The sequence below is a fragment of the Actinoalloteichus hoggarensis genome, from assembly GCF_002234535.1.
GTDB lineage: Bacteria > Actinomycetota > Actinomycetes > Mycobacteriales > Pseudonocardiaceae > Actinoalloteichus_A > Actinoalloteichus_A hoggarensis.
This window is the reverse complement of the sequence record NZ_CP022521.1, coordinates 6,072,027-6,129,697: the sequence shown is the minus strand read 5'-3', so window position 1 is coordinate 6,129,697 and position 57,671 is coordinate 6,072,027. Positions and strand designations below refer to the sequence as shown.

Below are 57,671 nucleotides of genomic sequence, written 5' to 3'. Positions count from 1 at the left end.
TCGCCCGCCGCGTCACCACACTCGTTCGGGCGTAGGAAGATCATGGACAGTAGTCGTTCGGCGGATGATCGCCCGTGGCTTTAGGCTGTTCGGGCGAGCCTTTCGATGGCCTGCGGAGTTCTCGTCGGCGGGCCGCCTCAGCCGCGAAGCACGCTCACCGAGAGTCCGTCACCCAGCGGCAGCACCGTGGACTGGAGCCGGGGATCGCTCGCGATCCGATCGGCGAAGACCCGCACGGCCGCCGACCGTTCGTCGACGGCCGAGTCGGGCGCCTCCGGCTCACCGGCGACGGCGCCCCGACGGAACAGGTTGTCGGCGATGAGCAGCCCGCCGGGCCGCAGCAGCGGAAGACACCGGTCGAGGTAGTCCGGGTACTCGGTCTTGTCCGCGTCGAGGAAGACGGCGTCGTACGGACCGGTGAGGGTCCGCAGCGTGTCGAGGGCCGCGCCGACGTGCACGGTGACCTTCGCGCCGAGCCCCGCCCGGTCGAACCATTCGCGCGCCGCCTCGGCATGCGTCGGCGAGAGCTCCAGGGTGTCCAGGGTGCCGTCCTCGGGCAGCGCCCGGCCGATCCACACGCCGCTGTAGCCGAACAGCGTGCCGATCTCCAGCACTCGACGGGCTCCGGCGGCCATCAGCAACGTGGTCAGCGCGGCGCCCGCCTCCGCCTGGATCTGAATTCGCGGGGCGCGAGCGGCGATGTCGGCTCGCAGCGCGGCCAGCAGATCGTCCTCGGCCCAGAATCGGTCCGCCCAGAAATCGGTGCCGTCGTGGGACTGTGTCATCAGCGCGTCCTCGCCTCCTGCCGTGGTGTCCGGCCGTCGGGGCTGCGGCGGCCGGATCACGCCGTGTCGACGATACGGCCGACGGCGGGCACGGCGCCCGCATCGGCCCGCGGTGTGACGGTGCGCTCGAGCCCCCGCCCGCTACCGGCGTGGGCCGGGCGACCAGGTCGGCGCGGCCGACGGCGCCGAGTCATCCCGGACCGCCGAGCCGCACCGCGCCGCCGAGTGAGCGTCCCGTCTCATGACCGCCGGTCCGCCCGCGTCGTCGATCACGCCGCGCCCGCACCCGGCGGCGGCCGCGCGCCTCAGCCCGCCACGTAGGCGCTGCCGTCGACCTTGCCCTGCTGACACACGGGGCCGAGATCCCAGTCGACGTTCAGCGAATCCGTCTCGTCCGGCGGGATCACTCTGATCCGCGTCGGGTCGGGTCCGCAGTCGCCCTCCGGATCGTCGCCCTCGCCGGGGACCACGCCCCAGTGCAGCAGCTTCGTCGCGCTCTCGCCCGGGGCCAGCTCGACGAGTGTCGGCGCCGGGTCGGCGACGCGCTCCAGCCGGGTCGGCAGCGCCGTCCCGTCCTCGTCGACCAGTTCGAGCCCGCCGTACCCGTAGATGCCGCAGGCCTCGTCACCGTCGTTGGTGAGCACCAGGTCCGCGTAACGATTGCCCGCCGCCGAGTCCAGCGGTTCCAAGGATCCGGTGAGGTCGTCCGCGTGACAGCGATCCGGCTCGTCGGCGCCGCGGGAGGACTCCGGCCTCTCGACGTCGCCGCCGGTCCCCGGGGCGGACTCCGAAGGAGAGCTCGGCTGCGTCGTGCTCGTCTCGGACGGCGTTTCGGTGGTCGTCGGCGCGGTCTCCTCGGTCTCCGTCACGGCCGTCGAGTCGTCATCGCCCATGTTCCGCGTCGACTCCTGGCCGCAGCCCGCGACGCCGAGCAACGCCGCACACGCCAGCGCGGGCAGCCACAGGATTCTGCTGGTGAAAGCCATCGGGATCACCTCCTGGCCGCCGCGTCACCGCGGCGGCGAATCGTCGGAGTGCATTGATCGGCGCCTGTCGTGGAGACGGGACAGGCCCGGCCGAGGTTGTCTCGGCCGTCGACCGATCATCCGGAACGGGGAGGGATCGCGCAGCGCGAGCGAGGTGCGGGAACGGCACCGGCGGGGGCTCACCGCGACGGTCGTCGCAGTTCGCGACGGTGGGAAGGCGTGGACACCGGGTCGCCCTGCCGGGTGCACGACGGGCGACAGGAGTGCCGCGCGGCATGTCCGGACGCGATGCCCGGCGACGAGCCGCGGCGCGATGCCCGCGCCGCCGCTTCGTGATCTCGGTCAGTCCGCCAGCTCCGGCGGGAACCCGCCGGTGGCGATCGGGCCCCAGCGTCGCGGCGTGAGGCGTACCAGGGACTTGTTCTGCTCGACCATGGCCTGTCGGTACTCCGCCCAGTCCGGGTGCTCGCCCGCCACGGCGCGGAAGTAGTCGACGAGCGGCTCCACCGAGTCCGGGACGTCGATCACCTCGGCCGTGCCGTCCACCTGAACCCACGGCCCGTCGAAGTCCGAGGACAGTGCCACCAGGCTCGCATCGTTCGCCCGACGGAGATTACGGACCTTGGCCCGCTGCGGGTAGGTGGAGACGACGATCCGGCCTGCCTCGTCGACGCCGTAGGTCACCGGCGACGCCTGCGGACGACCGTCCGCCCGGCTGGTGATCAGCAGGCCCTGACTGCGGGCACGCAGGAACTCCAGCAGCCGCGGCAGCTCGACGACGTCAGCGGTGGCGATCTTGCGAGGCATGCGGCGAGTCTAGTGGCCGCCAGGCCGATCCGTGCCGAACGGCGTCGCGCCGACCGGCCCGGGCTGCCGTCCGTGCCGTCGGAACCCGGCGCGGCGGACGCCGACGTCCGGCCGGGCCGCGCGCCGTCGCATCGGACAGCCACGAGGCGTGCCTCCACGCCTGCTCGCCGTCGTGATCACCGCTCGGTGCCCCGCACCAGAGACCCGGCGGCCACCAGCTCCTCGATGCCCATCGGGTCGGACGGCGGACCGAAGAACTCGCCGTAGGCGAGCTCACAGCCCATCGTCCGGAGCCTGCGTGCCTGCGCGGCGTCGTCGACGTCGCTCGCGATGACGGCGGGCCCGAGCCTGCGGAACATCGCGACCATGCTGCGCAACGCGAACTGGTCGACCGCGTCGGAGCCCTCGTTGGGATCGCGGGCGGGCACGCCGGACACCAGGACCGCCTCCACCGGTAGCAGCCGCAGCCGGGAGAGCAGCCGTCCCATCGAGCCCAGCTCGCCGACGACGAGGCGAACGCCCAGCTCGGCGAGGATCGACCAGGTGTCCAGCGGTTCGCCGGTGTCGGTGAAGGCGGCCACGGCGGGCACCTCCAGTCGAAGACTCGCCGGAGGCAGCCCGGTCTCGTCCAGGATGGTCCGCACATCGCGCACCAGGTCCTGATCGCGGACCTGTCTGTCCACCAGGGCGACGCTGACCGTCGGGGTGGAGCCGAGGCCGCGACGCCATCGCTGTGCCTGCTCACAGGCCTGTCGGAGCAGCCAGCGGCCGTAGTCCACCACCTGGCCCGCCTCGGCCGCCAGGCCGACGAAGTCGTCCTGAGACAACAGCCCGAACTCCGAGTGATCCCAGCGGGCCACGGCGCGCACACTCGTCAGCCGCCCGTCCGCAAGCCGCATCACCGGCTGAAAGTCGAGGTAGAACTCGTGAGCGCGCAGGGCGGCGGGCATCGTCGCCGCGAGTCGGGATCGACGGTGGCCGATCTGATCGCGGTCCGGATCGTAGAGGGCCCACTGTGCCCGGCCGTCGTCCTTGGCGGCGCGCAGCGTCAGATCACCCGCCCGGATCAGCTCCAGCGGGCCGACCTCCGCGGCCGATCGTTCCACCACGCCGACGCTCACCGACACCGACACGTCCCGGTCGCACACGCGCATCGGCTCGGTCAGCGCGGCCAGCAGCACTTCGACTCGTTCGACGACCGGCGCCGTGCCGCGGGTGTCCGGGATCAGCACCACGAACTCGTCGGCACTGATCCTGGCCACCAGCTCACCGGTCGAGGCGACCTCGGCGGCGAGTCGACCCGCGACCTTGCGCAGCACCTCGTCGCCCACGTCGTAGCCGAGGCCGTCGTTGATCAGTCGGAAGCCGTCGAGTCCGAAGTAGCACAGCGCCAGCCGCCCGTCGGGTCGCAGCGAGCCGAGGACGGCCTCCATCTGCGAGACGAGGACCGAGCGATTGGCGAGCCCGGTCAGGGGGTCCACCATGAGCTGCCTGCGGACCATCTCCTGATTCAAGAACGACTGGGTGCAGTCCTCGACGAACATCACGATCTGGTCGGGCATCCCCTGCTTGTCCCTGATCAGCGAGCCGGTGACCCTGGTCCAGACGGGCTGTTCGCCGTCGATCAGGAATCGCATCGCCGAGCGGAAGCGGTCGCACTCGCCCGCGCTCAGCGCCGTCAGATGCTCGGCCGCGCTGGGCAGGTCCTCGGGATGGACCATGGTGAGGATGTCTCGCCCGACCAGCTCCGAACCGCCCGTGGCGAACAGCTCCGCCAGCGCCGAGTTCGCCGTCTGGACCCTGGCGCGGACATCGAGGGTCGCCACACCGGTCGCGCATCCCTCGACGGCGGTACGGAAGCGGGCGTCGCTCTCCTTCAGCATGGCATCGCTGCGCTGGCGCTCCAGCATCATCGACACCTTCAGATCCTCCTGCTGCCGCAGGACGTGGTCCTGCAGGGCCGCGGCGTAACCGGCGGCCAGAGCACTGCTCAGCGCGATCAGCCGGGTGGCCACCTCCCGTTCGCTCAGGTGCGGGGGCGGGGAGAGACAGGGCCGCAGCCGGGTGCCCAGCACACGAAGGGTGTTCTCCAGCGTCGTCGAGTCGGTGAAATGCGCACCGATCATCGCGGCGCCGATCCGCCTGCCCTCCTCCGGGCTGAAGGGCTCCCGCCGCAGGGCGGCCTCCAGCCGATGGGCGAAGCGTGACAGCAGGTCCTCGGTGTCCTGCCGGGTCATCGCGACGTAGCTGGTCAGGAACACCGAGGCGGCCCAGTCGTGGGCGAACTCCGCCAGCGCCGGATCGCGTCGGGCGACGGACCTGGTCTCCTGAACGAGGGAGGCGCTCAGCTCGTCGCTCACGCGGACGGCTCCGTTCGCCATACCGAGGGTGAGTGGTGGACCTCCCGCCCCCGGTGCGTCGTCGTCCGCTCCGCCGTCGCCCTCGCCGCCGACGACATCGCGCCCCTCGTCGTCATCGGGCGTTCGCCTGAGTCCATGAGGTAACCAATTCAGCTGCTGGGTCACGGTAAGCCTCGCAGTGCGCTTCCTCGGTCTGCCAGTTGATTCTTACAGCAAATAGACCGGGTTGTGCGACCGGGGCGTCACAGTCGGTGCGCTTCAAGGAGACTGTACCGATTTATCGGGTCATGTTTCAGTCCTTGAGGCCGACTACCAGATAACCCAACGCGGCGACATGCTCCAGACCGGTGATCTCGCTCTGTTCGTGTACCCAGGCCATGCCGTCGTTCGCGCCGCCCAATGGAGTGAATCCGCTCAACAACGCCTCGATCTCCGCCCGCGTCCTGATGACGACCGGAGTCGGCGTGTCGTGATAGAGCCTGGCGAATCGTCCCATCTGGTCGGGTCGGTGATCGGCGGTCAGGTGGGTGTAGGCGAAGACGCTGCCGGGGGCCAGCGCGTCGTGGTAGCGGGACAGGAAGCCGGTCGGTCTGTCGGCTTCCGGGATGAAGTGCAGCAGGGCCGTCATGAGCAGCGCCACCGGACGGCTCAGGTCCAGTAAACCGGAATCGGCCGCCGCGGCGAGGATGAGCTCCGGATCGCGGACGTCCGCCTCCACGATCATCGCGCGTTCGTCGCCCGCGAGGAGAAGTCTGCTTTGTCCGACCGTGAGCGGTTCATTGTCGACGTAGACGACGCGACTGTCGTCGATCAGCCGCTGGGCCACCTCGTGGGTGTTGCCGACCGTCGGAATGCCGGAGCCGATGTCGAGGAACTGTCGGATTCCCCTGGCGATGAACCGGTGCACCAGACTCCGACCGAGCAGCCGGTTGTAGATGCACAGATCCCGAATCTCGGGCATCACCTGCATCGCATGGCGGGCGAACTCGCGGTCGGCGGCGAAGTTGCGACTGCCACCAAGGTAGAAGTCGTACACCCGTGCGGCGTTGGGCATCTCCAGCGTCACCGGAAACGGCGTTCTGGTCCACCGGGTCATGAATCACCTCGTGCCGTGCCGTCGTCGAGTGGAGATTACCGAGCCTCCACTCGACGACGTTCAGCGCCCTGTGTGATCCATCACTTCTGATACAGATCGTCGATCTCCGCCGCGTAGTCCTTCGCGATCGCGGCCCGCCGGAGCTTCAGCGAGGGGGTGATGTGACCGTCGTCGATGGTGAAGTCCGAGTGCAGGATGCGGAACTTGCGCACCGACTCCGCGCGGGAGACCCGTTCGTTGCCCGCGTCGACCGCCTCCTGCACGGCGGCGATCAGGTCCACGTCGTCGGCCAGATCGGCGACCGTGGCGTCGGCGGGCTTGTCGTTCTCCGACTTCCACTGCGGGAACGACTCGGCGTCGATCGTGATCAGCGCGGCGATGAACGGCTTGGCGTCCCCGACGACCAGCGCCTGCGAGATCAGCGGGTGGGCCCGGATGACGTCCTCGATGCCTGCCGGAGCGACGTTCTTCCCGCCCGCGGTCACCAGGATCTCCTTCTTCCGCCCGGTGATGCGCAGGTAGCCGTCGGAGTCCAGTTCGCCGAGGTCGCCGGTGGTGAACCAGCCGTCGTCGAAGGACTCGGCGGAGGCCTCGGGGTTGTTCCAGTACTGCTGGAACACGACCCCGCCCTTGATCAGGACCTCGCCGTCCTCGGCGATGCGGATCGCGTTGCCGGGCAACGGCCTGCCCACGGTGCCCAGCTTGATCTTCTCCGGGGAGTTCACCGCGGCGGCGGCCGTCGTCTCGGTGAGGCCGTAACCCTCGAAGACGAGCAGGCCCAGCCCTCGGTAGAAGTGGCTGAGACGTTCGCCGAGGGGGGCACCGCCGGAGATCGCGTACCGCACGCGGCCGCCGAGCACCGCGCGCAGCTTGCTGAACACGAGCTTGTCGAACAGCAGGTGCTTGGCCTTGAGCAGCAGGCCGGGCCCCCCGGTGTCCAACGACTTGCTGTAGGCGATGGCCGTCTTGGCGGCGAGGTCGAAGATCCTGCCCTTGCCTTCGGAGCGGGCCTTCTGACTTGCGCGGTTGAACACCTTCTCGAAGACGTGAGGCACCGAGAGGATGAACGTGGGCCGGAAGGACTGGAGGTCCGCGGTGAGCTCGGTGATGTCCGGGGCGTGCGCGGTGTGCACGCGCTCCCGCACCACGGCCACCTGCACCATGCGGCCGAACACGTGCGCGACCGGCAGGAACAGCAGCGTGGAGGGCGGCGGCCCGTCTGCCGACTGCCGCTTGAAGAGCTGGTGCAGGAGGGTGACCGCGTTGTCCACCTCGGCGTAGAAGTTCGCGTGGGTGAGGACGCAGCCCTTGGGGCGTCCCGTGGTGCCCGAGGTGTAGATGATCGTGGCCGGATCGCTCGCCTTGACGGCCGTCCGGCGCTGGGCGACCTCGTCGTCGCTGACGTCACTGCCCGCCTCGACGATCGCAGCCACCCCGCCCGCCTCGATCTGCCAGACGGTCGTCAACGCGGTGGCGTCCGCCCTGACCGCCTCCACGTCGTCGGCGTTCGCCTGGTTCTCCACCACGGCGGCGACGGCACCGGAGTCGGCGAGGATCCAGCCGATCTGATCACGGGAGGAGGTGGCGTACACCGGAACGGTGATCGCGCCCGCGGTCCAGATCGCGAAGTCGAGCAGCGTCCACTCGTACCGAGTCCTCGCCAGCAGGGCGACCCGGTCTCCCGGCTTGATGCCCGAGCCGATCAGACCCTTGGCCGCCGCGACGACCTCGTCGCGGAACTGCGTGGTGGTGACGTCCGACCAGGTGCCGTCGCCCTGCTTACGGCCGAACACCACCTGTGTCGGAGCATCGGCGGCGTTGGCGTGGACCATGTCGGCCAGTCCGCCTTCCGGCTGCGCCGTTACCAAGGGAGGGACGCTGATCTCGGTCACGACGGCTCCTTAGCTGACGGATGAGGCCCGGTCTGGTCGGTTCGAGGAGACATCCTGCCCCCGGATACCTGATGGCGGTTCTCATCAGGTGAACGCGATGAGTCCGTATCGTGTCTGTAACCGAAGGCATGGGCAAGGGGCACGCACGGCTCGGTGCGGCATGGATGCGTGACCGTTGCCTTGGGCGAGGCCTGCGACGCACCTCCGAGGCGGCGGGCCGCCCGCGAGACGTCGCCGCCTTCGGTCGATCCTCCACGGCGTTCGCCCCACGGTCGGTGACCCCGCGACATAATGACCCTCTCGATCAACTTCGGGGGTGGTCACATGCCGATGTCGAGGATCGGCGGAACGATGCTCTACGCGAGTCTGCCGCGCGGGTTGCCGTGCTGGGTGGACCTCTGCTCGACCGAGCCGGCGGCCGCGCTGGACTTCTACGCGGCGCTGTTCGACTGGGAGTACCAGACCCAGCCCGTCGAGCAGGGCGGCGCGGGCGAGGACTACTTCGTGGCGACGCGGGACGGCATCCCGGTCGGCGGCGTCTCCGCACGCCGGGCGGCCGCGTCCAGCTGGGTGCTGCACCTGGCCGTGCAACGGGTCGGTGAGGCCGCCGCCGCCGCGCGACGGTTCGGCGCGCAGGTCCTGCGTGCGGAGGAGGAGCTGGGTGCGCTGGGCAGGCGGGTGGTGCTGCGGGACTCCAGCCGCGCCGAGATCGCGCTGTTACAGGCGGGCGACGGCTGGCAGTTCGAGGTCGGCAGGCCGGGATCGCTGATCTGGGCCGAGCTGATCACCAATCGGGTGCGGTTCGCGGACCACTTCTACGAGACGCTGTTCGAGTACGAGGCGAGAGAATTCGGCGACGGCAGGCGTTCCGACTTCGTCGTCTGGTACGTGGGCGGCGACTCGGTGCTGGCCAGGGTGCGGATGGTCAAGGACGCCGGCCCGCAGACGGAGCCGCACTGGCTCGTGTACTTCGGGGTCGATCCGGCGGTCGGAGTGGATCAGACGGTCGCGCGGGCGAGGTCGCTCGGTGCGGAGCTCCGGGTCGAGCCCTTCGACTCCGCCTACGGGCGGATCGCGGTGCTCCGTGACGTGACCGGTGCCCGTTTCGGGCTCATCGATGCAGGCGCGGCGACGGGACACGAGTCGGCGGCCGTCTACGACCCGTACGACGACTGAACCGATTCCGGCGCCCGGGCCCGGCGGGTGCCGAGAGCATCGGCCGGGGTCTGCGCGCGGGCGGGCCGCATCGGACTCGGCTAGAACAGGCTGACCCAGTAGCCCCAGAACGCCTGAACCACGAGCGCGACGATCACCAGGCTCCAGGTCAGCATCACCACGTGGCGGTAGTCGACCAGTGCCCGTCCGACGGCGCCCGACGGCAGCCTGCCCGTTCGGATGTTGGCCACCGTCGTGTACCAGAAGATCGGCAGCATCACGGCCCACACGACCATGCAGTACGGGCACAGTGCCCTGATCTCGAACAGACTCGAGTAGATCAGCCAGTGCACGAACACCATGCCGAAGGTGACGCCCGCCTGAAGCCCCAGCCAGAACCAGCGGTGGAATCGCGCCCCCGCGAGCAGCGCGACGCCGATGGTCGTCACCACGGGGAAGGTCGCCACCCCGATGATCGGGTTGGGGAAGCCGAACGCGGCGGCCTGCGGCGTCGTCATCACCGATCCGCAGCTCAGCACCTCGTTGAGGCTGCACGAGGGAATGTAGAGCGGATCGATCAGCAGCTGTATCCGCTCGATGAGCAGGACGAAGGCCGCGGCGAAGCCGACGGCGCCGCCAACGGCCAGTAGTAGAGCCAGTGCGCGCGAGCCGGGGTGCTCGGCCGAGTCCGCCCGGTCGTCGGGGCGGTCTTCTGGTGCGGACGAACCGAGCGAGCCTGCCGCGCTCTCGTCCGCGAGCTGGTGAGCCACGGTCACGATGGTAGTCCGCTGCCCGCGACCGAATCCGAGGATCAGGTCATCATCGTCACGATGCGTGATCGGCCGGTGTGTCGGACATCGTCCGACCTCGGGCGTTCCGGGGTGCTCGCCACCGACGGTGATGTCGAGGCGGCTGGTCGCGGTCGGCTCGCCGGGGTGTCGTCCCGCCGCCGACGGGGCCTCCGGTGCCGGTCAGGGGCGTGGTCCCACCGGAGTCCGTGTCTGTTCCTCTCGCCCGATCGGGCGGACTTGTCGGGCTCGCGTTCCGGCAGGCGAGCGCCGATCCGTGCCCCGCGGGCGTGTCTCGATTCGCCTGGGCGGCCCGGCGAGCCTGCCGTCCTTCAGCCCTGACGGCGTCGGTGTGAAACGTCGCGACGGGTCGGTGACAGCGATCCGCGGAGAAGGAGGTGGAACCGAATGGAGAATTCAGATGAATGGTCGACGAAATCCACCCGTTTGATGCGGCGGGCATCGTGGGATCGACTCCGGCAATGCGGGCCGACCGCCCCGGGTTCGGGTGACCGCTGTTCGAGCTCGCCCGGAAAGCGTCGGATGCGGGGGCGAATACCGGCCGGTAACGGGGGCTCCCGGTGACTGTGGGTGGCCGCCCTGACTCGGCGAAGTCAGGACGTGACGCGTGTCACAGAAAGACAACCTTGGCATCCGGTGGCGCTGACCAGCGGTTTCATCCACCGTGCTTGTCGGTCCCGCAGGTCGGTCGATCGAATTCGGTGGCTGGCTTTCGCGTCGCTCGACGGCTAAAGTGATCGAGTCCCCGGGGAAGTTCTGACGTTTCAGGGAGTTGTTTCGGTGGGGAGCTTCGTCTCGACCCAGCTTGTCCCCTTTTTGTTCATCATCGCACTTATTCTGATTTTCAGCGGAATTGTGGGCGTCGTCCTCAGCTCGATGGGGCCGCGAACCACGATCATGGCGCTGGCGGTCATCGCGTTCTCGTTCGGTTTCGTCGTGCCGATTCTGCCCCTGATCGCCTGCGCGGCACTCGGCGTTCCCTTCGGGTTCTACGTCTACCGTCGCCGCATCGGCATGCCGCTTCGGATGCCGGTCGCGCTGCGCACCGCAGGCCGCTGATTCATCAGCTCGTGGCACAGGTGATCCGACGGTCCGTGTTCGTCGGATGACCTGTGCCACTCTGTGTTCGTGATCTCTCCGCGCGATGCCCGCACCGCCCGCTCGCCCCGACGGCGGCCCGCGGCATCGTGCCTCCTCGCCGGCGCCGCCCGTCGCCTCCCGGGACCGATCCGCCCCCCGATGGTGGTCGCCGATGCGCCTTGACCTGGCACGGTGCCGTCGACGGTTCGAAAGCTGCCTGATCGCCAGACTGGGCACCATCGACGCGGCGGGCAGGCCGCAGCTTGTTCCCGTGACCTTCACGATGGTGGGGGAGTCGGTCTACCTGGTGATCGACCAGAAGCCGAAGTCGACGCGACAGCTCGCCAGGCTTCGCAACATCCGCAGACATCCGGCCGTGTCGCTGCTCGTCGACCACTATGAGCCGGACTGGTCTCGGCTGTGGTGGGTCCGAGTCGACGGCACCGCGCGGATCGAGGCCGAGCCCGCGGTCATGGCGACCCCGTTGCGTGCGCTGGCCGCGAAGTACCCGCAGTACCTGGCCGACCCGCCCGCCGGGCCGGTCATCAGGATCGACGTCGAGCACTGGTCGGGCTGGTCGGCGAGCTGAGCCCGCGCCCGCGATGCCGAGACAGCGGGCGGTGGTCGCGCGGTGCTTGCGCATCGACTCTGACGAGCCCGCAGGCTGCCCGGCGCGGTGCGGACCCGGCCGCCCGGGGGCCCTGCGGCTCGGACGGCCCGCGAAGTCGTCAGGCGACGCCGTGAGAGACGGATACCGGCGGCGGACCCGGGCGGCGTCCCGGCCGAGCCCGCTCCGATCAGTCTCCGCGGCGCACCGGGCCGAGGATCTCCTGCTCCTTCTTCGTGGTGATCAGCCGCAACGGCCGCCAGAGGTTGTGACCCAGCGCCACCACGCCGTCGTCCTTCAACGTCGTGAGCTGCTGCATCATCGGCGGCGGGAGCCGCCACACCCGTGCGGCGAGCTGTGCCTGGCCGACCGGCATGCGCTGCAGCAGCACCAGATCGGCGGCGTTGGCGGTGGCCGTCGCGTTCGGGTGCAGGTACGGCAGCACGTACAGCGTCGTCTGCCACGGCGACCGAGGTGGGAAGAGATCATGCGGCAGGTGGCCCTCGTCGTGCACCACGAGCAGCGGGGAGTCCTCGGTCGGCCGGGGAAGCTCCACGGGGCTGAGCCTGCGGATCTGCACCAGCGGGACGGGACGGCCGTCGGGCAGCTGACCGGCCGCCCGGACCAGCATCTGCCACGCGGCGGGCCTGCCGGTGGCGATCACCACGGAGGCACCCGTGGCCATCGCCCGCAGGGCCACCTGACGAGCCAGATACAGCCCGCCCACCATGACGACCCTGGTCGGTGCCGAGCGCAGCACCGAGATGGTCAGCGGCTCGCCCTTCATGCCGGAGCCGAGCACCATGCCGCCCCGGTCGCCGGAGGGGCTGACCACGTCCAGCATCGCGGGGGACACCAGGAACTCCGGCGCGACGCCCGCGTCGCCGCGCTGGCTGTAGGCGATGCGACTGCTGCTCATACCGTGCCTCCCAACGGCAGCGTGGCGGCGAAGCCGGGGACCTGAAGGCCGCGCAGCGGCGTCAGGGCCACGCCGAGCTTCCCGCTGAGCTGATTCAGCCGGGTGTGCGCGGCGGCCAGCTCACTCGGCGTACGGGCGCTGACCCGCACGAGGCCGCGGAGACTGACCTGGCCCTCGTCCTCGGTCGGCGAGATGGACATCGTCACGGTGGACGACAGCGCCCGGACACCGGTCAGCGCGTTGAGACTGTGGGTGGCGCGGCTCGGCCACGCCGTCACGGCATAACTGGCGTGTCCCACGCCGCCCGCCGTGACCCCCGCCCACCGCTCGCGCAGGCTGACCCTGGCCTGCGCCCCGGCGACCGACTGGAGATTGGCCGTGGAGATCCCGGCGCGCAGCAGCTCGTCGACGTCTAACGGGCGAGTGGGCACGCCCTGGCCCTCCATCGCGTTGCGCACCCGCGACAGGGCGCCGATGAGGGCGCGATGCGCGCCGACCACGCCGCCGCCGCGCTCGGACACCGCGCTCTGACACCGCCGGGGGTCCAGCCGCACCGCGACGAGCGTGCTGCGGCGGGCCGCGGCGGGCAGCGGTCCGAGGACCTCGAGATAGGAGTTCAACGCGGGCGAGCTCGCGGGCAGCGAGGCGCTCCCGGGATAGCAGTGCCAGATCACCTGGATCGAGTCCAGGATCACGCCCCGGTCCTCCAGACACGGCGCCAACGCGCCGAAGGGCAGGTTCGGCGCCGCCCCGACGTGGGTCACCAGCGCGGGGGCCGGCTCGACCATCAGCACCGCGGTCCACGCGCCGTCGTGCCAGGCCAGTCCGAGCGGCCTGCGCTCGTGATCCTTGGCATGCGCCACCACCAGATCCGGGATCACCAGCCGCAGCAGCGCGACCCTGGCGTCCTCCGGCCCGGTGACCGTCTTCTCCTCCGGGGCGGGCACCTCGCCGTCGGTCGGCGCGGGCGGCGTCACGACGCGGGTGTGCGACCGGAACAGGTATCGCAGTGTCAGCCCGCTCCACTGCACCACCCATCGGCCGCGCCAGCGGGCGAACGCGACGGCCAACGCCACCACGAGCACTCCGGCCGAGACCGGCCAGAGGTCGATGTTGATCGCCATCACCAGCAGTCCCACGGCGAGCCCGACCTCGAGCACCACCACGTTGGACACCGGCAGCGCGCCCAGACTGGCACCCACGGTCCGCCTGCGGACCCTGCCGATCGGCCGTGCCGCAGTGCCGGGCGCGGGTCCTTGTCCTGGTCCTGGCGGAGCAGGACGCGCTGCTGCCGGATGCGGTGGTGTGGTCACGGACATGTGTTCGGTCTTCCCCTCGCTGGCGCGTGACGGCGTGGGTGGTGTGGACGGCGCGATCGTGATCGCCCGACAGCGGTGAAGCATGACGAGCTCACAGTGTGACAGCGGCTTTGGGCCCTGCTTCCCGCAATCCAGGCTCAGGCCGAGCCCGCGCCCGCTATTCTTCCGAACCGTACCGTGGACTAGAGAGCTGTAGGTTCGAAATGCCGTCAACACCTACCACCAAGTCCCAGGTCCAGGCTTATCGCTTCGTTTTGCGACGAATGCAGTCGGCGCTGGTGCGCAAGGACGCGGTGATGTTGCACGATCCGATGCGCACGCACATGCGGTCGGTCGGAGCGGGGGTCGCGCTGGCCGTGGTCGGCCTGCTCGGGTTCCTCATCTTCGGGATCATCTCCCCCCGTGCACGGCCGCCGGACGCGGGAGCGGTGGTCGTGTCCGAACCGTCGGGCGGGGTCTACGTCGCGGTGGACAACGACGGGATGCAGCTGATCCCGATGACCAACATGGCGTCCGCCCGGCTGTTGCAGATGCAGCTCGGCGCGGACTCCAAGAGCGAGATGAAGGTCATCGGCGACGACGTGCTGGCCGACATTCCGCGGGGACAGCTCACCGGGCTGATCGGCGCCCCGGACTACATGCCGGGCTCGGATCGCCGCATCGTCCCCAGCTGGGGACTGTGCGACGTCGCGGAACTGGACGACAGCCACCCCGACGCCGAGGCGGTGGCCCGCCCGGAGACCACGGTCCTGGCGGGTGTCGAGGACATGCCCGGCACGCCGATGACCGACGAGCAGGCGCTGCTGGTGCACTCGGCGGAGAATCAGCAGCACTACCTGATCTATCGGCCGTCCGGCGACGAGGGCGGTTCCCGAGGAGTGGTCCGCGCCCCGATCGACGTGGAGAACGACCCGGTGGCCGCCGCCGCCGTGTTGAACTCCGATCCGACGCCTCGGGCGATCAGCCTCGGGCTGCTCAACGCGATCCCCGAGGTCGCCCCCTTCGGCGCCCCGGAGATCCCGAACGTGGGCAGCCCGCTCGAACAGCCGGTCCAGCTCAGCGACCAGTCGGACGCACAGGTCGGGACGGTGGCCTTCTCCGAGACCGCGGCGGGCGTCCGCGGCTACTACCTCCTGTTGGCGGACGGTTACCAGCAGATCCCCGAGGGCGTGGCCGACCTGATCCGCGCCGAGCAGGACCTGACGGTCGCGACGCCGGGCATCCAGGCCGACCAGCTGACCCGGCTGTCGGAGACGGAGAACCGCATCGACGTCTCCGACCTGCCCGAGCAGCTGCCGACCCCGGTGTCCTTCCGGGAGTCGGAGATGTCCTGCTTCACCTGGGACGGCTCCGACGGACAGCGCATCGAACTCACCCTGGGCGACGAGGTCGTGCTGCCCAAGTCCGATGAGGACAGCGACGTCGAGATGCGTGCGGTCCGGCTGTCCAGCAGCGAGCACGTGGACTACTTCTTCATGCCGCCGGGCAACGCCGCCGTGGTCCGCGCCGCCACCAGCGAGGAGGGCTTCGAACGAGGCCCGCTGCACTTCGTCTCCGACCGGGGCGTGACCTACGGCATCCCGGATATGGCGCACGTGGCGGGCCTGGACCTGGCGGCCGAGGGCTCCACGGTCGACGCCGGGCCGCAGTCGATCCTCGGCCTGCTGCCCAGCGGCCCTCGTCTCGACCAGGAGGACGTCAGCCGGGTGTACGACGCGGTGCCCTTCGACGGCAGCGGCGGCGACCGGATCCTTCTCGACCCCGAGGCGGCCCAGCCGGAGCAGACCGAGTCGGAGGACGACCTCTTCGGTTTCTAGCTCCTCGGGAGCGAGAACCGGCACGACCGTCGAAGGCCGCGGACCGCGGTCGGGCGCCGATCCTCTGTGAGGGTCGGCGCCCGCCGTCGTCTTCGGGTCTTCTTCTCGCAGGTGGGAACCGTACGGCGTCGCACGCCGTCTCACCGGCAGCGACGCGAACCATGATCTCGGCATTCTCTGGGGGGCGAGCCGTGTCCGACATCACCATCGACATCGACTGGCTGAACAACTACGCGAAGAGCGTCCACAACGCCGCCGACGACATGACGGCGGCCGACGAGGGTCTCAACGAGACGCGGATCGGCGCGGAGAGCTTCGGCGAACTGGGAGCGGAGGTCGGCACCGACGTCGCGTACGCGCGGGTGGCCGACCACCTCTACGAACAGGCTCGCCGGGGTTGCGAGGTGCTGGCGGCCGCCGCCGTGGGCCTGCGCAACGTCGTCACCCTGCACCAGACGCAGGACGAGGACTCGGCGAGCGGGTTCACGCGCACCGACTCGATCTGAACACTCGAAAGGAGGTCGCCGTGCGACCCGACCAGTACAGCCGCGAGATCGCTCCGGACGGCCGGTGGAGCCGAGCGACCGCTGATCGCGTCGCCGCTCCGGAACGGGGCGAGGCCCTCGGGACACTCGGCGCCGGACAGGTCGACCACGCGGGCCGATTCGCCGCGCCCGCGCCCGTCGAGACCGCGCCGGACCGTGCTTCCGCCAAGCCCGACGCGGGCGGGCTCGGCGGCCCCGACGGCGAGCAGATCGCGGGCGGCGTGAGCGGCCACCTGGAGTACCTCTCCTGGATCAGTCGGGAACTGGGTGTGCCCGACCCCGTCGCGGAGTACTTCGGTCCCGTCGTCGGCCGCTGGACCGACATGCACGAGCAGGCCGACCGGTGGCGCCGGGCCGCCGGACTCGTCGACGACGTCGCCGTCGACGTCGCGAGCCCGCTCGGCGGGATGGACGAGAGCTGGACCGGCGCCGACGCGGAGTCCTTCCGGGCGCACATCGACCAGTTCGGCCTGGCGACGACGTCGCTCTCGGAGACGATGGTCGCGCTCGCCGAGGCCCTCGATGCCACCGCCGACGGCATCCGCGCGTTGGTGATGGACATGGTGGAGATCCTCGCGCACGGCGCCGAGTCGGTGTCCGAGGCGATGGTGCTGCCGCTGGAGGGCGAGCAGCGGGCGCGGAACTTCCTGCGGGAGATGCAGGGTCCGGTCGTGGAGATGTTCGAGCTGGTCCGGGAGGTCCTCCAGGCACTGGTGAGCGCCTGCGAGGGCTTCGAGGGGCAGAACGCCTTCTCCGACATCGAGATGGCCCACACCTATCCCGGCGAGGACTGGAGCTTCGAGATGCCGGCCACGGGCGGCGGACCCGCGCCGGAGACGGCACCCGCGGGCGTGGGCGGCGGTGGCGCGGGCGGTGGCGGTGCAGGCGGCGGTGGCGCGGGCGTCGGCGGTGGCGGTGTCGGTGTCGGCGGTGGCGCGGGCATCGGCGGTGCGGGCGGCGCGCCCAGCGGTCCGGCCGCGCCGGTGTCGTCCGGCGCGACGACCGGCATCGCGGCGGCCACCGGCGGAACGCCCCCGTCGTCCGTCGTGGGCGGCGCGGGCGGCGGTGCAGGCGGCGGCGGAATGATGGGCGGGATGATGGGCGGCGGCGGAATGGGCGGCGGCGCTCAGCAGAACGAGGACAAGGAACGCAAGAAGTCCTCTCGGGTGATCTCCGACGCCACCGAGCTGTTCGGCGAGCCGGAGGCCACCGTCGCGCCCGTGATCGGCGCCGACGACGATCTACGCTGAGCCAGAGGACGCTGACGCCCGACGGCAATCGACGTCCGATGGCGCTGACACTCACGACGATCGACGTCCGAACGACGAGGGGCGGTCGCCATCGATATGGCGACCGCCCCTCACGCTGTTCAGGCTGCTCCGGCCCTGCTCAGGCCTCGCTGCCCTGCCGGGTATGCCGGACGGCGCGGACGATGAAGAGCGTGATCCCCAGCAGCACGAGGCCGCCGCCCGCGCCGGAGACGGCCACCACGGTGGGCGTCCAGTCGAACGGGGCCATCGGGGGCAGTTCGTTGCGTGCCTGCCGCGGCTCGGCGGGCTGGATGCCGTGCTCCTCGGGAAGGACCTCGGTCAGCGCGGCCACCGGATTGAGCACGCCGTAGCCGACGCCGAAGCTGTGGCCTTCGAGACCGCCGGGGTGCTGTGCCGTGTTGACCAGCCGATCGATGACCTGCTGTGCGCTGAGGTCGGGGTAGCGTTCGCGCACCAGCGCGGCGACCCCGGCGACGTAGGGCGCCGAGAAGCTGGTGCCCTCGATGGGCCCGAGCTCGCCGTTGGAGCTGGCGACCTGATTGGCCAGCGAGGTGGCTCCGCCCGCCGGGTCCAGCGAGATGATGTCCTCGCCGGGCGCCACGATGTCCACCCATTCGCCCTGGATGGAGAAGTCGGAGATCGCGCCGTCGCCGCCGATGGACCCGACCGTCAGCACCTCGGGGAAGACACCGGGGAAGGTGTGGTTCTGCAGCGAGTTCGGCGTGTTGGGGTTCGCGCAGCTCGGATCGTCGGAGTTGTGGTTGCCCGCCGCGGCGACCACCACGATGTCGCGCTCCACGGCATAGTCGATCGCCGCCCGCAGCCGCTCCGTGTACTGGTCACTCGGGTAGCTGGAGACGACGCAGGCGGTCTCGGAGAGGTTGATCACCGTCGCGCCCCGGTCGGCGGCGAGCACGATCGCCCGCGACATCGTGTCCAGGTTGCCCGCCTGGATCGCGTCGTCCTCCAACCGGTCGACGTGGCCGTAGAAGTGGGACACGTTGCGGATCGAGAGGATCTCGGCGTCGGGCGCGACGCCCTTGAAGCCGGTCACCGGGTCCTCGGCGGCCGCGATGATCCCGGCCACGATCGTGCCGTGGCCGTCGCAGTCGCTCAGGCCGTCCATGTTCGCGATGTAGTCGCCGCCGCCCTCGACGCGGCCCGCGAGCCGAGGGTGCACGCTGACGCCGGTGTCGATGACCGCGACCTTCTGGCCCGCGCCGGTCGCGTACTGCTGCGCCTCGTCGATCCGCAGGAACATCTGTCCCCACGGAGTCTGCTGGAGATCCGAGGGCAGGCTTCCGTTCGGCTGGATGCACTGGATGGCGGGCTCGAACTGCGCGTGATCGCCGCCGCCGGGGCCGGGATTGGTCGGCACCAGGGCCGGGTCCGGCGGCGGATACCGCGCCGCGTCGGTGATCGTGTCCTCGGTGTCCGACTGCTGGGCGTACGCGGGCGCCCCGGCCAGCGGCAGGCCCACGGCCAGCAGCCCGGCGGCGAGGGCGGCCGAGACACGTCGGGTCATGCGGGTGGAGGTCATCGCGAGCCCATCGACTAGAAGCCCAGATCGATCTGGATCAGGTGCCGGAACGTGCTGTAGAGATCCATCACCGCCAGCGCCAACGGGATGACGGCCGCGATCATCACGGCCTCGAAGATGTCGACGGAGCGACGCAGCACGGGGGAGAACTTCTGCTCGGGGAAGACGACGCCGAAGACGAAGGCCGACACCGCCAGCGCCAACAGGCTGCTCATCGTCCACAGCAGCAGCGTCAGCGTGTCGCCCGCGCTGAGCATCAGCCAGCCGATCATGAGCCCCGCGAAGGTCGCGATCCCGCACATCAGCAGGGCGATGGCCTGGACGCCGTTGGCGTAGGTCCGCGACCGCATCAGCAGCACGATCGCCACCACGACGCCGAAGATCGGCCCCCAGATGGTCTCGGAGCTCGCGGCGATGACCGACCCGACCGCCGCCGTGGCGCCGCAGCCGATGATCATGCCGGTCATGTACTCGTGGGCGAGACCGGACCGGCGCTCGATGACGGCGTAATCCGGGAAGCCGCCGTCCTCCTTGAGGTCCTCCGCGTTGCCCGGCACCTGCGGCAGCGGCAGCTTGGCCAGCTGAATGGTGATGCGGGGCAGCAGCGAGATCGTCGCGACGCCGACCGCGGCCGCGCCCGCGGCGATGCCGGGGGCGGGGTGGTCGACGAAGGTCGCGATGAAGAAGGCGATGGTGCCGAAGAGTCCCGCGGTCGCCGAGGCGACGAACACGGTGATGCCGGTGCCCAGCAGCATGATGCAGGCCGCCGAGGCGACCAGGATCAGCGTGAAGGCCAGCAGGAAGGCCGGGCGCGGCTGGGCGCCGGGCACGATGTAGAAGCCGGAGACGAAGGCCATCGGGAGGCCGCCCGCCGCCGCGATCAGCAGGCCGGTGGTCACCGCGCGATAGACGCGGGCGATGACCGTGCCGAGGCTGATGGCGGCGATCGCCGCGACGCCGCCCGTGATCGCGGCGGCGAGGTTGTTGGCCGGGCCGGCGAGGAAGACCGCCACGGCGGCGCCGAGCAGGGCCAGCACGCCGGCCAGATGCCCGAGCCGGTGCGCCGTCTCCTTCGTCCACGGCCGGAAGCTGTTCGGGTCGGAGTCCGAGATGGCGTCGACGACGTCGTCGTAGAGCGGCGGCGGCGGATTGTCGACCCGACGCCGCAGTTGCAGGATCTCCCCGTCGACCACACCGAGGGAGGCGAGGGTGCGATTCGGGGTCAGCGGACCCTCGCCCATCTTGGTCAGGCACCAGCCGCCGTGCCGAGCGCCGCCGTCCGGGGTGACCTCTTTGGCCATCTCCAGCAGCATCGGGAGGATGTCGGCCACGGCAACATCGGCAGGCAGCGCCACATCGATGCGTGTCTTCGGCGCAACCACCGTGACCCGGCTGAACACCGTCGTACCGGTCGCCACTTGAGTCTCCTGGTCTTGTCGTCGGTCCAAGTCTCCTGCGGCGCGGCATCGCGATGATCGCGGCTGCTCCTCGGCCGCCGAGTGGCAGGCCGGAAGACTGTCGTCGCTCACTTCCCGCCCGGGGCGGGCATTAAGGTCTGGTTGTTCGAAACCGCCCCGGTCCGTCGCCGAGCGACCCTAGTATGGCGGCACCGGCAGGCTCGCGTCCGGGAGTTCGAAGACAACGATCAGAATGTATGCGGCTCGTCGCCCATCACGTCGTCCGGTCGTTCGTCGAGCCCATCGGATGTCGTCGAGCGACAAACACCACATCGAGTTCGAGAGGTGCGTCTTCGGTGAGCACGCTGAGGTTCAAGCGGTCGCCGCGGCTGGCGGCCCCCAGGCTCCCCGGCGGAGAGGTGCATCTCGAACCGCCGCCCGAGGTGCCGAGGACCATTCCCGGCAACATCATCCAGAAGCTGTTGCCCGTGATCATGATCGTGGCCTCGATCGGCATGATGGCCTTCATGTTCATGGTGCGCCGCAGCCCCATGATGATGATGATGGGCGGCATGTTCCTCATCTCGACCATCGGGATGATGGCGGGTGGTCGCGGGAACGGACAGGCCCAGAAGAAGGCCGAGATGAACGAGGACCGCAAGGACTACCTGCGGTACCTCGGACAGATGCGGGATCGTGCGCGGGAGGCCGCCGACGAGCAGCGGGCGGCCCGCGAGTGGAGCCACCCCGATCCGCAGGCGCTGTGGTCCATCGCCGCGAGCAGTCGCAGGCTGTGGGAACGCCGGACCAACGACCCGGACTTCTGCCAGCTCCGGTCCGGGCGCGGCCCGCAACGGCTGTCCACCCGGCTCGTCCCGCCGCAGACCGGGCCGGTCGACGAACTGGAGCCGCTCACCACGCTGGCCCTGCGCCGCTTCGTCCGGGGCCACTCGATCCTGCCCGACATGCCGATCGCGATCTCGCTGCGCGGCTTCGCGGCGATCGGCCTCAACGGCGAACGTGAACACACCCGGCCGCTGGCGCGGGCGCTGCTCTCCCAGCTCGCCACCTTCCACAGCCCCGAGGACGTGCTGATCGCCGTGGTCGCGGCGGGCAAGACGAAGCAGGAGTGGGAGTGGGTGAAGTGGCTGCCGCACGCGCAGCACCCCACGCTCACCGACGGCATCGGGCAGCTCCGGATGATGGCGGGCTCGCTCGGTCAGATCGAGGCCTGGCTCGCCGATCAGATCAGGGATCGTCAGCGGTTCAGCCGCAACGCGCCGGTGCAGCCCGATCAGCCGCACATCGTCATCGTCATCGACGACGGCGATGTCAGCCGTGAGGAGCACATCCTCATGGAGGAGGGCCTGGTCGGCGTCACCCTGCTCGACCTCTCCGACTCGCTGGGCAACCTGACCTCCCGCCGCGGGCTGCGCATGGTGGTCGAGGCGGAGCGCCTCGGCGCGAAGGGCGCGGGCGGCGTCGAGTGGTTCGGCGCCCCGGACGGCCTCAGCCTCGCCGAGGCGGAGGCGCTGGCCAGGCGGATCGCCCCGTACCGGATCAGCGCGGCGCAGCAGCAGGAGGAGGAGGACGAGCCCCTGCTGTCCAATCCCGGCGTGCTGGAGATGGCGGGCATCCCCGGCGACCCGATGACCTTCGACGTCCAGGAGGCCTGGCGGCCCCGCCCGGTGCGCGACCGGTACAAGGTCGCCTTCGGCGTCGGCGAGCACGGACAGCTCGTCGAGCTCGACATCAAGGAGGCCGCCGCGGGCGGCATGGGGCCGCACGGCCTGTGCGTCGGGGCGACCGGTTCCGGTAAGTCCGAGTTCCTGCGGACCCTGGTGCTGGGCCTGCTGGCCACGCACTCCTCGACCACCCTCAACATGATCCTGGTCGACTTCAAGGGTGGTGCGACGTTCTCCGGCCTGGACGTGGCGCCGCACGTCGCCGCGACGATCACCAACCTCGCGGGCGACCTGACCATGGTCGACCGGATGAAGGACGCCATCGCGGGCGAGATGGCCCGGCGGCAGGAAGTGCTGCACAAGGGCAATTTCAAGAACGTCTGGGATTATCAGAAGGCGCGGGAGAACGGCGCCGATCTCGATCCGCTTCCCGCGTTGTTCATCTGTATCGACGAGTTCTCCGAGATGCTGGTCGCCAAGCCGGACTTCATCGACCTGTTCCTGCAGATCGGTCGAGTCGGCCGGTCGCTCCAGGTGCACATGCTGCTGGCCTCGCAGCGACTGGAGGAGGGCAAGCTTCGCGGTCTGGACACCTTCTTGTCCTATCGCATCGGTCTGAAGACCTTCTCCGCGTCCGAGTCGCGGGCCGCGATCGGCGTGCCCGACGCCTATGAGCTGCCGTCGATTCCCGGCTCCGGCTATCTGAAGTTCGACACGACGAGCATGGTGCGCTTCAAGGCGTCCTACGTCTCCGGGCCGTACCGGCCCGCGGGCATCCAGGTCGGCCCGTCCTCGGCCCCGGTCACGGCGGACCGTCGTCCGAAGCTGTTCGTGCCCGACTACATCGAGATCCCCCAGGAGCCGGTGCAGCAGGTCGAGGAGGTCAAGGAGGAGAAGGAGGAGAAGGCGGACGAGCCGAGCAGCCTCGACGTCCTCGTCGGCAGGCTCGTCGGCCAGGGGCCGCCCGCCCACGAGGTGTGGCTGCCGCCGTTGGTGGACCCGCCGTCGCTCGACCAGTTGCTTCCCCCGTTGTCGCAGACCGAGGACCGAGGACTCAGCCCGGTCGGGTTCTACGGCAACGGCAGGCTCACCGTCCCCCTCGGCCTCGTCGACAAGCCGTTCGACCAGCGACGTGATCTGCTCTGGGCCGATCTCTCCGGCGGCAAGGGCCACGCGGCGGTGGTCGGCGGCCCGCAGGCGGGCAAGTCGATGCTGCTGCGGACGCTGATCATGTCGATGGCGTTGACGCACACGCCGCAGGAGGTCCAGTTCTACTGCCTGGACTTCGGTGGCGGCACGCTCGGCAGCCTCGCGGGGCTGCCGCACGTCGGCGGCGTGGCCAGCAGGCGGGACCCGGACACGGTGCGGCGTACCTTCGCCGAGATCAGCGGGATCATCACGGCGCGGGAGGCCCGCTTCGCGCAGCTCAACGTCGACTCGATGGCGGACTACCGCACGCGCAAGCGGCAGGGTGAGGCCGCCGACGATCCGTTCGGTGACGTCTTCTTCATCATCGACGGCTGGCTGAACTTCAAGACCGAGTTCGACGCGCTGGAGAAGCAAGTCCAGACGCTGGCTGCCCAGGGCCTGTCCTACGGCGTGCACATCATCGTCGCCGCGAACCGTTGGGCGGAGGTCCGTCCCGCGCTGAAGGATCTGCTGCTCACCCGGCTGGAGCTGCGGCTCGGTGACACCAGCGAGTCCGAGGTGGACCGCCGGGTGGCGGTCAACGTCCCGCAGGGCATCCCCGGCCGGGGGCTCTCACCGGAGAAGCTGCACTTCCTCACCGCGCTGCCCAGGGTCGACGCCGTCAGCGACGCGGGCGACATCGGTAACGGCGTCGCCGACGCGGTCGCCAAGGTCACCGCCGCCTGGAAGGGCAAGCCCGCCCCGCAGGTCCGGCTGCTGCCGCAGCTGCTGCCCTACGCCGAGATCCCGGCGTTCCAGCAGCCCGCGGGCAAGAAGCTGGTCCCGATCGGCGTCGATGAGAACGAGCTGGCTCCGGTCTTCCTCGACTTCGACTCCGACCCGCACTTCATGGCCTTCGCCGAGCGGGAGGCAGGCAAGACGAACCTGCTGCGGGCGGTCATCAAGGGCATCATCAACACCTACACCTCCAAGGAGGCGCTGATCCTGCTGGTGGACTACCGGCGGACGATGCTCGGCTACCTCCAGACCGACCACCTGCTGGAGTACGCCGCGTCGGCGCAGCAGGTGAAGGGCTATGTCGCGGACATCAAGAAGTCCCTGGACAAGCGACTGCCCGGTCCGAACGTCACCCAGGAGGAGCTGCGGAACCGGTCCTGGTGGAAGGGGCCGGAGCTGTTCATCGTCGTCGACGACTACGAGCTGGTCTCGCCGCAGGGCGCCAACCCGTTGGCCCCGCTCGCGCCGTACGTCGCGCAGGCCAAGGACGTCGGCCTCCACCTGATCCTGGCCCGCAACATCGCGGGCGGGACAAGGGCGGGCTTCGAGCCGATCATCGGCAAGATGAAGGAGGTCACCAGCCCCGGCATCATCATGAGCGGGCCGAAGGAGGAGTCGAACATCCTGGGCAACATCAAGCCCACGGCCATGCCGCCGGGCCGAGGCACCATCGTCAGCAGGCGGACCGGGCAGCAGCTCATCCAGATCGGCTGGGTGGAGCCCGAGTACTAGAGTCGGCCGCAGGAGTTCGACAGGTGCCGGGGGACGACCGAGCGGAGACGTTTGTGAGCTTGCACGTCGCGGTCGACTTCGGCACCTCCAGCACCTGCGTGGTCATCTCGGTCGACGGTCGCGAGCCACAGGTGGTGATGGTCGACGGTCAGCCGCTCGTCCCGTCCGCGGTGTTCGCCGCCGTGGACGGGACGCTGTTCGTCGGCCGCGAGGCCGAGCGGCAGGCGGGCATCGACCCCTCGCGGTACGAGCCGCATCCGAAGCGGCGGATCGACGAGGGGGAACTGCTGCTGGGCAGCACGGTCCTGCCGGTGTTGGACGTGGTTCACGAGGTGTTGACCCGGGCGGTCGGCGAGGCGCGCAGGCTCGCCGACGGCGCACCGGTCGATCTGCTGGTGCTGACGCATCCGGCGGACTGGGGCGCCATGCGCACCAGGGTGCTGCGGCAGGCGGCGCACGGACTGGGCCGGGAGTTCATCCTGATCGAGGAGCCCGCCGCCGCCGCCGTGTTCCACGCGGGCACCAGGAGCGGGGCCGCGGTGGGCGTGGGGCCGTTGGCGGTGCTGGATCTCGGCGGCGGGACGGTCGACGCCAGCGTGGTGCGCAGGCGCGGCGCGCGCTTCGAGGTGCTGGCGAGCAAGGGCATTCCCGACTACGGCGGCGCCGACATCGATCAGGCGCTCCTGGAACATCTCGGCGTCGAAGTGGGCGGGCACGACCCGGCCGCGTGGCAGCTGCTCGTGGCGGGGCGCGAACTGGCCGACCGACGACGTCGCCGGGTTCTGCACCAGGACGTGCGCGGGGCGAAGGAGACGTTATCCCGGCACACGTTCACCGATGTGCCGATGCCGCATCCCTTCCCGGACGCCCATGTCACCCGGGCGGACCTGGAACGGCTGATCCAGCCCGACGTGACCAGGGCGGTCGACCTGGTGACCGCCACGACACAGGACGCGGGGCTCCAGGCGGGCGACCTGGCCGGTGTCTTCCTCGTCGGCGGCTCCAGCCGGATTCCGCTCGTCGCGCGGCTGGTGCACGAGCGGATCGGCGTCGTGCCCACCACCTTGGACCAGCCGGAGACCGTCGTGGCCCGCGGCGCGCTGCGGGCCGCCGCGCTCGATCCGGAACGCACCAGCGGGCTGCCCGCCCCTCGGCAGGGACCGCCGCGCGCCGTCGGCCCCGTGGGTTCGCCCAACCCGCCGGGCCCGACCACTCCGACGGGTGCCGGCATGCTCCGCACCCCGCCGGGGCCGCCGCTGCCCGGTCCGTCGGACGGCCGCCCGATCCCGCCGTCCGCCGCGCCCCGCTCCCGCTCCCGGCCGCGGCCCGTGTCCGCCGTAGGGCACGCCGGGCAGCCGCTCTCGACGACGGCCTCCGCCGCAGGCGGCTCGACGGCGCTGCGTCGCTGGGCGCTGCCGGTGGGGCTGGGCGTGATCGTGCTGGCCGGTCTCGTCACCGCGCTCGCGTTCTTCCTGGCCGACGGGCGCAGCGATCCCGGCACGGCGCTCGCCGGCGGTGGTGCGAGCGAACCGAGCGAGCCCGGCGTGGACGACGGCGGCGAGTTCGATGGAGACGCCTTCGGCGTCGGTCTGGAGATCGCCCAGTACGACTACCGCTTCGCCGTTCCGACGGGCTGGGAGCAGAGCGGCGGCGACGCACAGCGACGCTCGGTGCAGATCCGACCCGTCGACTCGCCGCCGGACACGGACCTGATCGTCGTGGAGGAGTGGCTGTTGGACTACGACAGCGACGCCGACCGGGAACGGGCCCTCGACGAGGTGCGTCGAAGCTATGACGCGGCCAGCGAGGAGGTGTCCGGCCTGGACGAGGCGGCTCGGTTCGCGGGCCGGGAGGTCGTCCACTATCGACAGCGGCTGTCCTCGGCCGAGGTCGACTGGTACGTGTACTTCGACGGCGACGTCCAGGTGAACGTGGGCTGTCAGCACACCGAGGCGGGTGCGACGGCCGTCGCACAGGCCTGTGAACAGGTCGTCGAGAGTCTGACGGTCACCAGATGAGAACGAGCCGGTCCGGCACGGCGGCGGGCCGCTGCGTCGGGACGGCCGCACACGACGGCCGCGAGACAGATCGACGAGACGGATCGACGAGGCGGTCGGCTGCGGCGCGGCCGGGGAGAGCGAGGAGCTTGAGGCGATGAGCGGATCTCAGGAGGCGTTGGCGAGGCTGCGCGGCGTGGTGTCCGGTGCGGTGGGCCGGGGACGCCAGGCGGCGGTGCGGGCCAGGGAACAGGGCGACCGCTTCCGCGCCGACAGTCGGGAGCTCGCCGAGAAGGTGGATCGTCGCGCGGCGAAGCCGACGCGAGACGACGTCACGTCCGAGGAACTGCGAGCCTCCGCGACGGCGTTTCGCGAGGGCGCCGGTCTGTCCGTTCCGACACTTCCCTCGGGTGAGGAATTGTTGGCAGAAGCACAGAAAGCGGAGGAAGCGAGGCGCGCGATGCCCGCGCCGTTTCGGAAAGCACATTCTCCCGCCGGGCTCCAGACGTTCGGTGAAGACGAGGATGACGATTTTTCGCAACAGCGAATACTCGGCTGACCTGCGCATTTCACGCTGATCGTTTACGGGCGCAACGACAGGCGTTCACGGGCGCAACGACTTCGCCGAAGTGTCGGACAAGGCGGAACCGAATCTGGCAGTCTTTGCGTCGCACCACGGAACACATCGACTTGAGCATGAATGGGGAGCCCTCAGATGGCTGACGCTTTCGGCACTACCACCGACGAGATGGTCACCGCGGCCAGCGACGTCGCCTCCGCGAACGAGGAGATCACCGCCGTCCTCGCCAGCCTCCAGTCGACCGCCGGCGGCGTCGCCGGTCTCTGGCAGGGCGCTGCGGCCCAGCAGTTCGAGCGGCTGATGGAGGCCGCCGACGCGGCAGGCAAGAGCATCAACTCGGTGCTCGAGGAGATCGGCATGAACCTGGCGGGCTCGGCCGAGATGTACGCCCGGATGGAAGAGGAAGAGTCCAGCAACATCAGCAGCCTCGGCGGCCGACTCGAAGGCCTGTGACAGTCGGGTCCGCCCGCGTCACCTTCCGCGACACCCCATGCGGTCTCCGCATGGCTGCATTCGGCAGACCTCGAACTTCGGCACTGAAAGGAGCCCACGACCATGGGCGGCGCAATCAAGGTTAGTTTCTCCACCATCGTCAACGCCTCGGAAGAGGTGACCAACGCGGGGAACCAGACCGAGGAGATCCAGAACAACCTGAAGTCTCGGCTCGCCCCGATCGTCTCCAGCTGGGAAGGTCAGGCGCAGGCGAACTGGCAGGAGGTGCAGGGCCGCTGGGACCAGAGCGCCCAGCAGCTCCGCGAGGCCATCGCGGCCATCGGTAGCGCGCTCGCCGCGGCCGCCGAGAACTACCAGGCCGGTGAGGCCGCCAACGCCGCGCGCTTCTCCTGAGTCGTTCGACATGAGCAGGCCGTCGCCGCCCTGTGCGCGGTGACGGCTGGTCAGAGCGGGTGCACTCCGGCCCGCTCGACCGCGGAGAACGGGCTCCCCCGGCGCCGATCGGCGTCCGCGGCGGGGCCCGTTCCGCTGCGTGCGGAGGGGTCGTTTTGACCCGGCGAAGCAGCAGCGGGTATCTTCCCTCTTTGTTGTGCGGTGCGCGGTGAGAGCTGATCCGGCGCGTTCCTCGGTGCGGAGGCATCCAACTGAGGGGGCCGCAGTAACATCCTGGAGCCCATCCATTCCGATGCGAACGACGACGAGGTAGATCCGTGCGCACGTACAGCCCGAAGCCTGGCGAGGTGAAGCGCGCCTGGCATGTGATCGACGCCGAGGACGTGGTGCTCGGCAGGCTCGCCACCCAGGCAGCGATTCTGCTGCGTGGCAAGCACAAGCCCAGCTATGCCCCGCACGTCGATACCGGTGACTTCGTCGTGATCGTCAACGCCGAGAAGGTGGCCCTCACCGGCAACAAGCGTGACGACAAGTTCGTCTACCGCCACAGCGGCTACCCCGGCGGTCTGCGGAAGAGGACGTTCGGCGAGGCGCTGGAGAAGCAGCCGGACCGCCTGCTGGAGAAGACGATCAGGGGCATGCTGCCGAAGAACCGGCTCGGCCGGGCGATGGGCAGCAAGCTGAAGGTCTACGCAGGCTCCCAGCACCCCCACGCGGCGCAGTCGCCGCAGGCGTTCGAGATCGGCAAGGTGGAGAAGTGACCGCCCCAGAACATGGTTCGGAAGAGAACGTGAACGACGCCGTCGAGGCCGTTCAGGACGAGACGGTCGAGGCGCCGGAAGGCGTCGAGGTCGAGGTCGCGGTCGACGAGGTCGCCGACGGTGAGATCGCGGACGGTGAGATCGCCGAGGGCGCGCTCGCCGAGGGCGAGACCTTCGAGTCGGACGACGAGCACCTGTTCGACGACGAGGAGGCCCCGGTCGCCTTCGTCAGCGGCCCGGTGCAGACGGTCGGCCGCCGCAAGGAGGCCGTGGTCCGCGTTCGCCTGGTGCCCGGCACCGGCGAGTTCAAGCTCAACGGCAAGGCCCTCGAGGATTACTTCCCCAACAAGGTCCACCAGCAGCTCATCAAGGAGCCGCTGGTGACCCTGGAGAAGGTCGAGGCGTTCGACGTCTTCGGGAACCTGCACGGCGGCGGCACCTCCGGCCAGGCGGGCGCGCTGCGTCTCGCCATCGCCAGGGCGCTGATCGAGGTCGACGCCGACGACCGACCGGCACTGAAGAAGGCCGGTTTCCTCACTCGCGACTCGCGGGCCAAGGAGCGTAAGAAGTACGGCCTGAAGAAGGCCCGTAAGGCGCCGCAGTACAGCAAGCGCTGATTCGGGTCCTGCTTCTGGGCAGGCAGTGAGCGGGAGCAGTCATCGCCGAAGGGCGAAGGCTGCTCCCGTTGTCGTCTGTAATCCCTGCGGCGCCTTTCAGCGCGGCGCGATGAGGAGGTTTCTTCGACCATGGCCCGGCTCTTCGGCACTGACGGAGTGCGTGGACTCGCCAACGCGGATCTGTCCCCGGAACTCGCACTGTCCCTGGCCTCGGCGGCGGCCGAGGTGCTGTCCGAGCATTCGGAGAGTCGTCGACCGGTCGCCGTGGTGGGCCGGGACCCCAGAGCGAGCGGGGAGATGCTGGAGGCGGCGGTCACCGCGGGCCTGAGCGCCGCGGGCACCGACGTGCTGCTGGTCGGAGTCCTGCCGACGCCTGCGGTGGCCTATCTCGTCGGGGAGCTGGATGCCGACTTCGGCGTGATGATCTCCGCCTCGCACAATCCGATGCCGGACAACGGCATCAAGCTCTTCGCCCAGGGCGGGCACAAGCTGCCGGACGCCTTGGAGGACGAGATCACCGCCCGGCTGGGCAAGGCGGTGCGCAGGCCGACGGGCGGTGCGATCGGGCGGGTGCGACCGGTCGCCGACGCGGACAGCCGCTACGCGGACCACCTCCTGGTCGCCACGCCGCAGCGGCTGGACGGCCTGCGGGTCGTCGTGGACTGCTCGCACGGCGCCGCCTCCTTCGTCGCCCCGGACGTGTTCCGCCGGGCGGGAGCCGAGGTCGTCGCGCTGCACGCGGATCCGGACGGACGCAACATCAACGACGACTGCGGCTCCACGCACATGGACCACCTGCGGGCGGCCGTGCTGCGGCACCAGGCCGACGTGGGCATCGCCCATGACGGCGACGCAGATCGCTGCCTGGCCGTCGACGAGGCGGGCGGGCTGGTCGACGGGGATCAGATCCTCGCCGTGCTGGCGCTGGCCCTGCGCGAGGCGGGCGAGCTGGCCGAGGACACGCTGGTGGCGACGGTGATGAGCAACCTGGGTCTGCACCTGGCCATGCGGGAGAACGGGATCACGCTGCGCACCACGGCGGTGGGGGACCGGTACGTGCTGGAGGAGCTGCGGGCGGGTGGGCTCTCGCTGGGCGGTGAGCAGTCCGGCCACGTCGTGCTGCCCTCGCACGCGACCACCGGTGACGGGCTGCTGACCGCGTTGCGGCTGATGGCCCGGATGGCCTCCACCGGCAAGCCGCTGTCCCACCTGGCCTCGGTGATGCGACGCCTGCCGCAGGTGTTGATCAACGTCACGGTCGCGAACAAGGCGGCGGTGGCCGAGGCGCCCGAGGTGGCCGCCGCCGTCGCCGAGGTGTCTGCCGAGCTGGGCGAGAACGGCCGGGTGCTGCTGCGGCCCTCCGGCACCGAGCAGATCGTGCGGGTGATGGTGGAGGCCACCAGCCAGGACATCGCCGACGCGGCGGCCCGCAGGCTCGTCGACGTCGTCTCATCGGTGGGCTGACGAACCCCTGTCGGACCGCACGCGGCCCCGCGCCTCTCACCGGAGGCACGGGGCAGGCGGCAATGTCAGTTTCGCGTTAGCAAGTTGTTGGAAGGTGTCCCCCCGCGACGCCTGTAGGCCTGCGATCCTGGGAACCGAAGATCGGGCCGTCACGTCGGAGCACAGACGCGCCCGTCGACCTGACGGCATGGCGGAATATGGGACGGGGGGCCAATGAGCGACAATTACCAGACTACTCTGGATGAGATGTCGTCCATCGGTGGACAGATCGAGGGAGAAGCCGAATCGATCGACGAGCAGGCCACCGCGCTGGCGCAGAGCGTGCTCGGACCGAGTGATTTCGGGGGCGAGAAGTACCATTCTTACGGCGAGAACTATGCCGCGGGCATAGACGATAAGCTGGTGAAGGCCGTCCAAGAGTACGCCCGCCAGGCACGCGCGCTGGCGGAAAACGTCACGCAGTCTTACCGAACCTACTCGGCGCTCGAGGACGAAGAGGCCGCGCGGATGCAGGGGCTGGGCTGACGGTGCTGACGAGGGTGGAGTGAGCTGGCTATGGCAGACGAGCGCGTAAATATGCAAGATGATTCTCCTTCTGATGAGGAGATTCAGCAGATCATCGATGATCCGGGTATCCCGGATGCGCTGCGGAAGCAGATCATCGCCGAATGGGCGGGCAGCTATCGCGGTCGGGACGACGAGCCGCTGCCCGATCACGTGCAGGCAGCCGTCGACCGGCACGGAGCGCATGGCGCCGTCGAGACCTGGCGCCAGGGACAACAGGCCAACGCGGTGGTCGAGTCCGACGAGCACTACGGAAACGACCTGTGGGGACAGGGCCTGTACGCCGGAGTCGGAGAACACGACCTCGCCCAGTCCATGGAGGAGGCCAGGTCGATCCAGGAGTCCCTCGAGCGGCGCGAGGGCAATCGAAACCACCTGGACGACGCGGCGAGCGCGCACGAGAGCGGCTCCCCGTCGGGAGACTCGACCTCCAAGCCCATGTTCGACGCGGGTGCGGTCGGTCTGGAGTTCTTCCATAACTTCATCCCGCAGTACAACGACTGGGCGGGGGGATCGCTCGACTACGACGCGATCTGCCGTAGTTATGACGAGCAGCGTGAGGTGGCTTTCGGCAGGTTTCAGGCTGAGCTTGACCGTTTGAACGGCGTCTATGACGCGCTGGACACGATCAGGGAGAACTTGAGAGGCCATGGCAGCGCGTTGGCGCAGGTCTGGTCCGGCGGCGCGGCAGCTCAGGCGCAGAACCAGATTCACAATTTTTTGACCAATTCCGATACCTTCATGACGAAGTTCAAAGAATTGGTCACCACGCTGGAGTCGTCCGCACTGGGGGCCGAGGAGGCCTGCTATTATAAAGCGGATTTCATGTGGATCTTCGAGCCGGATGCGACGGAACTCGGCGGCGCGTATTCGCCGAATCAGGTCGAGCTGCTGATCCGCGTCGCGCGTAAAGAGGCCAATGACGAGGAGCTGGCCTCGATCGCGAGTCAACTCGGTGTTCAATACGATACCGGCGGCTGCGGGGACAATGTTCCGGACTCGATCAAGGAGGAGGCCGCACGCGAGGCGAGCCGGTGGCTCAACGCGTGGCTGATTCCTCGGATGGAGGGGCACAAGGCCCAGTTCGATGATGCGTGCGTCGCTACCGACGGACTGCTCATCGAGGCATGGGGCCAGTTGAACGATGCCCTGGCCGACATCGGGCCCGAGATCTTCGACGCGGTCACTGACGGTGGCGGATACGACGGCGGCGGCAACGGCTCCGGCGGCGGCAACGGCTCCGGCGGCATGCCCGATATGGGCGGGGGCGGCGGCGGGTCCGGCGGCGGCAGCGGCGCGGGAGCGGGCGGGGGCGGGGCGCCCTCGATGCCCGACCTGCCGCCCGGTGGGCTGCCCAGCGCCCCCGAGGCGCCCGAGATGCCGGAGGTCCCGGACCCCGGCCCGATGCCCGAGATCGGCGACCTTCCGCCGGGCCTCCAGGGACCGGACAGCCCCGGCACGGGCACCCCGGAGGACCCGTTCCGGGTGACCCCGGAGGTGCCCGGCGGCCCGGTCACCATCGAGAACGGCGACGACGAGATCATCGTCCACCCGCCCGGCGACGACGGTCGAGTGGAGTTGGAGATCCTCGGGCCGGACGGCGACAAGCAGAGTTACGAGATCGACTTCGGCCCGGGCGGGCCTGGCGGTCCTGGCATGCCCGGTGGTCCTGGCGGGCCCGGCACCGTTCCCGGTCCGTATCAGACCATGCCCGCGCCCGCGGAGACGCCGTTCGGGCCGGGTGCGCCGAGCACGATGCCGGGCGAGGCGTTCGGGCCCGACGGCGTCTCCGGCTGGGAACGGCCCGAGGACGGCACGGCCCGGCCGATCCAGCTGGACTCCGACGGTCAGGCGGTCATCCAGGACGGCGACTCGACCATCAACGTGCAGCCCGCCCCCGGCGGTCAGGGCGGATACCTGATCACGGTCGAGGACGGCGAGGGCAACTCGACCAGCTACGTGACCGAGTTCGGCGGCGGCGGCGATCCGTTGGCCGACCGGGTCGGCAACGGTCTGCGTGAGCGGCCCGACGGCTTCCAGACGATGCCGCAGCAGGTGACGCCGGACCTCCGACCCGGCGGCGACGGACCTCGCTTCGAGGGACCGTGGCAGAGCCCGGGGGGCGAGCGGGCCCAGCCGATCGGGGCACAGGGCTTCGGCGGACCCGGCCAGCAGGCCCAGTTCGGCCCGGGTCAGTCCTTCGGCCCCGGCGGTTACGAGCAGCAGGGTCCCGGCGGCGGTCCGGGCGCGTTCGGTCCGCCCCAGACGATGCCTGCGGGCGGGGGCGGCTTCGGTCCGCCGCAGGGCTTCACCCCGCCCGGCTTCACCGCTCCGGAGGGCGTCGGCCCGTCGCCGGGCGGCGGCCAGGACGGCCCGCCCGGGATCTCGGCGGCGGCCGCCCACTCCTCCGGTCCGGGGATGCCCGGACCGGCGGGGCCGCACGGCTTCGCGCCAGGCGGCGGTGCCGCCGCCGCGTGGGGTCCGCAGCCGGACGCACCGGGCACGGCGCCCTCCACCAGCACTCCGCAGGCACCACCCGCAGGCCAGGCGGGCTTCGGCGTGCTGCCTGACAGCGGCCCGCCCGGCCAGCCCGGTCCGGGCCAGTCGGGCCAGCTGAATTCGGCGGGCTCGGGCGGCGGCCAGAGCAGCGCGGGCGGCGGCATGATGGGCGGCATGGCAGGCGGAATGGGCGGCGGAGGCGGCGGCGCTCAGGGCGGTGGCGAGAATCAGGAACGCGGTGCGAGCCAGTGGCGTGTGCAAGGCGAGCTGTTCGACGCGGGCGAGGCCGCCAAGACCACTAATCGAATCCGCGCGCTGCTCGGTGACGACGACTGACCAGAGAGGCCGACCGGTGATAAGGGAGAGGGGGATCGGTGGAAGGCAGGGCTGCCCGACTTCGCGCTGAATTCGACTCCCGGCTGCGCTCCTTACGGGAGAACCGGGAGTACTACCGCGACAAGTCGGCACAGATGAACAAGGACGCCGCGGAGGCGACCAAGAAGACCACGGACCGCTGGGGCAAACGGATCACCGCCTTACAGCGGTGGGCGAAGGAGAAGGAGAAGCAACAGGCCGACCCGTTCGGCAGACGCCAGTCGGAGCAGACGCTCAACGTCGACTACGACGCGGAGGAGATGCGCGACGCCTCCGCTGAGATCGACGAGATGGAGCGGCTGATCGCAGCCGAGGCGGCGAGCACGGGACACCAGGGGCAACAGGCTGCTCCCGGCCCCGATCCTGCTCCGCCGAGGGCCGAACCCCCTCCGCCGCCGCAGATCGCCCGCCCGGGCCCCGTGCCGCAGCGGCCGCCCGCGCGTCGACGTCGCGACGAGGACGACGACGAGGACTTCTCGGCGGGCAACTGGCTCCAGTAGGCAGCGGGTTCGAGCCGCCCGGTCGGCGACAGGCGTGGTGTCTGACGGGATGGGCTCGACCAGACGGAAGGGGTGTGCGCCGGCAGGGGCACACCCCTTCTCCATCGTGGTCGTGACTGGTGTCAGGCCTGTGTCTCGGCAGGATCCAGGGATCGTCCGTCGTCCTCGGCTCCCGTGACGCCGGTCGGCGGTCCCGTCCGCGGGACGTCGGAGGGCGTCGAGCAGTGGCGAGGGCGAGCCTGCGACCTCTACCGACCCGGCGGCGGACCGGGCGGGGGAGTCGGCGGAGCGCCGATGCCGTGCCCCGCGCCTTCGTGTCCCTGCCAACCCGGCCCGGCCTGCGTACCTGGTCCGCCCTGCCAACCCGGTCCGCCCTGCCAGCTGGGCCCGCCGGGCGCTGTCTGCCCGCCGGGGCCCGGCCCGCCGCCGGCCCGCGGCGTCGCGGAACTTCCCTGGGCCGCCCAGCTCAACGGGGGCACGAAGGGCAGCACGATCAGGGCGATCGCGCCCGCCGCCAGACAGGCGGCCATCACCCAGTCTCCGGTGTCCGGAGCCTCGGCGCTCCCGCCGAAGACGACCCCGACCAGCACGCCGACACCGATGCCGCCGAGGACGATCAGCACCTGGGCGACGCGTCGGATCAGGGTGATGAGCGTGACACCGAGCAGCGGAAGCACGGTCGCCGCCGACGCGAGCATCGTGAACCCGTTCATGAACCAGCTCAGCGGGAAGAAGAGCAGCAGATTGCTGAAGACCACCGCGGGCGTCACCGCGATCGCGACGAGCACGATCCCGAGGATCAGCGAACCGATTGTGGGCCTGCGGGGGCCGCCGCGGCCGGGCGGAGGCCCGGATGGGAACGGGCCCGGGACGGTCATCCCCGGGGGCGGCAGCCCGGGACCAGGCTGCCCGGGACCAGGCTGACCGAACTGCGGATGAGATCCGGGGACCTGCTGCGGCATCGGGCCGCTCGGTGGTCCGCCGAATCCCGGTGCCCCGAAGCCCTGCGGTGGGTGGTGACCAGGCGGAAATGGCCCGCCGGGCGGCCCTGCCTGTGACATGTCTCGCTCCCTACTCTGATGTCGCGTCGATGTGAGCGCCGAGTCTGGTCGAGCTCGGGAGCTCGAGGCAGCCGTTCCTGCTGATCCGCCGGTCGGCTCTGGCCGATTCGATCGTCTGGGTGAGCCCGCACCTGGGAGCGGCCCTGCTCGCGCCGAGCCGTCGCCGCCGTCCACCCGGCAGGCGGGTCAGTGACCTCGCATGGGCGGCTGCGGTGCTCCGGGCGGCATCGGACCGGGGCCCGTGCCGGGGCCTGCGGGGCCGAGGGGCGCGCCGCCGGGGTACCCGCCGCCCCCGGGCCGCCCGCCGACGGTCTTGCGTGCCGCCTGCGAGAGCGGCGGCACGAGCGGCAGGACGATCAAGGCGATGGTGCCCACCGCCGCGCTCGCCGACAGCCAGATCGGCAGGGACGCCGGATCGCCGATCAGCCCGATGACGGCGATGACGCCGGAGAACCCGCCGCCGAGCCCGATGATCACCGCCTGACTGATTCGGCGGCCGTGGTGGATGAGCGCCGCGCTGAGGATCACGATCAGGCAGACGATCCCGCTGAGCGGGGCGGGCGCGAAGAGACCGAGACCGGCGGAGCCCCACTCCAGCATCGCGGGGATGCCGAGGATGGCGAGCGGCATCGCCGCCAGACAGACGAGCAGGATGCCGAGCACCAGCATGCCGACCGACGGCCCGCCCCAGGATGCGAGCGGTCTGTTCCCCTGGCCGGGCAGCCCGCCGCCCGGCGGGCCGTAGACACCGGGCGGGCCGAAGCCGCCTGGTCCGGGACCGCCGGGCGGTCCCATGACGCCGCCGGGCTGGCCAGGCGGTGGCGGCCCGCCCGCGAACCCCGACTGTCCACCTGGGCGGGATCCGCCCGGTCCCTGTATCGGCGGGCCCGGCGGATGTTGTGGTGGTAGCGACATGTCGTGCCCCCGAACTCGGCGTCAACGGTGTGCCAGGCGTGACCGGACAAGGCTATCGATCGTGTGGTGTGGGCGAGGTCCGGCGAGGCCTCGATCGTCATGGTGCCGAGATCGGGACGGAACGCGGCCTCCGCACCACGGAGTCTGGATGCACCGTGTCCGGTCGCTCCCGGCGGCGCGGGCGGTCTCTCGCGTCGCCGGGGTGCCGGACGGGCCGTCACGTCGCGATGCCTCGGGGAGGCGCCGCGGCGGCCGCACCTCCGGGCAGTGCGGACGACCGACCGCCGCGACGTGCCAGGCGCGGCGGGAGCATGGACTCCGGTGTGGCGGATTCCTGCGCCGGCCTCTCCATGAGGTCTTGCCCGCCGATCGGTCGTGCGTCGAGGTCGAGGCGGGAGCGAGCCGGGCGGGTCGCGGCGGCCGGCTGAATCCGGACCTGGGAGGCCGGGGCGGACACCACGACGTCCGTGGCGCGAGCCGAGCCGGGGCGAGCCGAGGAGCCTGCTCGGCCGAGCCGATTCAGCCGGTCTCGGCCAGTGCCGTCACGGGCAGGCTGCGCCTGCTGAACTCCAGGCGCGCGCCCGACACGTCGTTCTCCAACAGCGGGTCCATGTCGCGGTTGCCGGTGAGCACTCGGAGCAGGAACGCGGTCGTCAGCGCGGTCGCCAGTCGCCGAGGGCCTCGGGACGCGCGGCCGTCCATCAGCAACTCGCTCCAGTGCCGTCCCTCGGTGACGCCGAGGTGGTCCGCCTTGGTCAGCGTGCGGAGCTGGACAGGTCCGGCCCAACCGTGCGCGAGCGGCTCGGCGGTGGCCTCCGGCGGGGCGACCCGATCCTCACCGCCCGCCAGATGCAGCGCGGGCACCCGCACTCCGCCGCCCGCGACGACCGCCGACGGACGTGACTCGGTGGGTGAGATGGTCACCACTGTCCGGATGCGCGGTTCCTCGGCGGCGGCGATGACGGCCGCCCCGCCGCCGAAGGAATGACCGACGACGCCGAGGCGGTCGGCGTCGACGCTGATCCGCCCGTCGCCCAGCCGTACTCCGGTGCACACGTCGAGCGCGGTGCGCAGGTCGGCGGCGAAGAGCCGATGCGAGGGCAGCGGTCCGCGGTGGGTGGCAGGCGCGGCGACGACGATTCCCCAGGAGGCCAGGTGCCGCAGCAGCGATCGATAACGCGGCAACGGCTGCATCCAGCCGTGCCCGAAGGCGACCGCGGGCAGGTCGGAGCCGCGACGCGGCGTGACGACGAGGCCGGGCAGGCCGACCAGGGCGAGGTCGCCGTAGAGCACGTGATGCGGTCCCGGTCTGCTCAGTTCGGCGAGCAGCTTCTTGGCGGAGGCGGCCATGAACGACGACGGTAGTCGATCAGACGGCCGGGGGCCGCGCTGACCCGAGATCGGAGTACGCCGTCGGCGGACTCGACTGATCGAGACTGGTCTATACCAAAACGGGCCCGAGTGGGCGTGCTACCTGCGATGATGCGGGGGTGTCGTAGGCGAGGAACGCACGCCGCCGCCGGCTTACGCTGTGGCTGTGTGCGGAATCGTCGGATATGTGGGCCATCAGCAGGCACGTGACGTGGTATTGGCCGGGCTGCGGAGGCTGGAGTACCGGGGCTACGACTCCGCGGGCATCGCCGTGGTCGACGGCGGGCTCGCGGTGGAGCGCAAGGCAGGCCCGCTGCGCAACCTGGAGGCACGCCTCGACGAGGTGGGCCGCGACAGGTTCGAGGGGAACACCGGGGTCGGGCACACGAGGTGGGCCACCCACGGTGCGCCCACGGATCGCAACGCCCACCCGCACACCGATGCCGCGGGACGCGTCGCCGTCGTGCACAACGGCATCATCGAGAACTTCGCCCAGCTGCGCGCCGAGCTGGAGTCCGCGGGCGTGGAGATGGCCAGCGACACCGACACCGAGACCGCCGCGCACCTGATCGCCCGCGCCTACCTCGGCGTCGACGGCGGCGACTCCGAGGGAGACCTCCCCGCCTCGGTGCGTGCGGTGTGCCGCAGGCTGGAGGGCGCGTTCACCCTCGTCGTCACCCACCTGGATGAACCAGACATGATCGTCGCTGCTCGGCGCTCCTCCCCGCTGGTGGTGGGCGTCGGCGACGGCGAGACCTTCGTGGCCTCCGACGTGGCCGCCTTCATCGAACACACCAGGAACGCGGTCGAGCTGGGGCAGGACCAGGCGGTCGTGATCGACCGGGACGGCTACCGGGTCACCGACTTCCACGGTGCCGAGATCGCCCCCAAGACCTTCCGCGTCGACTGGGACCTGGCCGCCGCCGAGAAGGGCGGCCACGAGTACTTCATGCTCAAGGAGATCGAGGAGCAGCCCGAGGCGCTCGCCAACACGCTGCGCGGCCACTTCGCCGACGGCCGGATCGTCCTGGACGAGCAGCGGCTCGCCGACCAGGACCTCCGCGAGATCGACAAGGTCTTCGTCGTGGCCTGCGGATCGGCCTACCACTCCGGTCTGGTCGCCAAGTACGCCATCGAGCACTGGTGCCGGCTTCCGGTGGAGGTCGAGCTGGCGAGCGAGTTCCGTTACCGCGACCCGGTGCTGGACCGAGACACGCTGGTCGTGGCGGTCTCGCAGTCGGGTGAGACGGCCGACACGTTGGAAGCCGTCCGGCACGCCCGGGAGCAGAAGGCCAGGGTGCTGGCGGTCTGCAACACCAATGGCGCCCAGATCCCCCGCGAGTCCGACGCGGTGCTCTACACCCATGCGGGCCCCGAGATCGGGGTGGCCTCGACGAAGGCCTTCCTCGCTCAGATCGCGGCGAACTACCTCGTCGGCCTGGCCCTGGCCGGCGCGCGCGGCACCAAGTATCCGGACGAGGTGGCCAGGGAGTTCCATGAGCTGGAGGCCATGCCGGAGGCCGTCGGCCGGGTGCTCGGCACGGCGGGCCAGGTGCGGGAGCTGGCGGCGGGCCTCGCCGACTCCAAGGCGGTGCTCTTCCTCGGCAGACACGTCGGCTACCCGGTCGCGCTGGAGGGCGCCCTCAAGCTCAAGGAGCTCGCCTACATGCACGCCGAGGGCTTCGCGGCGGGCGAGCTCAAGCACGGCCCGATCGCGTTGATCGAGGAGGGCCTGCCCGTGGTGGTCGTCATGCCGTCCTCGAAGGGCCGGGCGACGCTGCATTCGAAGCTGCTGTCCAACATCCGGGAGATCCAGGCGCGGGGCGCGCAGACGATCGTCATCGCCCAGGAGGGGGACGAGACGGTCCGGCCGTTCGCCGACCACCTCATCGAGGTGCCCGCGGTGTCGACGCTCCTTCAGCCGTTGGTGTCCACCGTCCCCCTGCAGATCTTCGCCGCGGAGATCGCCAAGGCCAGGGGGTACGACGTCGACAAGCCGCGCAACCTCGCGAAGTCCGTCACGGTCGAGTGAGTCGCCGCGCTCGGCCGGTCTCCCGCGCTCCACGGGGGAGGCCGTCGGGCCGTCCCGTTCTCGCCGCGGGTGGGTGCACCGCTGCTCGTCGGCACATGTCGAGCGCGGTAGCGCGACGGGTTCCGGGTCCGCGATCCGCACCAGAGCCGCCTGCGGCGCCTCGACGCTCCGCGCCCGAGGCGGAGTCGACGAGACGGCCGTGGTGAACGCGGCGGCTCCGGCGCCTGCGATCCGATGGCGAACGCGGCGGCCGTGGTGACGGCGCGGCGCGCACCCGACCCGCGCGGCCGCCGCGACGCGCGGACGAGGTCGCCTCGAACGAGGTTCCAGTCGAGCCTGGCAGGCTTGCCGCCATGATCGTGGGGATCGGCACCGACCTGGTGGGCGTGGTCCGTTTCGAGGCGGTGCTCGCCCGCACCCCCGACCTCGTCGACCGGGTGTTCTGCCCCGAGGAGCGGGTCACCGGATCGGGCGGGCGCCGGACGGCCCGCTCGTTGGCGGCGCGGTTCGCGGCGAAGGAGGCGGCGGCCAAGGCGCTCGGCGCCCCGGCGGGCTGCGGTTTCCGCGACTGCGAGGTGATCTCCGGACCCGACGGCAGGCCGACGCTGCGGATCACCGGGGTCCTCGCGCGGCATGCCGAGCGCCTGCGGGTGCGACGTTGGCACGTCTCGTTGACCCATGACGCGAACCTCGCCGCCGCCGTCGTCGTCGCCGAGGGCGACGAGCGGGCCGCGGCTCGGGACGAGTCCGCCGAACCGGCGACGTCGTAGCGCGGCCGCCGTCCCTGCCGCCCTGTCACGTGAGCGGTCGTAGGAATGGCGGCGCATTCGGTGACGGGGCTGCTCCGGACGGGGAAGAGACGCCGGTGCGGCCGTCGCCTGCCCGATCGTCCTCGGGCGACGACGGCGGGGCGATGCTCCACGGGGACCCATGACCGCGGTCGGGCGATGACCGGTCGGGTGTTCTGCCTGCCGCTTCAGCGCCCCGCCGCCCCGCGGCGCGGCCGGCGTCGGCGACCCCGAATCACCCGTATTCGACGCGCATCGCCCGCGTCCCGGTGCGAAGCGGGCCCGCGGTCGTCAGGATGGGTGATCGTGATCCTCGAGGTGTGGTGACAGGCGGCGCGGGAGGAAGGAAGCCGGATGCGCGGAGTGTGGACCCCCGACCAGGTGCGGGCGGCGGAGGAGCGACTCGGCAGGCACGTTTCCGAATCGACCCTCATGTACCGGGCGGCGTTCGGCGTCGCCGTCGCCGCCGCCGAACTGCTTCGCGATCGGATCGGCCGGGTGGCGGGCTCTCGGGTGGCGCTGCTGGTCGGCGCGGGCAGCAACGGCGGCGACGCCCTCTGGGCGGGCGCGTTCCTGCGCCGCCGGGGTGTGCGGGTGGACGCCGTACTGCTCGCCCCCGACCGGGCCCATCCGGCCGGGCTGGCGGCGCTGCGCGCGGCGGGCGGCCGAGCGTCGGCGGCGGGTGCGGGTCAGGTTGTCGTCTCGGATGAGGCCGCCGAGGTGGTCGGGCGCGCGGATCTCGTCATCGACGGGATCGTCGGCCTGTCGGCTCGCGGCCCGTTGCGGCCCGCGGCCGCCGCACTCGTCGCGGCCGTCACGGCTCCGGTGCTGGCCGTGGACCTGCCGAGCGGAGTCGACCCCGGCACCGGCGCGGTCGACGGACCCGCGGTGTCGGCGACTCGCACGGTGACCTTCGGTGGACTCAAACCCGGTCACGTCCTCGGCGCGGGCGTCGCGCACTCGGGGCGCGTCGACGTCCTGGACATCGGGCTGGCCGAGGCGCTGGGCCCGCCGGAGCTCTCCCTGCTCGACCCCGCCGATCTGCGGCGAGACTGGCCGGTGCCCGGCCCGACGGACGACAAGTACAGCCAGGGCGTGGTCGGCGTCGCGGCGGGTTCCGCCGTCTTCCCCGGCGCCGCCGTGCTGGTCACCGGGGCCGCGGTGCACGCGACCTCGGGCATGGTGCGGTACGCGGGGCCGGCCGCCGACGTCGTGCGGGACCACTGGCCGGAGGCGGTCGTCACCGGGACCGTCGCCGACGCGGGACGGGTGCAGGCCTGGTCCGTCGGTCCGGGCATCGGCACCGGCGAGTCGGGCCGCGAGGTTCTCCGGCATGTCCTCGGCTCGGGCCTGCCCGCCTGCGTCGACGCCGACGCCATCACCCTGCTCGCGCACGACGAGACTCTCTGGGACCTGCGTGATCCGGGAGTGCCTCTGGTCTTGAGTCCGCATGCCGGGGAGTTCGCCCGGCTGGCCGGTCCGGTGGGCGTCGACCGCGTCGCCTCGGTGCGTCGCGCCGCGGCGCGGTTCGACGCCGTCGTCCTGCTCAAGGGCAACACCACGGTCATCGCCGCCCCGGACGGGCGTGTCCTGGTCAACGAGGCACGGGGATCCTGGGCGGCCACGGCAGGCTCCGGGGACGTCCTCACCGGCCTGATCGGGGCGCTGCTGGCCGCCGGACTCGACCCGTGGTCGGCGGCGGGCAACGCGGCGCTGCTGCACTCCACGGCCGCCGACCTCGCCGCTCGGGGAGCCCCCATCGGGGCGTCCGCCCTGTTGGCCGCCGTCCCTGCCGCGATCCGCCGATTCCGCCGCACCGAAGGCTGAGCCCGCTGTCGGCTGAGCCCGCGCCGTGGTCGAGCCTGATTCGCACGGCGGTAGTGCCGGCTCGGGGTTCGGGGCCGGACTTCGAGGACCGAGCGCCCTCCCTCCGAGAACCCGGGTCCTCTCCGGGGGCGAGCCGTGTCCTCGGCGGCCGCGTCGCACGGAGTCGCCCGCACCTCGCCTCGGTCGGAGCGCCCGGCACGGGACCGTCCGCGAACAGCGGTCGGCCTGAGGCGCACGGCATCCGCCGGCCGGAGCCGTCCCCACGGTGTGAAGTCCGCGCCGCCCCCGTGTCGGCGTCGGGCGGCCCCGGGGAGTACGCCCGGTCGTCGCGTGCCGAGCCGGTCCTCTCGCCGCGGCCTTGTGACACCATGGCCGAGTCATGGACGCACATCAGACGGTGCCTCCGTCTCGGGCCGAACTGGTCGTGGACGCCGAGGCGATCAGGCAGAACGTCGCCCTGCTGGCCGAGACGGCTCGACGCTCCGGCGCGGCCACGATGGCGGTGGTCAAGGCCGACGGCTACGGACACGGCGCGCTGACCGCCGCGAACGCCGCGCTGGCGGGCGGCGCCAGGTGGCTGGGCGTGCGTTCCCAGGCGGAGGCCCTGCACCTGCGGGCGGGCGGCGTCACCGCCGACGTCCTGTGCTGGCTGCACGAGCCCGACGAGGACTTCACCGAGGCGGTCCGACAACGGGTCGCCGTCTCGGTCGCCGCTCCGAGGACCCTGCACTCGCTCATCGCCGCCGCCCGCCGAACCGGACTCGTCGCCCACGTCCACCTGAAGATCGACACCGGGCTGAGCCGCAACGGCGCGACCGGTGCGGACTGGCCGGGTCTGGTCGCCGCGGCCGCCGAGGCCGAGCGGGCCGGGCACGTCGTCGTCGATGCCGTCTGGTCGCATCTGGCCTGCGCGGACGAGCCGGGACACCCGTCGATCGACGCCCAGGCGGCGCGGTTCGACGAGGCATGGCAGACGGCCCGTGCGGCCGGACTGCGCCCGCTGCGACACCTCGCCAACTCCGCCGCCACGCTCACTCGTCCGGACCTGCACTTCGACCTCGTTCGGCCGGGCATCGCCTGTTACGGCCTGAACCCGGTGGCCGACCACACCGACGTCCGGCTGCGCCCGGCGATGACGCTGCGCAGCAGGGTCGTGCTGGTGAAGCGGGTCGCGGCGGGCGAAGGCGTGTCCTACGGCCTGACCTGGACGGCGGCGCGCGACACGACCTTGGCGTTGATCCCGATCGGGTATGCCGACGGCGTGCCCCGGCTGCTCTCGGGCCGGATGTCGGTCTGGCTGGCGGGCGCGCGCAGGCCGATCGCGGGCCGGATCTGCATGGACCAGTTCGTGGTGGACTGCGGCGACGACGTCGTCGAACCGGGTGATCCCGTCGTGCTGTTCGGACCCGGCGATCACGGCGAGCCGACCGCGACGGAGTGGGCGGACGCGATCGGCACCATCGACTACGAGATCGTCACCGGGATGCACCGGCCCAGAGGACGCCGGATCGTCGTCGACGGCGGGCCGGTCCTCCTCGACGCGGGGCGGGCACGCTCCGAGCAGCACGCGGAGGCGGACGAATGAAACCGTGGCATGTCGTGGGCGTCGTCGGCGGGCTGGTCGGCGCCGCGTTGGGCGGGGCCGCCGTCGGCGTCGCCGCGCAGAGCGCCCGGTTGGCCGCTCGGCGCGCGGTCGAGGAGGACCCGCTGGCGGCCGAGCTGTTGGGGGCGCTGACGCCCGACCACGAGTACACGGTGGCCGCCGACGACGGGATCCCGATCGCCGTCGAAGAGGTCGGCCCGGCCGACGGCGGCGAACCGGAACTCACCGTCGTCCTGGTGCACGGCTATGTGCTGGACCGCCGATGCTGGCACTTCCAGCGGCGGGACCTCCCGTCGATGACCGGCCCCCGTGTCCGGGTCGTCTCCTACGACCAGCGCAGTCACGGCCGGTCCGGCCGCGCGCCGCGATCGTCCTCGACGATCGAGCAGCTGGGGCGCGATCTGGCGGGCGTACTGCGGGTGGCCGCGCCGGAGGGTCCGCTGGTGCTGGTCGGTCACTCGATGGGCGGCATGACGATCATGGCGCTGGCCGAGCAGTATCCGGAGCTGTTCGTCGAGCGGATCAAGGGCGTCGCCCTGATCGGCACGTCGGCGGGCGAGCTGGCGAAGTCCGGTCTGTCCCGATCATTCCTGAATCGACGTAACCCGATGACCAGAGGACTGGGTCGGGTGGCCTCCTGGCAACCGGAGCTGTTCGAGATGGTGCGCCGGGCGGGCGGTGGCATCACCAGAAGCGGGGTGCGGTCGATCGCCTTCGGCGACCGGAAGGCGAGCCCGCATCTGGTCGAGCTGATGGCGGAGATGATCACGGCGACGCCGTTGCAGGTCGTCACCGACTTCCTGGAGACGCTGGGCACCCACGACCGCTACACGGCGCTGGTCGGGCTGCGACACTGCGAGGTGCTCGTGCTCGGCGGCGATGCCGACCGGATCACGCCGTTCTGGCATTCGGAGGCCATCGCCGAAGCACTGCCGAACGCGGAGTTCGTGCGAGTCGAGGGCGCGGGGCACATGGTGATGCTGGAACAGGCGGACCGGTGCACCGAGGCCGTGCGCCAGCTCGTGCGCCGGGTCAGCGGCCGACGCACGGCACCGGTCCGACCGGAGGAGGCCGAGGCATGAACGAGCACGACAGGCCCGAGGCAGGCCCGCGGAGCCTCGTGGGCACGGCTTGCGCCCACGGGATCGGCACGCCCCCCGGCCGAGCCGACGGCACGCGACGCGGGCCGGACCTCGTCCCAGACGGCTCGGCGGAGCTGTGCCGGACCCTGCCCACGCCCGCCGACACCCATGAGCTCGGACGGCGGCTGGGCGGAGTCGTCGAGGCGGGCGACCTGGTGGTGCTCGCGGGCCCGCTCGGGGCGGGCAAGACCGCGTTCACCCAGGGCATCGGCGCGGGCCTCGGCGTCCTCGGGCGCGTCACCTCCCCGACCTTCGTCATCGCCCGGCTGCACCGACCCGCCCCGGACGGCCGAGGAACGGCCCTGGTGCACGTCGACGCCTACCGGCTCGGGGGCATCGGCGAGCTGGAGGATCTCGACCTCGGGCTCGATCTGGACCGCGCCGTGGTCGTCGTGGAGTGGGGCGAGGGGCTCGCGGAGTCGCTGACCGACGAACACCTGCTGGTCCGGATGGATCGCAGGCCCGACGACACACGCGAGGCGGTGCTGACGGCGGCCGGGCCCTCGTGGACCCGCAGGCTCGCGGCACTCTGAGCCGCCGCCGCACCAGCGTCTCGTCGTCTGCCCGGCACGGCACACCCGCCGCGGTGACCCGTCGTCCGGCCGGAGTCCGGACCGTCTGATCCGAGACGGGGGCGGCCGGTCGCCCCGCCCGTCGGCGGCTCGTTCCGCTACCCCCGGCCGGCCAGCTCCTCGGCCACCGCCTCGGCCGCGCGGCGCAGGGCGGGCAGCAGCGCCGCCTCGCCGACCCGCCGCATGCGGTCCTGGGGGCCGCTCACCGAGACGGCCGTGGGCGTTCCCGCCGTCGGGACCGCCATCGCCAGGCAGCGCACCCCGAGTTCCTGTTCCTCGGCGTCGACCGCGTGACCCGCGTGGCGGATCCGCCGCAGCTCGTCGATCAGCGCGTCGGGCGTGGTGATGGTGTGCTCGGTCTGTGCGGGCATCCCGGCGCTGCGAATCAGGTCCAACGCCTGCTCCTCCGGGAGCAGCGCGAGCACCGCCTTGCCCACCGCGGTGCTGTGGGCGGGCACCCGCCTGCCGACTTCGGTGAACATCCGCATCGAGTGCGGAGACGGCGCCTGGGCCACGTAGACGAGCTGGCTGCCCTCCAACACCGCGAGGTTGGCGGTCTCGCCCGTGGCCTCGGTCAACTCCGCCAGCCGCGGGCGAGCCCAGGTGCCCAGCGCGCGGCCCGCCGTCTCGCCGAGTCTGATCAGCCCGGAGCCCAGTGCATAGCGCCGGTCCGGCCGCCTGCGGACGTAGCCGCACCGCACGAGGGTGCCGAGCAGTCGGTGAATGGTGGGCGTCGGCAGTTCGGCCGCCTCGGCGAGGCGGCTCAGCGTCATCTCGCCGCCCGCGTCCGCCAACAGCTCCAGCAGGCGGAGGCCGCGTTCGACGGACTGCACCCCGCCGGACGGTGCCGGGGCGTGCCGGGCTGGATCGTCTCGGGACATCCGAATGGGACTCCGCTTCTGTCCGGTCGGCGAGGTGCTTCTCGCGCCCGTGTCGAACAGCTAGTCTAGCTATCGCAGTTCGGAAAGATAGTTTCACAATGCGGAAAAGGGAGTGCTCATGTCCGATCAGGCCGAGCAGGGCGCCCAGGTGCTGGGAGCGGCAGTCGACCGAGGCGAGGAGATCCTGACGCCCGCGGCGCTCCGATTCCTGGCCGGTCTGCATCGCCGATTCGACCCGCGACGGCGCGAACTGCTGTCCAGGCGCGTGATGCGCAGAGAGGAGGCCGTCCGCCGCGGCGGACTGGACTTCGCTCCGGAGACGGCGGAGATCCGCAAGGCCGACTGGCAGGTCGCGCCCGCGCCCGCGGACCTGCGGGATCGGCGCGTCGAGATCACCGGACCCACCGAGCGGAAGATGACGATCAACGCGCTCAACTCGGGTGCGAAGGTCTGGCTCGCCGACCTGGAGGACGCCAACACCCCGCACTGGACGAACGTCGTCGGCGGCCAGGTCAACCTGTTCGACGCCGTGCGGCGGACGATCGCCCACACCTCGGCGGATGGGCGCTCGTACACCCTTCGCGAGGACGTCGAACCCGCGGTGATCATCGTGCGGCCCCGCGGCTGGCACCTCACGGACGGACGCCTGCGCGTCGACGGCGAACCGATCGCCGGGGCACTCGTCGACTTCGGCCTGCACTTCTTCCACAACGCCGCCGAACTGCTGTCCAGGGGGAGCGGTCCGTACTACTACCTGCCCAAGCTGGAGAGCAGCCTGGAGGCCCGCCTGTGGAACGACGTCTTCGTCCACGCGCAACAGGAACTCCGGGTGCCGCTGGGCAGCATCCGGGCCACCGTGCTGATCGAGACCATCCCGGCCGCCTTCGAGATGGACGAGATCCTCTACGAACTGCGTGAGCACGCCTCGGGATTGAACGCCGGTCGCTGGGACTACCTGTTCAGCATCATCAAGACGTTCCGCGACGCGGGCGACTCCTTCGTGCTGCCCGATCGCGGCGGCGTCACGATGACCGCACCGTTCATGCGCGCCTACACCGAACTGCTCGTCCGCACCTGCCACCGCCGCGGCGCCCACGCCATCGGCGGCATGGCGGCCTACATCCCCAACCGGCGCGACGAGGCGGCCACCGCCACCGCCCTGGCCAAGGTGCGCGAGGACAAGCAGCGCGAGGCCGGCGACGGCTTCGACGGCTCATGGGTCGCCCATCCCGATCTCGTCCCGCTGTGCCGAGAGGTCTTCGACGAGGTCTTGGGCGACGCGCCGAATCAGCTCGGCCGGACCAGGCCGGACGTGCGAGTGGAGCCCCGACAGCTGCTCGACGTCGCCTCGGCGGGCGGCTCCGTCACCGAGGGCGGCCTTCGCGCGGCCGTCGACGTCGGCATCCGATATCTGGTCGCCTGGCTGGGCGGCAACGGAGCCGTCGCCATCCACAACCTGATGGAGGACGCGGCCACGGCGGAGATCTCCCGTTCGCAGCTCTGGCAGTGGGTGCACAACGGGGTGCAGCTGGACACGGGAGTCACCGTGGACGTCGAACTGGTGCGTGCGGCCGCTCAGGAGGTGCGCGAGTCGCTGCGGGCCGAGCTGCCCGCCGAGCAGGCAGGCAGGATCGACGAGGCCGTGGAGCTGTTCGAGGAGGTCGCGCTGGCCGAACGCTTCGTCGACTTCCTCACCCTGCCCGCGACGGAACTGCTGCCGTAGCGGGCCCGGGCGTACGAGCGGGCGGTGGGCGGCGTCCGGGACGCGGCACCATCCCGGTGCATGCCACGGAGCTAGGCTCTCCCTCGTGTTGCTGCTGGCCATCGATACCGCCACTCCCGCGGTCACCGCGGGGGTGGTCGAACTCGACACCCGATCCGCGCCACGGCTGCTCGCCGAGCAGATCGTGGTGGACGCCCGAGCCCACGGCGAGTTGCTCACCCCGCTGATCTCCTCGGCGCTGCGGGCGGCGGGACACCGGCTCGCCGACGTCGACGCGATCGTCTGCGGCGTCGGGCCCGGGCCCTTCACCGGACTGCGGGTCGGCATGGTCACGGCCGCCGCCCTGGGCGACGCCCTGGAGCGGCCCGTGTATCCGGTCTGCTCACTGGACGCCGTGCGGGCGGCCTGCGGCGCGGACCCCTCGGCGGCGTCCGAACCCGAGGCGTCCCCCGCCGGCGTGTCGGCGCCCGCCGGGCCGCTGCTGGTCGTCAGCGACGCCCGCCGCCGTGAGCTGTACTGGGCGAGATACGACGCCGACGGCTCCCGGACACACGGGCCCGAGGTCGCCGCCGCGGACGTCCTCGCCGAGCGGCTCGACGAGCTCGACGTGACCGCGGTGGCCGGACCGAAGGCAGGCGATGCGGCCGAGCGCCTCGGCCTGCCGGTACGCGCCGCGACGGGACCGACCCCGATCGGGCTGGCGCTCGCGGCGGCCGAGGCCGTGGCGGCCCGCCGTGACCCGGCGCCGTTCGTGCCCCTCTACCTGCGCCGTCCCGACGCGGTGGCGCCCGGCGCTCCGAAGCGGGTGAGCCCGCGGTGAGCTTCCGACTCGTTCCGCTGGCCGAGTCGGACCTGTCGCGCTGCGCCGAACTGGAGGCCCGCCTCTTCCGGGGCGACGACCCGTGGCGGGAGTCCGCCTTCCGAGCCGAGCTGGCGGCCGGGCATCTGTACCTGGCGGCCCGTCGGGGCGCCGAGGAGGACGAGGTCTCCGGCCCGGCGAGTCTGATCGGCTACGCGGGGCTGGCCGTCGTCGGGCGTGCGCCGGACTTCGAGGCCGAGGTGCACACCATCGCCGTCGACCCCGACTACCAGGGCGGCGGCGTCGGCACGGCGCTGCTGGGCGCGCTGCTGCGGCGGGCCGACGAGGTCGGCGCGACGACCTTCCTGGAGGTCCGCACCGACAACAGCCGGGCGATCACGCTGTACGAGCGCCACGGCTTCGAGGTGGTCGGCCTGCGGAAGCGGTATTACCAGCCGTCGGGCGCCGACGCCTACACCATGCGCCGGGCCGCCCGGCCGACCGCCGAGGGCGCCGCCGCCGGGACGGGCCCCGGCACGGCGACGGGCACGATCGGAGCGGCCGGACCCGACGCCGAGGCAGGCCCCGGCGCGGGCCGCGACGAGGAGATCACGCGATGACCAGGCCGAACAACCGACCCGATGCCGTCGTACTCGGCATCGAGAGCTCGTGCGACGAGACCGGTGTCGGCCTCGTCGGACTGCACGCCGACGGTTCGGTCGAACTCCTGGCCGACGCCGTCGCCTCCAGCGTCGAGCAGCACGCCAGATTCGGCGGCGTGGTCCCCGAGGTCGCGAGCCGCGCTCACCTGGAGTCGATGGTCCCCATGGTGCGCAAGGCCTTCGCCGACGCGGGCCTGCGCCCCTCCGACGTCGACGCGATCGCGGTGACCGCCGGGCCGGGTCTGGCGGGTGCGCTGCTCGTCGGGGTGTCCGCCGCGAAGGCCTACGCCGCCGCGCTCGACCGGCCGCTCTACGGCGTCAACCACCTGGCGGGGCACGTGGCCGTCGACACCCTGGAGCACGGCCCGCTGCCCTCGCCGAGTCTGGCGCTGCTGGTCTCCGGCGGACACACCCAGCTGCTGCTCGTGGAGGACGTCGCGAGTTCGATCACCGAACTCGGCTCGACCATCGACGACGCGGCGGGCGAGGCCTACGACAAGGTGGCCCGGCTGTTGGAGCTGCCCTATCCCGGCGGCCCGCCGATCGACGCGGCCGCCCGCCGGGGCGATCCGACCGCCATCGCGTTCCCTCGGGGACTCACCGGGCCGAAGGACGCCCGACACGACTTCTCCTTCTCCGGGCTGAAGACCGCCGTGGCCCGTTGGGTCGAGCAGCGGCAGGCCGCGGGCGAACCGGTGCCGGTCGACGACGTGGCAGCCTCGTTCCAGGAGGCGGTGGCGGACGTGCTGACCGCCAAGGCGGTGCGTGCCGCCCGAGACCACGATGTGCGGACCATGGTCGTCTCCGGCGGCGTGGCCGCGAACTCACGCCTGGGTCGGCTCGCCGCGATCCGCTGCGCCGAGGCGGGCATCGAGCTGCGGATTCCTCGGCCGAGACTGTGCACCGACAACGGTGCCATGATCGCCGCTCTCGGCGCCCGGCTGCTGGCGGCGGGCGCGCCGGCCTCGCCGCCGGACTTCGGGGCCGATCCGGCCCTGCCGGTCGAGACCATCCTGCTCTGACCGACTCGCGCCTGCCTGCGCCGACCCCCCCGACCTGCGCCGAGCGGGCGGCTCGGCGGCATCATCTCCTTGCGGGCTTGCGGGCTTGCGGGCTTGCGGGCTTGCGGGCTTGCGGGCTTGCGGGCTTGCGGGCTTGCGGGCTTGCGGGCTTGCGGGCTTGCGGGCTTGCGGGCTTGCGGGCCGTTCGGGTGCGTTTCTGACAGATTGATTGCCATGCGGTGAATGCGGAGATAGCGTGCGCTGCATGTGGCGAAGGGATGGCGACGGTCTCCTCATCGGGAGCCCGCCTGCCATGTCATCAATCGACGCCGAACCGATCGTGTCGGTGAGCGAACGCTTTCCGTTGGACGGTTTCACTGCTGTTGAGTCTCGCGATGACTCCGCCTCGCCCGTCGGTATCCGTCCTTGGGGATTGCGCAGATCCTGCCGTGCGGAATTCGGGAAGGAGGTCCCCGCGCATCGTTACGACACCGAACGGCAGCTGTCGGTGGTTCCTGACGGACGCCCTTTGATCGACCTGCCTCTCGCGGGAGACCCCACCGCGCTGAAGACGGAATCAGTCGACGGTGAGGACGGCCCGAGTTCCGTGGACTGGATCAACGACTGATGACGGTCCTCATACTGGCGGCGGAGCAGGACTTCTCAGCTGACCGTGTGGTCCAGGCGCTACGACTACGCGAGGTTCCGGTAGCACGTCGACACCTCCTGGTTTCCTCGCACAGCCACCTTCGACGCCGAGATTCGCGCGGGCCGTTGGGCCGGCACGATCCAGCTCGAAGAGCGTGTCATCGAGTTGGAGACGGTGCGATCGGTGTGGTGCCGTCGTCCGTCGGCGTTCCGCTTCCCCACGCATCTCACCCCGACCGAGCAACGCTGGTGTGCCGCGGAGGCGAAGTTCGGGGTCGGCGGGGTACTGGCGTCTCTGCCGGTGTTGTGGGTGAACCACCCGGCACGGAATGCCGACGCGGCCTACAAGCCTCTCCAGTTGGTGACGGCACTGCGCTGCGGGTTGATGGTGCCGGACACCTTGGTCACGAACCGTCCTGAGTCGGTCCTACGATTCGCCGCAGGCAGGGAGACAGTGACGAAAGGACTGGCCTCACCGTCGGTCTTCGAAGAAGGTGAGTGGCGAACGATGTTCACTCGACGCCTCGGCGAGGCTGACCTGCGAGACCTGCGAGGTGTGGAGACCACAGCCCACCAGTTCCAGAGGCGGGTCGTCAAAGCACGAGAGGTTCGCCTCATCGTCGTAGGCGAACAGATTCTCGCGGTGGGGATCGACACCGACTCGGCCCGAGGTCACATTGACTGGCGTTCTGACTACGCGGCATCGCGTTACGAACTACTGGACCCTCCTGCCAGCGTCGCGGAAGGGGTGCTCAGATACTGCGGTGCCCTGGGACTCGCCTTCGGCGCCTTCGATTTCGTGATTCAACCCGATGGCGAATGGATCTTCCTCGAGTGCGATCCCGGGGGACAGTACGGGTGGTTGGAGAGCGTCGTCTCCTTGCCCGTCACGGACGCGCTCGCCGATCTGCTCGCATTGGAGCCGGCATGACCACACCAGCCGATGAGTGGGTTCGGGCGGCGCGAAGTCTCGGCGCTCGGCTCTGGGACGATGACGTGATCCATGACCCCGCGCTGCGGGCCGCGATCGAGGCGACTCCGCGCCACGTGTTCGTACCCCGGTTCTTCGTGCAGACGCCCGAGGGAGACTGGATGCGCGGTGATCAGACGACCCCGGGGTATCTCGACGAGGTCTATGCGGATCGCCCCCTGGTGACGGCCCTGGGAGAACTGGCCGACGGGCAGCGGATCGTGATGTCGTCGTCGACGAAGCCGGGGCTCATGGCGCGGATGATCGAGGCGCTCCGGCTCGACGACGACTCGCGGGTGCTGGAGATCGGCACCGGCACGGGCTACAACGCGGCGCTGCTGAGCCGTCTGCTCGGCGCCGAGCGGGTCTTCTCCGTGGACATCGAGACCGAACTGGTCGACCTCGCTCGCCTGCGACTGGCCTCCCTCGGCCTTGCCCCGACTCTTCTCGCCGCCGACGGCGCGGAGGGACTTCCCGGCCATGCCCCGTACGACCGGATCATCGCGACGTGCTCGGTGCGGCGGGTGCCGTGGGCGTGGGCGGAGCAGACCCGCCCCGGCGGTCTCGTGCTCACGGATCTCAAGGCCGCGTTGCACGCGGGCAGCCTCGTCTGCCTGCGTCGCCGCCATGACCGGTTGGAAGGTCGATTCCTCCCCCGGTGGGCGGCGTTCATGGCGTTGCGCGGCGCCGCATGCGACGCGGGCCGCCCCGAGCCGCCGCCCCGCGCGGCGGGCGTGCAAGGGATGACGGCGCTCGACTCGGAGCCCGCGAGCGAACTGGTGCCGTGGTTCCTGGCGCAGGCGGAGCTGCCGTGCATCGTCTCGATCGGACTCCGGGGCCGGGCGGCGGGCGGCGGTCCCCGGTGGTCGACGGTCGCCGCCGCCGACGGTTCCTGGTGCGAGGTGGCGGTGCGCGCGGACGACACGGGGAGGCGGGTGGTCCGGCAGGGCGGCCCCGTCCAGATCTGGGATCGGCTGGAGCGGGCCGTCCGCGAGTGGGAGGACCTCGATCGCCCGGACTGGGGGCGCCTCGGGCTGACGGTCCGGCCCGACGGTCTGCACACCGTGTGGCTGGACGAGCCCGACGGCCCGCGTCGCTGGGTGCTGCCGCCCAGCCGGTGACCTGATGGCTGCCCGCCCACCTGCCGCCCGTCGCCGGACTCGCCGGTGACGTCGGGCCGGTTCGTCTGCCTCGGTCGTGATCGGCCGCTTCGGCCGGACCGGTCAGCGCCTCGGGTGCGATCGGCCCGCCGACAGGCTGCCTCCGCACCCTGCCTCTGGGCGGCGCCGTGGTCGCGGGCAGGTGATCTGCCTCGCGGACCGTGGTGACCGTAGGCTGGTGACCGGTCGCGCCGCCGACGGATCGTCGCCGGTAGCCGCGTGTTCCGCCGCCCCGATTCCGCGATGACGCGCCGGAAGACCGCCCCCGGCGTTGATGATTGGCACTCGCCTCGGTAGAGTGCCAGTCATACGGCGCTGAACCGCCCCGGCACCCGCGACGGCGGGGTGGCAGGAGCCGTCAAATCCTGCCAACGCTTCCGAGGCCCCAGAAGGTGGAGGTCACATCGTGGCGAGCGTGAACATCAAGCCACTTGAGGACAAGATCGTCGTCCAGGCGAGCGAGGCCGAGACGACGACCGCGTCCGGGCTCGTCATCCCGGACACGGCCAAGGAGAAGCCCCAGGAGGGCAAGGTCCTGGCCGTCGGACCGGGTCGTGTCGACGACAACGGCAACAGGGTCCCGCTGGACGTCGCCGTCGGCGACGTCGTCATCTACTCGAAGTACGGCGGCACCGAGGTCAAGTACAACGGCGAGGAGTACCTGATCCTCTCCGCGCGCGACGTGCTGGCCGTCGTGAACTGACGAGTTCATGACAGAGCCCGTCCCCGTTCTCCTGTCGTGACGGGGGAACATCGGGACAGGCTCTCAGGTCGACTACGCACCGCCCCGGCGGTCCCGGACCCTCGGGATCTCCGGGGCGGTCGCGTCTTCCCCCCTGGTTGTATCTGGACCCGCGCAGGTGGTTCGCGCCCCGCCGTCACCGACGTGGTCCTCCAGGCACGCTTCAACACCCCTTGAGAGGGACCAGAGAATGGCTGCAAAGCAGATCCGGTTCGACGAGCAGGCCCGCCGCTCGCTGGAGAGCGGTGTCAACAAGCTCGCCGACACAGTCAAGGTCACGCTCGGCCCGCGCGGCAGGCACGTCGTGCTGGACAAGAAGTTCGGCGCTCCGACCATCACCCTCGACGGCGTGACCGTCGCGCGTGAGGTGGAGCTGGAAGACCCCTACGAGAACCTCGGCGCCCAGCTCGCGAAGAGCGTCGCGACCAAGACCAACGACGCGGCGGGCGACGGCACCACCACGGCCACCGTGCTGGCGCAGGCGCTGGTCCGGGAGGGCCTGCGCAACGTGGCGGCGGGCGCCAACCCGATGGTGATCGGCAAGGGCATCCAGGCCGCGGCCGACGCCGTGGTCGAGACCCTGAAGGCCAAGGCCACCCCGGTCAAGGGGCGCGACAACATCGCTCAGGTCGGCCAGGTCGTCTCGCGAGACGAGACGATCGGCGCCCTGCTCGGCGAGGCCATCGAGCGGGTCGGCGAGGACGGCGTCGTCACCATCGAGGAAGCCTCGACGATGTCCACCTGGCTGGAGGTGACCGAGGGCGTCCAGTTCGACAAGGGCTTCCTCTCGCCGCACTTCGTCACCGACGCCGACCGCCAGGAGGCGGTGCTGGAGGACGCCCTCGTCCTGCTGTACCGCGAGAAGATCTCCGCGCTGGCCGACTTCCTGCCGCTGCTGGAGAAGGTCGTCGAGGCGGGCAAGCCGCTGCTGATCATCGCCGAGGACGTCGAGGGCGAGGCCCTGTCCACCCTGGTGGTCAACTCGATCCGCAAGACGGTCCGCGTGGTCGCGGTCAAGGCGCCGTACTTCGGCGACCGTCGCAAGGCGTTCCTGGACGACCTCGCCGTGGTCACCGGCGCGCAGGTCGTCGCCGCCGAGGTCGGGATGAAGCTGGCCGACTCCGGTCTGGACGTGCTCGGCGGCGTTCGCCGCGTCGTGGTCACCAAGGACGACACCACCCTGGTGGACGGCGCGGGCACCCGGTCCGACATCGACTCGCGGGTGGAGCAGCTGCGCCGCGAGATCGAGGCGACCGACTCCGAGTGGGACCGCGAGAAGCTGCAGGAGCGGCTGGCCAAGCTCTCCGGCGGCGTCGCGGTGATCAAGGTCGGCGCGGCCACCGAGATCGAGGTCAAGGAGCGCAAGCACCGGATCGAGGACGCGATCGCGGCGACGAAGGCCGCCGTCGAAGAGGGCATCATCCCCGGCGGCGGGTCCAGCCTGGTGCACGCGGCCAAGGAGCTCGAGGGCGGCCTCGGCCTCACCGGCGACGAGGCGACCGGGGTGGCGATCGTGCGGGCCGCGCTGAGCGCTCCGCTGTTCTGGATCGCCACGAACGCCGGCCACGAGGGCGCCGTGGTGACCTCCAAGGTCGCCGAGCAGAGCTGGGGCAGCGGCTTCGACGCTTCGAGCCTCACCTACCGCGACCTGTTCGACGCGGGCATCGTCGACCCGGTGAAGGTCACGCGGTCCGCCGTGGTCAACGCCGCCTCGATCGCGCGGATGGTCCTCACGACGGAGAGCGCCGTCGTCGAGGTGCCGGAGGAGGACGTGGCGGCCGGACAGGGCCACGGCCACGGCCACTGATCATCACGCTCGGCCTCACGGGCTCACACCGGGGCGGCACCGACTCTGCGCGGTGCCGCCCCGTCGTGTGTGACCGGGCCTGTCTCGACCGCGAACGGCCGACTCAGGAGGCGAGACCCGCCATCCTGCGGCTCTTGGACTTGATCAGCAGCGTCCGCTCGGCCTCGGACAGTCCACCCCAGATGCCGTAGGGCTCTTGGACGGCCAATGCGTGCTGCCTGCACTGTTCGAGCACCGGGCACTGCTGGCACACCTCTTTCGCCCTTGCCTCCCGCCGTGACCTCGCCGGACCTCTCTCGCCGTCCGGATGGAAGAAGAAGGCACTGTCCATGCCTCTGCACGAGCCTTGAAGCTGCCAGTCCCACAGGTCCGCGTTCGGCCCTGGCAGTCGCCGAGTGTCGGCCATTTGTCGACCACCTCCCCGCAAGTGGTGCACTTGTCGCGAGTGCGTTCGCACTCGTATCGGGACCTACGCTAGAACCGCGCCATAACTTGTTCAAGACCCTTCGCTCCATAAGTTGTTCACACTAATGGGCGTTATCCTGTGGCGCGGAGCACTTCGTGCCCCGGGGGCACCGAGAACAGGTGACCAGATCATCGTCCAGACGACCGGAACGGACACGGCCTCGTGAGCACGCAGCCAGGACCCGACGACGGTGGTGAGACCGACGAGGGCTGCGTGGCTCCGCTTGGCGAGGTCGAGCCGCTGCCCGCCGCAGCGGGCGACGAGCCGACCCTCACCGTCGCCGCGGTCGCCCGCCGCCTCGGCATCGCGCCTGCCACCCTGCGCACCTGGGACCGGCGCTACGGCCTCGGACCCAGCGGCCACACCAGCGGCAGGCACCGCCGGTACGGCCCGTTGGACGTCGCGCGTCTGGAGCTGATGCAGCATGCGCTGCTGCGGGGCGCCTCGCCCGCCGAGGCGGCGCGGTACGCCCTGAGCACCTCGTCGCCCGCCCCGCGCGTCGCGCCGGACGAGTCGACGTCCGTGCGCGTGACCGGACGGGTCGTGGAGAGCGACGAGTCATCGCGGCCG

At 71.0% G+C, this 57,671-nt stretch carries 48 protein-coding genes and 1 pseudogene (1 of these 49 only partly in view); 33 read left to right on the top strand and 16 right to left on the bottom strand.

Annotated elements, in window-relative coordinates; all coding sequences use genetic code 11:
• Window positions 1-137: 137 nt before the first annotated feature.
• The 6 genes from AHOG_RS26085 to AHOG_RS26060 form a co-directional block, all read right to left on the bottom strand.
• Window positions 138-785, bottom strand: coding sequence for an O-methyltransferase (locus AHOG_RS26085; protein WP_157737047.1), 648 nt, complete (start codon window positions 783-785; stop codon window positions 138-140).
• A 305-nt stretch (window positions 786-1,090) separates the two neighbouring features.
• A complete protein-coding gene (locus tag AHOG_RS26080; protein ID WP_157737046.1) occupies window positions 1,091-1,771 on the bottom strand; it encodes a DUF4232 domain-containing protein in 681 nt (226 codons plus the stop codon).
• A 342-nt stretch (window positions 1,772-2,113) separates the two neighbouring features.
• Window positions 2,114-2,578, bottom strand: coding sequence for a PPOX class F420-dependent oxidoreductase (locus AHOG_RS26075; protein WP_093943676.1), 465 nt, complete (start codon window positions 2,576-2,578; stop codon window positions 2,114-2,116).
• Window positions 2,579-2,754: 176 nt separating this feature from the next.
• Window positions 2,755-4,938, bottom strand: coding sequence for a putative bifunctional diguanylate cyclase/phosphodiesterase (locus AHOG_RS26070; protein WP_169725907.1), 2,184 nt, complete (start codon window positions 4,936-4,938; stop codon window positions 2,755-2,757).
• A gap of 292 nt (window positions 4,939-5,230) precedes the next feature.
• Window positions 5,231-6,034, bottom strand: coding sequence for an SAM-dependent methyltransferase (locus AHOG_RS26065; RefSeq protein ID WP_093943674.1), 804 nt, complete (start codon window positions 6,032-6,034; stop codon window positions 5,231-5,233).
• Between the two features lie 80 nt (window positions 6,035-6,114).
• Entirely contained in the window at window positions 6,115-7,926 is a 1,812-nt protein-coding gene (locus AHOG_RS26060; protein WP_376700112.1) for an AMP-dependent synthetase/ligase, read from the bottom strand.
• Between the two features lie 324 nt (window positions 7,927-8,250).
• Between AHOG_RS26060 and AHOG_RS26055 the strand changes: the two genes are divergently transcribed.
• Complete coding sequence (locus tag AHOG_RS26055; protein ID WP_093943673.1) at window positions 8,251-9,102, top strand: VOC family protein; 852 nt, start codon at window positions 8,251-8,253, stop codon at window positions 9,100-9,102.
• Between the two features lie 80 nt (window positions 9,103-9,182).
• Here the strand turns inward: AHOG_RS26055 and AHOG_RS26050 are convergent, their stop codons facing one another.
• Entirely contained in the window at window positions 9,183-9,851 is a 669-nt protein-coding gene (locus AHOG_RS26050; protein WP_093944823.1) for a vitamin K epoxide reductase family protein, read from the bottom strand.
• Between the two features lie 819 nt (window positions 9,852-10,670).
• Here AHOG_RS26050 and AHOG_RS26045 point away from each other — a divergent pair.
• A complete protein-coding gene (locus AHOG_RS26045; RefSeq protein WP_157737045.1) occupies window positions 10,671-10,949 on the top strand; it encodes a hypothetical protein in 279 nt (92 codons plus the stop codon).
• Window positions 10,950-11,142: 193 nt separating this feature from the next.
• Entirely contained in the window at window positions 11,143-11,559 is a 417-nt protein-coding gene (locus tag AHOG_RS26040) for a TIGR03668 family PPOX class F420-dependent oxidoreductase (protein ID WP_093943671.1), read from the top strand.
• Between the two features lie 208 nt (window positions 11,560-11,767).
• Here the strand turns inward: AHOG_RS26040 and AHOG_RS26035 are convergent, their stop codons facing one another.
• A complete protein-coding gene (locus AHOG_RS26035) occupies window positions 11,768-12,496 on the bottom strand; it encodes a hypothetical protein (protein ID WP_093943670.1) in 729 nt (242 codons plus the stop codon).
• Window positions 12,493-13,671 (bottom strand): type VII secretion protein EccE, encoded by a 1,179-nt coding sequence (eccE, locus tag AHOG_RS26030; RefSeq protein ID WP_169725955.1) that lies wholly within the window; start codon window positions 13,669-13,671, stop codon window positions 12,493-12,495. Before eccE ends, AHOG_RS26035 begins: the two co-directional genes overlap by 4 nt.
• A gap of 347 nt (window positions 13,672-14,018) precedes the next feature.
• On the opposite strand from eccE, the gene eccB reads away from it, so the two are divergent.
• The 3 genes from eccB to AHOG_RS26015 all read left to right on the top strand — a co-directional run bounded on the left by eccB (window position 14,019) and on the right by AHOG_RS26015 (window position 17,427).
• Window positions 14,019-15,632 carry a type VII secretion protein EccB gene (gene eccB / locus AHOG_RS26025; RefSeq protein ID WP_093943668.1) on the top strand — a complete coding sequence of 538 codons (1,614 nt, stop codon included), beginning with the start codon at window positions 14,019-14,021 and terminating at the stop codon, window positions 15,630-15,632.
• Window positions 15,633-15,823: 191 nt separating this feature from the next.
• Window positions 15,824-16,138, top strand: coding sequence for a hypothetical protein (locus AHOG_RS26020; RefSeq protein WP_093943667.1), 315 nt, complete (start codon window positions 15,824-15,826; stop codon window positions 16,136-16,138).
• A 20-nt stretch (window positions 16,139-16,158) separates the two neighbouring features.
• Window positions 16,159-17,427 (top strand): WXG100 family type VII secretion target, encoded by a 1,269-nt coding sequence (locus AHOG_RS26015; RefSeq protein ID WP_093943666.1) that lies wholly within the window; start codon window positions 16,159-16,161, stop codon window positions 17,425-17,427.
• A 139-nt stretch (window positions 17,428-17,566) separates the two neighbouring features.
• Here the strand turns inward: AHOG_RS26015 and mycP are convergent, their stop codons facing one another.
• Window positions 17,567-18,973, bottom strand: coding sequence for a type VII secretion-associated serine protease mycosin (mycP, locus tag AHOG_RS26010; RefSeq protein WP_211290496.1), 1,407 nt, complete (start codon window positions 18,971-18,973; stop codon window positions 17,567-17,569).
• Window positions 18,974-19,002: 29 nt separating this feature from the next.
• A complete protein-coding gene (eccD, locus tag AHOG_RS26005) occupies window positions 19,003-20,406 on the bottom strand; it encodes a type VII secretion integral membrane protein EccD (RefSeq protein ID WP_093943664.1) in 1,404 nt (467 codons plus the stop codon).
• Between the two features lie 335 nt (window positions 20,407-20,741).
• Between eccD and eccCa the strand changes: the two genes are divergently transcribed.
• From eccCa to AHOG_RS25950, 11 genes are all read left to right on the top strand, one after another.
• Window positions 20,742-24,728 (top strand): type VII secretion protein EccCa, encoded by a 3,987-nt coding sequence (eccCa, locus tag AHOG_RS26000; protein ID WP_093943663.1) that lies wholly within the window; start codon window positions 20,742-20,744, stop codon window positions 24,726-24,728.
• A gap of 53 nt (window positions 24,729-24,781) precedes the next feature.
• Window positions 24,782-26,746: a type VII secretion-associated protein gene (locus AHOG_RS25995; RefSeq protein ID WP_093943662.1), complete on the top strand. Its 1,965-nt coding sequence runs from the start codon at window positions 24,782-24,784 to the stop codon at window positions 26,744-26,746.
• A 136-nt stretch (window positions 26,747-26,882) separates the two neighbouring features.
• A complete protein-coding gene (locus AHOG_RS25990; RefSeq protein WP_093943661.1) occupies window positions 26,883-27,284 on the top strand; it encodes a hypothetical protein in 402 nt (133 codons plus the stop codon).
• Window positions 27,285-27,440: 156 nt separating this feature from the next.
• Window positions 27,441-27,758 (top strand): WXG100 family type VII secretion target, encoded by a 318-nt coding sequence (locus tag AHOG_RS25985; RefSeq protein WP_157737044.1) that lies wholly within the window; start codon window positions 27,441-27,443, stop codon window positions 27,756-27,758.
• Between the two features lie 102 nt (window positions 27,759-27,860).
• Window positions 27,861-28,151, top strand: coding sequence for a WXG100 family type VII secretion target (locus AHOG_RS25980; RefSeq protein WP_093943659.1), 291 nt, complete (start codon window positions 27,861-27,863; stop codon window positions 28,149-28,151).
• A 317-nt stretch (window positions 28,152-28,468) separates the two neighbouring features.
• Window positions 28,469-28,912, top strand: coding sequence for a 50S ribosomal protein L13 (gene rplM / locus AHOG_RS25975; protein WP_093943658.1), 444 nt, complete (start codon window positions 28,469-28,471; stop codon window positions 28,910-28,912).
• A gap of 194 nt (window positions 28,913-29,106) precedes the next feature.
• On the top strand, window positions 29,107-29,529 hold the full coding sequence (rpsI, locus tag AHOG_RS25970) for a 30S ribosomal protein S9 (protein WP_221439137.1): 423 nt from the start codon (window positions 29,107-29,109) through the stop codon (window positions 29,527-29,529).
• Window positions 29,530-29,658: 129 nt separating this feature from the next.
• Window positions 29,659-30,993, top strand: coding sequence for a phosphoglucosamine mutase (gene glmM, locus AHOG_RS25965; RefSeq protein WP_093943656.1), 1,335 nt, complete (start codon window positions 29,659-29,661; stop codon window positions 30,991-30,993).
• Between the two features lie 213 nt (window positions 30,994-31,206).
• Window positions 31,207-31,518, top strand: a complete 312-nt coding sequence (locus tag AHOG_RS25960) for a hypothetical protein (RefSeq protein ID WP_093943655.1) — start codon at window positions 31,207-31,209, stop codon at window positions 31,516-31,518.
• A gap of 51 nt (window positions 31,519-31,569) precedes the next feature.
• Window positions 31,570-34,392: a WXG100 family type VII secretion target gene (locus AHOG_RS25955; protein ID WP_093943654.1), complete on the top strand. Its 2,823-nt coding sequence runs from the start codon at window positions 31,570-31,572 to the stop codon at window positions 34,390-34,392.
• Between the two features lie 38 nt (window positions 34,393-34,430).
• Window positions 34,431-34,931, top strand: coding sequence for a hypothetical protein (locus tag AHOG_RS25950; protein WP_093943653.1), 501 nt, complete (start codon window positions 34,431-34,433; stop codon window positions 34,929-34,931).
• A 248-nt stretch (window positions 34,932-35,179) separates the two neighbouring features.
• Here the strand turns inward: AHOG_RS25950 and AHOG_RS25945 are convergent, their stop codons facing one another.
• The 3 genes from AHOG_RS25945 to AHOG_RS25930 form a co-directional block, all read right to left on the bottom strand.
• The gene (locus AHOG_RS25945) at window positions 35,180-35,719 is read right to left on the bottom strand and encodes a hypothetical protein (RefSeq protein ID WP_093943652.1); all 540 of its coding nucleotides are present in this window, start codon (window positions 35,717-35,719) and stop codon (window positions 35,180-35,182) included.
• Between the two features lie 459 nt (window positions 35,720-36,178).
• A complete protein-coding gene (locus AHOG_RS25940) occupies window positions 36,179-36,787 on the bottom strand; it encodes a hypothetical protein (protein ID WP_157737043.1) in 609 nt (202 codons plus the stop codon).
• Between the two features lie 639 nt (window positions 36,788-37,426).
• Complete coding sequence (locus AHOG_RS25930) at window positions 37,427-38,257, bottom strand: dienelactone hydrolase family protein (RefSeq protein WP_093943649.1); 831 nt, start codon at window positions 38,255-38,257, stop codon at window positions 37,427-37,429.
• Between the two features lie 187 nt (window positions 38,258-38,444).
• On the opposite strand from AHOG_RS25930, the gene glmS reads away from it, so the two are divergent.
• The 6 genes from glmS to tsaE all read left to right on the top strand — a co-directional run bounded on the left by glmS (window position 38,445) and on the right by tsaE (window position 46,203).
• The gene (gene glmS, locus AHOG_RS25925; protein ID WP_093943648.1) at window positions 38,445-40,310 is read left to right on the top strand and encodes a glutamine--fructose-6-phosphate transaminase (isomerizing); all 1,866 of its coding nucleotides are present in this window, start codon (window positions 38,445-38,447) and stop codon (window positions 40,308-40,310) included.
• 353 nt (window positions 40,311-40,663) lie between these two features.
• A complete protein-coding gene (locus AHOG_RS25920) occupies window positions 40,664-41,080 on the top strand; it encodes a holo-ACP synthase (protein WP_093943647.1) in 417 nt (138 codons plus the stop codon).
• 372 nt (window positions 41,081-41,452) lie between these two features.
• Window positions 41,453-42,925: an NAD(P)H-hydrate dehydratase gene (locus tag AHOG_RS25915; protein ID WP_093943646.1), complete on the top strand. Its 1,473-nt coding sequence runs from the start codon at window positions 41,453-41,455 to the stop codon at window positions 42,923-42,925.
• A gap of 379 nt (window positions 42,926-43,304) precedes the next feature.
• Window positions 43,305-44,510, top strand: a complete 1,206-nt coding sequence (gene alr / locus AHOG_RS25910) for an alanine racemase (protein WP_093943645.1) — start codon at window positions 43,305-43,307, stop codon at window positions 44,508-44,510.
• Window positions 44,507-45,610, top strand: a complete 1,104-nt coding sequence (locus AHOG_RS25905) for an alpha/beta fold hydrolase (protein ID WP_093943644.1) — start codon at window positions 44,507-44,509, stop codon at window positions 45,608-45,610. The genes alr and AHOG_RS25905 overlap by 4 nt, the downstream gene beginning before the upstream one ends.
• Window positions 45,611-45,744: 134 nt before the next feature.
• Window positions 45,745-46,203 carry a tRNA (adenosine(37)-N6)-threonylcarbamoyltransferase complex ATPase subunit type 1 TsaE gene (gene tsaE, locus AHOG_RS25900; RefSeq protein WP_157737110.1) on the top strand — a complete coding sequence of 153 codons (459 nt, stop codon included), beginning with the start codon at window positions 45,745-45,747 and terminating at the stop codon, window positions 46,201-46,203.
• A gap of 137 nt (window positions 46,204-46,340) precedes the next feature.
• Here tsaE and AHOG_RS25895 read toward each other — a convergent pair whose 3' ends face one another.
• Entirely contained in the window at window positions 46,341-47,123 is a 783-nt protein-coding gene (locus tag AHOG_RS25895) for an IclR family transcriptional regulator (RefSeq protein WP_093943642.1), read from the bottom strand.
• Window positions 47,124-47,241: 118 nt separating this feature from the next.
• On the opposite strand from AHOG_RS25895, the gene aceB reads away from it, so the two are divergent.
• The 9 genes and pseudogenes from aceB (at window position 47,242) to groL (ending at window position 56,635) form a co-directional block, all read left to right on the top strand.
• The gene (gene aceB, locus AHOG_RS25890; protein ID WP_093944822.1) at window positions 47,242-48,846 is read left to right on the top strand and encodes a malate synthase A; all 1,605 of its coding nucleotides are present in this window, start codon (window positions 47,242-47,244) and stop codon (window positions 48,844-48,846) included.
• Window positions 48,847-48,931: 85 nt separating this feature from the next.
• Window positions 48,932-49,666, top strand: coding sequence for a tRNA (adenosine(37)-N6)-threonylcarbamoyltransferase complex dimerization subunit type 1 TsaB (gene tsaB / locus AHOG_RS25885; protein WP_093943641.1), 735 nt, complete (start codon window positions 48,932-48,934; stop codon window positions 49,664-49,666).
• Window positions 49,663-50,163: pseudogene (gene rimI / locus AHOG_RS25880) on the top strand (ribosomal protein S18-alanine N-acetyltransferase); the annotation flags it as partial. The gene tsaB and the pseudogene rimI, both read left to right, overlap by 4 nt.
• Before the next feature lie 98 nt (window positions 50,164-50,261).
• Window positions 50,262-51,329, top strand: a complete 1,068-nt coding sequence (gene tsaD, locus AHOG_RS25875) for a tRNA (adenosine(37)-N6)-threonylcarbamoyltransferase complex transferase subunit TsaD (RefSeq protein WP_093943639.1) — start codon at window positions 50,262-50,264, stop codon at window positions 51,327-51,329.
• 292 nt (window positions 51,330-51,621) lie between these two features.
• A complete protein-coding gene (tgmA, locus tag AHOG_RS25870) occupies window positions 51,622-51,936 on the top strand; it encodes a putative ATP-grasp-modified RiPP (protein WP_157737042.1) in 315 nt (104 codons plus the stop codon).
• 132 nt (window positions 51,937-52,068) lie between these two features.
• Entirely contained in the window at window positions 52,069-52,887 is an 819-nt protein-coding gene (locus AHOG_RS25865; RefSeq protein ID WP_342746064.1) for an MvdC/MvdD family ATP grasp protein, read from the top strand.
• Complete coding sequence (locus AHOG_RS25860; RefSeq protein WP_093943637.1) at window positions 52,884-54,047, top strand: methyltransferase domain-containing protein; 1,164 nt, start codon at window positions 52,884-52,886, stop codon at window positions 54,045-54,047. The genes AHOG_RS25865 and AHOG_RS25860 overlap by 4 nt, the downstream gene beginning before the upstream one ends.
• Before the next feature lie 445 nt (window positions 54,048-54,492).
• Window positions 54,493-54,789, top strand: coding sequence for a co-chaperone GroES (gene groES, locus AHOG_RS25855; RefSeq protein WP_075742883.1), 297 nt, complete (start codon window positions 54,493-54,495; stop codon window positions 54,787-54,789).
• Window positions 54,790-55,018: 229 nt separating this feature from the next.
• Complete coding sequence (groL, locus tag AHOG_RS25850; protein ID WP_093943636.1) at window positions 55,019-56,635, top strand: chaperonin GroEL; 1,617 nt, start codon at window positions 55,019-55,021, stop codon at window positions 56,633-56,635.
• A 103-nt stretch (window positions 56,636-56,738) separates the two neighbouring features.
• Here the strand turns inward: groL and AHOG_RS25845 are convergent, their stop codons facing one another.
• Window positions 56,739-57,041 (bottom strand): WhiB family transcriptional regulator, encoded by a 303-nt coding sequence (locus AHOG_RS25845; RefSeq protein WP_069852475.1) that lies wholly within the window; start codon window positions 57,039-57,041, stop codon window positions 56,739-56,741.
• 300 nt (window positions 57,042-57,341) lie between these two features.
• Here AHOG_RS25845 and AHOG_RS30170 point away from each other — a divergent pair, with 300 nt between their 5' ends.
• A protein-coding gene (locus AHOG_RS30170; protein ID WP_245857088.1) for a MerR family transcriptional regulator crosses the window boundary here: on the top strand, window positions 57,342-57,671 show its 5' portion. It continues 885 nt past the right edge of the window; only the first 330 of its 1,215 coding nucleotides appear in the window; the start codon lies at window positions 57,342-57,344; its stop codon lies off the right edge, out of view.

Coding starts and splice junctions, on each gene's coding strand:
- AHOG_RS26085 (WP_157737047.1), bottom strand. CDS start 785: ATGACACAGTCCCACGACGGCACCGATTTCTGGGCGGACCGATTCTGG.
- AHOG_RS25990 (WP_093943661.1), top strand. CDS start 26,883: ATGAGCGGATCTCAGGAGGCGTTGGCGAGGCTGCGCGGCGTGGTGTCC.
- AHOG_RS26035 (WP_093943670.1), bottom strand. CDS start 12,496: ATGAGCAGCAGTCGCATCGCCTACAGCCAGCGCGGCGACGCGGGCGTC.
- AHOG_RS26040 (WP_093943671.1), top strand. CDS start 11,143: ATGCGCCTTGACCTGGCACGGTGCCGTCGACGGTTCGAAAGCTGCCTG.
- mycP (WP_211290496.1), bottom strand. CDS start 18,973: ATGACCCGACGTGTCTCGGCCGCCCTCGCCGCCGGGCTGCTGGCCGTG.
- eccB (WP_093943668.1), top strand. CDS start 14,019: ATGCCGTCAACACCTACCACCAAGTCCCAGGTCCAGGCTTATCGCTTC.
- alr (WP_093943645.1), top strand. CDS start 43,305: ATGGACGCACATCAGACGGTGCCTCCGTCTCGGGCCGAACTGGTCGTG.
- AHOG_RS25895 (WP_093943642.1), bottom strand. CDS start 47,123: ATGTCCCGAGACGATCCAGCCCGGCACGCCCCGGCACCGTCCGGCGGG.
- AHOG_RS25845 (WP_069852475.1), bottom strand. CDS start 57,041: ATGGCCGACACTCGGCGACTGCCAGGGCCGAACGCGGACCTGTGGGAC.
- AHOG_RS25940 (WP_157737043.1), bottom strand. CDS start 36,787: ATGGGACCGCCCGGCGGTCCCGGACCAGGCGGCTTCGGCCCGCCCGGT.
- tsaD (WP_093943639.1), top strand. CDS start 50,262: ATGACCAGGCCGAACAACCGACCCGATGCCGTCGTACTCGGCATCGAG.
- AHOG_RS25955 (WP_093943654.1), top strand. CDS start 31,570: ATGCAAGATGATTCTCCTTCTGATGAGGAGATTCAGCAGATCATCGAT.
- aceB (WP_093944822.1), top strand. CDS start 47,242: ATGTCCGATCAGGCCGAGCAGGGCGCCCAGGTGCTGGGAGCGGCAGTC.
- AHOG_RS25985 (WP_157737044.1), top strand. CDS start 27,441: ATGGCTGACGCTTTCGGCACTACCACCGACGAGATGGTCACCGCGGCC.
- AHOG_RS26055 (WP_093943673.1), top strand. CDS start 8,251: ATGCCGATGTCGAGGATCGGCGGAACGATGCTCTACGCGAGTCTGCCG.
- AHOG_RS25920 (WP_093943647.1), top strand. CDS start 40,664: ATGATCGTGGGGATCGGCACCGACCTGGTGGGCGTGGTCCGTTTCGAG.
- AHOG_RS25915 (WP_093943646.1), top strand. CDS start 41,453: ATGCGCGGAGTGTGGACCCCCGACCAGGTGCGGGCGGCGGAGGAGCGA.
- tgmA (WP_157737042.1), top strand. CDS start 51,622: ATGTCATCAATCGACGCCGAACCGATCGTGTCGGTGAGCGAACGCTTT.
- AHOG_RS25980 (WP_093943659.1), top strand. CDS start 27,861: ATGGGCGGCGCAATCAAGGTTAGTTTCTCCACCATCGTCAACGCCTCG.
- AHOG_RS25860 (WP_093943637.1), top strand. CDS start 52,884: ATGACCACACCAGCCGATGAGTGGGTTCGGGCGGCGCGAAGTCTCGGC.
- AHOG_RS26065 (WP_093943674.1), bottom strand. CDS start 6,034: ATGACCCGGTGGACCAGAACGCCGTTTCCGGTGACGCTGGAGATGCCC.
- AHOG_RS25930 (WP_093943649.1), bottom strand. CDS start 38,257: ATGGCCGCCTCCGCCAAGAAGCTGCTCGCCGAACTGAGCAGACCGGGA.
- AHOG_RS26080 (WP_157737046.1), bottom strand. CDS start 1,771: ATGGCTTTCACCAGCAGAATCCTGTGGCTGCCCGCGCTGGCGTGTGCG.
- groL (WP_093943636.1), top strand. CDS start 55,019: ATGGCTGCAAAGCAGATCCGGTTCGACGAGCAGGCCCGCCGCTCGCTG.
- glmM (WP_093943656.1), top strand. CDS start 29,659: ATGGCCCGGCTCTTCGGCACTGACGGAGTGCGTGGACTCGCCAACGCG.
- AHOG_RS25905 (WP_093943644.1), top strand. CDS start 44,507: ATGAAACCGTGGCATGTCGTGGGCGTCGTCGGCGGGCTGGTCGGCGCC.
- AHOG_RS25960 (WP_093943655.1), top strand. CDS start 31,207: ATGAGCGACAATTACCAGACTACTCTGGATGAGATGTCGTCCATCGGT.
- AHOG_RS26075 (WP_093943676.1), bottom strand. CDS start 2,578: ATGCCTCGCAAGATCGCCACCGCTGACGTCGTCGAGCTGCCGCGGCTG.